Annotated in this window: 56 protein-coding genes (2 of these 56 cut by a window edge); 35 read left to right on the forward strand and 21 right to left on the reverse strand. The window is 62.0% G+C overall.

What is annotated here, in order from left to right:
• The 3 genes in view from NNA36_RS05670 to NNA36_RS05680 are tightly spaced (at most 36 nt apart) and all read left to right on the forward strand, a layout consistent with a single transcriptional unit that may run on beyond the window.
• A protein-coding gene (locus tag NNA36_RS05670) for a class I adenylate-forming enzyme family protein (protein WP_255105055.1) crosses the window boundary here: on the forward strand, positions 1-845 show its 3' portion. It extends 667 nt beyond the left edge of the window; only the last 845 of its 1512 coding nucleotides appear in the window; its start codon lies beyond the left edge, outside the window; its stop codon occupies positions 843-845.
• On the forward strand, positions 842-1645 hold the full coding sequence (locus NNA36_RS05675; RefSeq protein WP_255105057.1) for a 3-hydroxybutyrate dehydrogenase: 804 nt from the start codon (positions 842-844) through the stop codon (positions 1643-1645). The genes NNA36_RS05670 and NNA36_RS05675 overlap by 4 nt, the downstream gene beginning before the upstream one ends.
• Positions 1646-1681: 36 nt before the next feature.
• On the forward strand, positions 1682-2287 hold the full coding sequence (locus tag NNA36_RS05680; protein WP_255105058.1) for a M23 family metallopeptidase: 606 nt from the start codon (positions 1682-1684) through the stop codon (positions 2285-2287).
• A gap of 64 nt (positions 2288-2351) precedes the next feature.
• On the opposite strand, the gene NNA36_RS05685 is transcribed toward NNA36_RS05680, so the two are convergent.
• The 5 genes from NNA36_RS05685 to tldD form a co-directional block, all read right to left on the reverse strand.
• Positions 2352-2981, reverse strand: a complete 630-nt coding sequence (locus tag NNA36_RS05685; RefSeq protein WP_255105060.1) for a CoA transferase subunit B — start codon at positions 2979-2981, stop codon at positions 2352-2354.
• Positions 2981-3703 (reverse strand): CoA transferase subunit A, encoded by a 723-nt coding sequence (locus NNA36_RS05690; protein WP_255105062.1) that lies wholly within the window; start codon positions 3701-3703, stop codon positions 2981-2983. Before NNA36_RS05690 ends, NNA36_RS05685 begins: the two co-directional genes overlap by 1 nt.
• Positions 3704-3905: 202 nt before the next feature.
• A complete protein-coding gene (gene topA, locus NNA36_RS05695) occupies positions 3906-6488 on the reverse strand; it encodes a type I DNA topoisomerase (protein WP_255105064.1) in 2583 nt (860 codons plus the stop codon).
• A gap of 183 nt (positions 6489-6671) precedes the next feature.
• A complete protein-coding gene (dprA, locus tag NNA36_RS05700) occupies positions 6672-7820 on the reverse strand; it encodes a DNA-processing protein DprA (protein ID WP_255105066.1) in 1149 nt (382 codons plus the stop codon).
• Between the two features lie 90 nt (positions 7821-7910).
• Positions 7911-9332, reverse strand: coding sequence for a metalloprotease TldD (gene tldD, locus NNA36_RS05705; protein ID WP_255105069.1), 1422 nt, complete (start codon positions 9330-9332; stop codon positions 7911-7913).
• A 184-nt stretch (positions 9333-9516) separates the two neighbouring features.
• Between tldD and coxB the strand changes: the two genes are divergently transcribed.
• From coxB to NNA36_RS05760, 11 genes are all read left to right on the forward strand, one after another.
• Positions 9517-10368, forward strand: a complete 852-nt coding sequence (gene coxB / locus NNA36_RS05710; protein WP_255105072.1) for a cytochrome c oxidase subunit II — start codon at positions 9517-9519, stop codon at positions 10366-10368.
• Positions 10369-10419: 51 nt separating this feature from the next.
• Positions 10420-11358: a heme o synthase gene (gene cyoE, locus NNA36_RS05715; protein ID WP_255105074.1), complete on the forward strand. Its 939-nt coding sequence runs from the start codon at positions 10420-10422 to the stop codon at positions 11356-11358.
• Between the two features lies 1 nt (position 11359).
• A complete protein-coding gene (locus tag NNA36_RS05720) occupies positions 11360-11521 on the forward strand; it encodes a hypothetical protein (RefSeq protein ID WP_255105076.1) in 162 nt (53 codons plus the stop codon).
• Complete coding sequence (locus tag NNA36_RS05725) at positions 11521-12096, forward strand: cytochrome c oxidase assembly protein (RefSeq protein ID WP_255105079.1); 576 nt, start codon at positions 11521-11523, stop codon at positions 12094-12096. The genes NNA36_RS05720 and NNA36_RS05725 overlap by 1 nt, the downstream gene beginning before the upstream one ends.
• A gap of 29 nt (positions 12097-12125) precedes the next feature.
• Positions 12126-12941 carry a cytochrome c oxidase subunit 3 gene (locus NNA36_RS05730; RefSeq protein WP_255105081.1) on the forward strand — a complete coding sequence of 272 codons (816 nt, stop codon included), beginning with the start codon at positions 12126-12128 and terminating at the stop codon, positions 12939-12941.
• Between the two features lie 102 nt (positions 12942-13043).
• A complete protein-coding gene (locus NNA36_RS05735) occupies positions 13044-13721 on the forward strand; it encodes an SURF1 family protein (protein ID WP_255105083.1) in 678 nt (225 codons plus the stop codon).
• Positions 13722-13725: 4 nt separating this feature from the next.
• On the forward strand, positions 13726-15114 hold the full coding sequence (thrC, locus tag NNA36_RS05740) for a threonine synthase (RefSeq protein ID WP_255105086.1): 1389 nt from the start codon (positions 13726-13728) through the stop codon (positions 15112-15114).
• Positions 15111-16373, forward strand: coding sequence for a pitrilysin family protein (locus NNA36_RS05745; RefSeq protein WP_255105088.1), 1263 nt, complete (start codon positions 15111-15113; stop codon positions 16371-16373). Before thrC ends, NNA36_RS05745 begins: the two co-directional genes overlap by 4 nt.
• A complete protein-coding gene (locus NNA36_RS05750; RefSeq protein WP_255105090.1) occupies positions 16373-16963 on the forward strand; it encodes a GNAT family N-acetyltransferase in 591 nt (196 codons plus the stop codon). The genes NNA36_RS05745 and NNA36_RS05750 overlap by 1 nt, the downstream gene beginning before the upstream one ends.
• A gap of 67 nt (positions 16964-17030) precedes the next feature.
• Positions 17031-17840, forward strand: a complete 810-nt coding sequence (locus NNA36_RS05755) for an MBL fold metallo-hydrolase (protein ID WP_255105092.1) — start codon at positions 17031-17033, stop codon at positions 17838-17840.
• Positions 17841-17872: 32 nt separating this feature from the next.
• Complete coding sequence (locus NNA36_RS05760) at positions 17873-19285, forward strand: FAD-binding oxidoreductase (protein ID WP_255105094.1); 1413 nt, start codon at positions 17873-17875, stop codon at positions 19283-19285.
• A 146-nt stretch (positions 19286-19431) separates the two neighbouring features.
• Here the strand turns inward: NNA36_RS05760 and NNA36_RS05765 are convergent, their stop codons facing one another.
• Positions 19432-19971 (reverse strand): adenine phosphoribosyltransferase, encoded by a 540-nt coding sequence (locus NNA36_RS05765; protein ID WP_255105096.1) that lies wholly within the window; start codon positions 19969-19971, stop codon positions 19432-19434.
• A gap of 310 nt (positions 19972-20281) precedes the next feature.
• On the opposite strand from NNA36_RS05765, the gene NNA36_RS05770 reads away from it, so the two are divergent.
• Positions 20282-20455 (forward strand): hypothetical protein, encoded by a 174-nt coding sequence (locus NNA36_RS05770; protein ID WP_255105098.1) that lies wholly within the window; start codon positions 20282-20284, stop codon positions 20453-20455.
• Positions 20456-20531: 76 nt separating this feature from the next.
• Here the strand turns inward: NNA36_RS05770 and NNA36_RS05775 are convergent, their stop codons facing one another.
• A complete protein-coding gene (locus tag NNA36_RS05775; protein ID WP_255105100.1) occupies positions 20532-21407 on the reverse strand; it encodes an S-methyl-5'-thioadenosine phosphorylase in 876 nt (291 codons plus the stop codon).
• A gap of 140 nt (positions 21408-21547) precedes the next feature.
• A complete protein-coding gene (locus tag NNA36_RS05780; protein WP_255105102.1) occupies positions 21548-22093 on the reverse strand; it encodes a hypothetical protein in 546 nt (181 codons plus the stop codon).
• Between the two features lie 212 nt (positions 22094-22305).
• On the opposite strand from NNA36_RS05780, the gene NNA36_RS05785 reads away from it, so the two are divergent.
• Positions 22306-23952, forward strand: coding sequence for a SulP family inorganic anion transporter (locus tag NNA36_RS05785; protein WP_255105105.1), 1647 nt, complete (start codon positions 22306-22308; stop codon positions 23950-23952).
• 66 nt (positions 23953-24018) lie between these two features.
• Here NNA36_RS05785 and NNA36_RS05790 read toward each other — a convergent pair whose 3' ends face one another.
• The 3 genes from NNA36_RS05790 to NNA36_RS05800 all read right to left on the reverse strand — a co-directional run bounded on the left by NNA36_RS05790 (position 24019) and on the right by NNA36_RS05800 (position 26358).
• Entirely contained in the window at positions 24019-24621 is a 603-nt protein-coding gene (locus NNA36_RS05790; RefSeq protein ID WP_255105108.1) for a cytochrome c, read from the reverse strand.
• Between the two features lie 95 nt (positions 24622-24716).
• Positions 24717-25697 (reverse strand): calcium-binding protein, encoded by a 981-nt coding sequence (locus NNA36_RS05795; RefSeq protein WP_255105111.1) that lies wholly within the window; start codon positions 25695-25697, stop codon positions 24717-24719.
• A 55-nt stretch (positions 25698-25752) separates the two neighbouring features.
• The gene (locus NNA36_RS05800; protein WP_255105113.1) at positions 25753-26358 is read right to left on the reverse strand and encodes a flavin reductase family protein; all 606 of its coding nucleotides are present in this window, start codon (positions 26356-26358) and stop codon (positions 25753-25755) included.
• Positions 26359-26439: 81 nt separating this feature from the next.
• On the opposite strand from NNA36_RS05800, the gene NNA36_RS05805 reads away from it, so the two are divergent.
• The gene (locus tag NNA36_RS05805; RefSeq protein ID WP_255105115.1) at positions 26440-26931 is read left to right on the forward strand and encodes a GNAT family N-acetyltransferase; all 492 of its coding nucleotides are present in this window, start codon (positions 26440-26442) and stop codon (positions 26929-26931) included.
• Positions 26932-26962: 31 nt separating this feature from the next.
• Positions 26963-27754 (forward strand): EcsC family protein, encoded by a 792-nt coding sequence (locus NNA36_RS05810; protein ID WP_255105117.1) that lies wholly within the window; start codon positions 26963-26965, stop codon positions 27752-27754.
• 220 nt (positions 27755-27974) lie between these two features.
• Here the strand turns inward: NNA36_RS05810 and ptsP are convergent, their stop codons facing one another.
• The 9 genes from ptsP to NNA36_RS05855 form a co-directional block, all read right to left on the reverse strand.
• Complete coding sequence (ptsP, locus tag NNA36_RS05815) at positions 27975-30224, reverse strand: phosphoenolpyruvate--protein phosphotransferase (RefSeq protein ID WP_255105120.1); 2250 nt, start codon at positions 30222-30224, stop codon at positions 27975-27977.
• Positions 30225-30282: 58 nt separating this feature from the next.
• Positions 30283-31518, reverse strand: a complete 1236-nt coding sequence (locus tag NNA36_RS05820; protein ID WP_255105122.1) for an aspartate kinase — start codon at positions 31516-31518, stop codon at positions 30283-30285.
• A gap of 163 nt (positions 31519-31681) precedes the next feature.
• Entirely contained in the window at positions 31682-32326 is a 645-nt protein-coding gene (locus tag NNA36_RS05825; RefSeq protein WP_255105125.1) for an SDR family NAD(P)-dependent oxidoreductase, read from the reverse strand.
• A 76-nt stretch (positions 32327-32402) separates the two neighbouring features.
• Positions 32403-32861, reverse strand: coding sequence for a DUF1178 family protein (locus NNA36_RS05830; protein WP_255105127.1), 459 nt, complete (start codon positions 32859-32861; stop codon positions 32403-32405).
• An 80-nt stretch (positions 32862-32941) separates the two neighbouring features.
• Positions 32942-33424, reverse strand: coding sequence for an NUDIX hydrolase (locus NNA36_RS05835; protein WP_255105130.1), 483 nt, complete (start codon positions 33422-33424; stop codon positions 32942-32944).
• Positions 33425-33592: 168 nt separating this feature from the next.
• The gene (locus NNA36_RS05840; RefSeq protein WP_255105132.1) at positions 33593-34699 is read right to left on the reverse strand and encodes a mandelate racemase/muconate lactonizing enzyme family protein; all 1107 of its coding nucleotides are present in this window, start codon (positions 34697-34699) and stop codon (positions 33593-33595) included.
• A gap of 3 nt (positions 34700-34702) precedes the next feature.
• Positions 34703-35827, reverse strand: a complete 1125-nt coding sequence (locus tag NNA36_RS05845) for a mandelate racemase/muconate lactonizing enzyme family protein (protein WP_255105135.1) — start codon at positions 35825-35827, stop codon at positions 34703-34705.
• Positions 35824-36408, reverse strand: a complete 585-nt coding sequence (locus NNA36_RS05850) for a dimethylsulfonioproprionate lyase family protein (protein ID WP_255105137.1) — start codon at positions 36406-36408, stop codon at positions 35824-35826. Before NNA36_RS05850 ends, NNA36_RS05845 begins: the two co-directional genes overlap by 4 nt.
• Positions 36405-37526 (reverse strand): alcohol dehydrogenase family protein, encoded by a 1122-nt coding sequence (locus NNA36_RS05855; protein WP_255105140.1) that lies wholly within the window; start codon positions 37524-37526, stop codon positions 36405-36407. Before NNA36_RS05855 ends, NNA36_RS05850 begins: the two co-directional genes overlap by 4 nt.
• Positions 37527-37595: 69 nt before the next feature.
• On the opposite strand from NNA36_RS05855, the gene NNA36_RS05860 reads away from it, so the two are divergent.
• From NNA36_RS05860 to murD, 9 genes are all read left to right on the forward strand, one after another.
• The gene (locus tag NNA36_RS05860; RefSeq protein ID WP_255105142.1) at positions 37596-38483 is read left to right on the forward strand and encodes a MurR/RpiR family transcriptional regulator; all 888 of its coding nucleotides are present in this window, start codon (positions 37596-37598) and stop codon (positions 38481-38483) included.
• A 698-nt stretch (positions 38484-39181) separates the two neighbouring features.
• A complete protein-coding gene (mraZ, locus tag NNA36_RS05865) occupies positions 39182-39673 on the forward strand; it encodes a division/cell wall cluster transcriptional repressor MraZ (RefSeq protein ID WP_255105144.1) in 492 nt (163 codons plus the stop codon).
• A gap of 1 nt (position 39674) precedes the next feature.
• On the forward strand, positions 39675-40679 hold the full coding sequence (gene rsmH / locus NNA36_RS05870; protein WP_255105146.1) for a 16S rRNA (cytosine(1402)-N(4))-methyltransferase RsmH: 1005 nt from the start codon (positions 39675-39677) through the stop codon (positions 40677-40679).
• A complete protein-coding gene (locus NNA36_RS05875) occupies positions 40679-41026 on the forward strand; it encodes a cell division protein FtsL (RefSeq protein WP_255105149.1) in 348 nt (115 codons plus the stop codon). The genes rsmH and NNA36_RS05875 overlap by 1 nt, the downstream gene beginning before the upstream one ends.
• Positions 41023-42807 (forward strand): penicillin-binding protein 2, encoded by a 1785-nt coding sequence (locus NNA36_RS05880; RefSeq protein ID WP_255105152.1) that lies wholly within the window; start codon positions 41023-41025, stop codon positions 42805-42807. Before NNA36_RS05875 ends, NNA36_RS05880 begins: the two co-directional genes overlap by 4 nt.
• Positions 42808-42886: 79 nt before the next feature.
• A complete protein-coding gene (locus NNA36_RS05885; protein ID WP_255105155.1) occupies positions 42887-44368 on the forward strand; it encodes a UDP-N-acetylmuramoyl-L-alanyl-D-glutamate--2,6-diaminopimelate ligase in 1482 nt (493 codons plus the stop codon).
• The gene (gene murF, locus NNA36_RS05890) at positions 44365-45810 is read left to right on the forward strand and encodes a UDP-N-acetylmuramoyl-tripeptide--D-alanyl-D-alanine ligase (RefSeq protein ID WP_255105158.1); all 1446 of its coding nucleotides are present in this window, start codon (positions 44365-44367) and stop codon (positions 45808-45810) included. The genes NNA36_RS05885 and murF overlap by 4 nt, the downstream gene beginning before the upstream one ends.
• On the forward strand, positions 45811-46893 hold the full coding sequence (gene mraY, locus NNA36_RS05895; RefSeq protein ID WP_255105161.1) for a phospho-N-acetylmuramoyl-pentapeptide-transferase: 1083 nt from the start codon (positions 45811-45813) through the stop codon (positions 46891-46893).
• Positions 46894-47113: 220 nt separating this feature from the next.
• The gene (gene murD, locus NNA36_RS05900; protein ID WP_255105163.1) at positions 47114-48520 is read left to right on the forward strand and encodes a UDP-N-acetylmuramoyl-L-alanine--D-glutamate ligase; all 1407 of its coding nucleotides are present in this window, start codon (positions 47114-47116) and stop codon (positions 48518-48520) included.
• Between the two features lie 2 nt (positions 48521-48522).
• On the opposite strand, the gene NNA36_RS05905 is transcribed toward murD, so the two are convergent.
• Positions 48523-49710, reverse strand: a complete 1188-nt coding sequence (locus NNA36_RS05905; protein ID WP_255105165.1) for an NAD(P)/FAD-dependent oxidoreductase — start codon at positions 49708-49710, stop codon at positions 48523-48525.
• A gap of 152 nt (positions 49711-49862) precedes the next feature.
• On the opposite strand from NNA36_RS05905, the gene NNA36_RS05910 reads away from it, so the two are divergent.
• From NNA36_RS05910 to NNA36_RS05945, 8 genes are all read left to right on the forward strand, one after another.
• Positions 49863-51029: a putative peptidoglycan glycosyltransferase FtsW gene (locus NNA36_RS05910; RefSeq protein ID WP_255105167.1), complete on the forward strand. Its 1167-nt coding sequence runs from the start codon at positions 49863-49865 to the stop codon at positions 51027-51029.
• Entirely contained in the window at positions 51026-52123 is a 1098-nt protein-coding gene (locus NNA36_RS05915; protein ID WP_255105169.1) for a UDP-N-acetylglucosamine--N-acetylmuramyl-(pentapeptide) pyrophosphoryl-undecaprenol N-acetylglucosamine transferase, read from the forward strand. Before NNA36_RS05910 ends, NNA36_RS05915 begins: the two co-directional genes overlap by 4 nt.
• A gap of 3 nt (positions 52124-52126) precedes the next feature.
• The gene (murC, locus tag NNA36_RS05920; RefSeq protein ID WP_255105171.1) at positions 52127-53524 is read left to right on the forward strand and encodes a UDP-N-acetylmuramate--L-alanine ligase; all 1398 of its coding nucleotides are present in this window, start codon (positions 52127-52129) and stop codon (positions 53522-53524) included.
• A gap of 96 nt (positions 53525-53620) precedes the next feature.
• Positions 53621-54808, forward strand: coding sequence for an APC family permease (locus NNA36_RS05925; RefSeq protein ID WP_255105173.1), 1188 nt, complete (start codon positions 53621-53623; stop codon positions 54806-54808).
• A complete protein-coding gene (locus NNA36_RS05930; protein ID WP_255105176.1) occupies positions 54805-55059 on the forward strand; it encodes a DUF2484 family protein in 255 nt (84 codons plus the stop codon). Before NNA36_RS05925 ends, NNA36_RS05930 begins: the two co-directional genes overlap by 4 nt.
• On the forward strand, positions 55056-55307 hold the full coding sequence (locus tag NNA36_RS05935) for a DUF2484 family protein (protein ID WP_255105180.1): 252 nt from the start codon (positions 55056-55058) through the stop codon (positions 55305-55307). The genes NNA36_RS05930 and NNA36_RS05935 overlap by 4 nt, the downstream gene beginning before the upstream one ends.
• A 66-nt stretch (positions 55308-55373) precedes the next feature.
• Positions 55374-56300, forward strand: a complete 927-nt coding sequence (murB, locus tag NNA36_RS05940; RefSeq protein ID WP_255105183.1) for a UDP-N-acetylmuramate dehydrogenase — start codon at positions 55374-55376, stop codon at positions 56298-56300.
• A gap of 85 nt (positions 56301-56385) precedes the next feature.
• Positions 56386-56743, forward strand: partial view of a D-alanine--D-alanine ligase gene (locus NNA36_RS05945; protein WP_255105186.1) — the beginning only. Its footprint extends 557 nt past the window's final position; the window shows 358 of its 915 coding nt (coding positions 1-358); it begins with the start codon at positions 56386-56388; its stop codon lies beyond the right edge, outside the window.

Here is a 56743-nt window from a genome sequence, read left to right on the forward strand (position 1 = left end):
GGTTTGACGAGGCCGAGATTTTTGATCTCGCCCGCCATCATGGCCGCGTTCACATGTTCTGTGCGCCTACCATGGTCAAACGCATGACCGAAGTGGCCAAACAGACCGGCGAGAGTGGCGCGGGCCTGCGCACCATCGTCTATGGGGGCGGGCCCATGTATGTCTCGGACATCACCGAGGCCGTGGATCACTTTGGTCCGGTCTTTGTGCAGATTTACGGCCAGGGGGAATGCCCGATGTGCATCACCGCGCTGTCGCGTTCGGATGTGACAGACCGGACGCACCCCAACTGGCAGGCGCGTCTGGCCTCGGTCGGGCGGGCGCAATCGGTCGTGGAACTCGCCATCGGCGACAGCGCGGGCAATCCCCTGCCTGCGGGCGAGGTGGGGGAAATCATGGCGCGGGGCGATGCTGTCATGCCCGGGTACTGGCAGAACCCCGAGGCCAGCGCCAAGGCGCTTCGTGATGGCTGGCTCATGACAGGGGACATGGGGCAGATCGACGAGGACGGCTACCTGACGCTCAAGGATCGGTCGAAGGACCTCATCATTTCTGGCGGCACCAATATCTATCCCCGCGAGGTGGAAGAGGCGCTGCTGACACATCCCGATGTGGTCGAGGCCTCGGTGATTGGCCGCCCACATCCCGAATGGGGCGAGGATGTGGTGGCCTTCGTTGTGTGCAGGGACAAGATGGACAGCGCCGCGCTTGACGCCCATTGCCTTGCCAATATCGCCCGTTTCAAGCGGCCCAAGGCCTATTTCCAGACCGATGCCCTGCCCAAGAACAATTATGGCAAGGTGCTGAAAACCGCGTTGCGCAGCCAATTGGAGGAGATGTCATGAGCGACCTGACCGGAAAAACCGCCCTTGTGACGGGATCAGTGCAGGGGATTGGCCTTGCCGTCGCCAAATCGTTGGCAGAGGCGGGGGCGCGGATCGCCGTGCACGGCCTTGCCACGCCAGATCAGGCCGCGTCTGTCTGTGCCGAACTTGAAGCGGCTGGCGCCCCCGAGGCGCGCTTCTTCGAGGGCGACCTGCGCGATCCTGCGGCCATCGATGCGATGATGCAGGCCGTGGCCGAGTGGGGCGGGGCCGACATCCTTGTCAACAATGCTGGCATTCAGCACACGGCGCCCCTTGCCGACATGCCGCCCGAGACCTGGGACGCCATCCTTGCCATCAACCTGTCTGCCGCCTTCCACACCATGCGCGTGGCCATGCCGGAGATGGCCGCGCGCGGATATGGCCGGGTGATCAACATCGCCTCGGTGCATGGCGTGGTGGCGAGCAAGGAAAAGGCCCCGTATTGCGCGGCCAAGTTCGGTCTTGTGGGCCTCAGCCGTGTCGCCGCGTTGGAATACGCCAACCAGGGCAGCAAACAGGCAGGGGGGGTGACGGTGAACTGTATCTGCCCCGGCTGGACTGAGACCGCGATCATCGAGCCGCAAATCCAGGCCCGCGCTGCCGCGCATCACGGGGATCGGGACGCGGGTATCGCGGAACTCCTGTCCGAAAAGCAGCCCTCCCAGCGTACCTCGGATCCATCAGAGATCGGAGCGCTGGCGCTGTGGCTCTGCGCGCCGATTGCGCACAATGTGACAGGCACCTCTATCCCGGTCGACGGCGGCTGGACGGCACAGTAAGCTGCCCGTGACCTAGGGGAACTCCGGGGGATGGGCATGAAAAAGATGATTCTGGCCGGCGCTCTTCTGATTGCGGGCTGTACCGCCGGTTTGCCGCCGCAAGGGGGCAGCGCGCCCTATGTGTCGCGTTATCCCGAACCGATCGACGTCAGCATCCCCGACAACGCACCGAGCATCACCCAGCAGTTCCGCGCCCCTGACACGCAGTCTGCGGCCGGTAAGGCCTGGGGCGAACATCAGGGTCTGGATGTGCATGCCCCGCTGGGGACCGCGGTGATCGCTGCCGCACCGGGCGAGGTGATCCAGAGTTACCTTGATCCGGCCTACGGGCACACCGTCATGCTCAGCCACGGAGGCTCTCCCGCCTATTGGACTCGTTACACCCACCTCGCGTCGCGGACTGTTTCCGAAGGTGACCGCCTCAAGCGAGGGCAAGCCCTTGGTACGCTTGGGAAATCCGGTGTGCTTGCAGGCGGGTTCCTGCACCTGCACTTCGAAGTCTGGGAGAAACCGAACGGCGGGCCGCGCACCGCGATCGACCCGCATCTCAAATGGGCGGACGGTGTCGGCAAGGTGACCTGCTTCAAGGGCCGGAACCCGCGCGGTGCCTTCAAGCTGACCTATCCGGTGCCCTGCGGTTAAGGCCCGGAAAACAAAAAGGCCCGCACAGATCGCGCGGGCCTCAAATCTGTTACCGATCCAAAGATCAGTCGACGATGGTGGCTTCGGTGGCTGCGCGCAGCTCTTCCTCGGTCACGCCATCCGCGGTTTCAACGATCTTCAGACCGCCTTCAACCACGTCCATCACACCAAGGTTGGTGATGATGCGGTCGACCACGCCCTTGCCGGTGAGCGGCAGGGTGCATTCTTTCAGAACCTTGGAGACGCCGTGCTTGTTGGCGTGATCCATCACGACAACCACGCGGCCCACACCGGCCACAAGGTCCATCGCGCCGCCCATGCCCTTGACGAGCTTGCCGGGGATCATCCAGTTCGCGAGGTCGCCGTTCTCGGCCACTTCCATCGCACCAAGGATCGCCATGGCGATCTTGCCGCCGCGGATCATCGCGAAGGACTGCGCACTGTCGAAATAGGCGGTCTGCGGCAGTTCGGTGATGGTCTGCTTGCCGGCGTTGATCAGGTCGGGATCCTCTTCGCCCTCATAGGGGAAGGGGCCCATGCCCAGCATACCGTTCTCCGATTGCAGAGTCACTTCCACGCCCTCGGGGATATAGTTGGATACCAGCGTCGGGATACCGATGCCGAGGTTCACATACCAGCCGTCCTGCAGTTCCTGTGCCGCGCGTGCGGCCATCTGGTTACGATCCCAAGCCATTATGCGGTCTCCTTCTGACGGACGGTGCGCTGTTCAATGCGTTTCTCGTGATCACCCTGGATGATGCGGTGCACGTAGATGCCGGGCAGGTGGATCATGTCGGGGTCAAGCGAACCGGTCGGAACGATCTCTTCCACCTCGGCGATGCAGATCTTGCCACAGGTGGCCGCCGGTGCGTTGAAGTTACGCGCGGTCTTGCGGAACACCAGGTTGCCGGTCTCGTCCGCTTTCCACGCCTTGACGATGGCGAGGTCGGCAAAGATGCCTTCTTCCATGATGTAGTCTTCCATCGCGCCGTCGGGGCCGGTGGGGAATTGCTTTTCCATCTTGCCTTCGGCAATCACGGTGCCCACGCCGGTCTTGGTGAAGAAGCCCGGGATACCCGCACCACCAGCGCGCATACGCTCGGCGAGGGTGCCTTGCGGGTTGAATTCCAGCTCAAGCTCGCCCGAAAGATACTGGCGCATGAATTCTGCGTTTTCACCCACGTAGGACGAGATCATCTTCTTGACCTGCTTGGTCTGCAACAGGATGCCGATGCCGAAATCGTCAACACCCGCGTTGTTCGAGGCAAAGGTCAGATCCTTCACACCCGATTCCTTGATGGCGTTGAGCAGCAGTTCGGGGATGCCGCAAAGGCCAAAGCCGCCAGCGGCGATGAACAGGCCATCCTTCAGCAGCCCGTCGAGCGCTTCGGTCGCGTTCGCATAGACTTTTTTCATGGAATTCTCCCTAAAATCCGGAATTGCCGGAGTTTTGACGGCGCGTCACGGCGGAGTCAATGTCGGCGGCAGGGCTAGGTATTACTACGGGGCGCATCCCGTAGTGGGGGCACCGTAGAATTCCTGATCCGGTAGGGTTGGGCGGGCGCTCCATCGCGCCCGAACGAAAAAGGCCCCGAACCATGTCGGGGCCTTGGGGCGCTTATTTCGAAGCTGTCTTTTTCGCAGCGGTCTTCTTGGGGGCCGCCTTCTTCTTGGCGGGCGCCTTGCGCTTGGTGCCTTTCTTGGCGGCCTTCTCGGCGATCCACTGAACGGCCTGTTCCATGGTCACGTCGGCCACCTCGACCTCCTTGGGGATCGTGGCGTTCACCTTTTCCCATTTCACGTAAGGTCCGTAACGCCCGTCCATGATGTTGACCGCGCCGCCCTCGTCAGGGTGATCTCCCAGCTCTTTCAAAGGCTTTGCCGCCGCGCGACGCCCACGGCCGGGGTTGTTGCGCTTTTCGGTGATCAACTCGACCGCGCGGTTCATGCCGATCTCGAAAACATCCAGCGTTTCCTTGAGGTTGGCGTAAACCGGTTTTTCCTCGTCCGGAAGCTGGTGCATCACATAAGGCCCGAAACGCCCGAGGTTCGAGGAAATCATGCCGCCATCCGGGTGCGGGCCGATCTCGCGGGGCAGGGTCAGTAGGGTCAGCGCCTGCTCAAGCGTCACGTCGTTCGGCCCCCAGCCAGGCAGGTATTCCTTGCCCTGTTTCGGCAGCGAGGCACGTGGCGGTTTCTTGTTCTCCGGCGTGGCTTCGCCGCGCTGGACATACGGCCCGAACCGGCCTGACTTGAGGTGAATTTCATCCCCGTTGTCTTCGCCCAGAACGCGTTCATAACCTTCGGCACCCTCACCCGAAATCGGACGGGTATAGTTGCATTCCGGATAGTTGCCACAGCCCACGAACCCGCCGGTGCGCGAAGTCTTGAGGTGCAACTGACCGGCCCCGCATTTCGGGCAGATACGCGGATCGGTGCCATCTTCGCGCGGCGGATAGAGCTGCGGCGCGAGGGCTTCGTCAAGAATGTCGAGAACCTGCGTGATCCGCAGTTCGGAAGTCTCGGAAATCGCGGCAGAGAAATCCTTCCAGAAACGCGACAGAACGTTCTTGTAGTTGCGTTCGCCCGCGCTCACGTCATCCAGTTCTTCTTCGAGGTTCGCGGTGAATTCATACCCCACGTACTGGCGGAAGAAGTTCAAGAGGAAGATGGTGACGATCCGGCCCTTGTCTTCGGGGAACAGGCGGTTCTTTTCCTTGCGGACATAGTCGCGGTCCTGGATCGTGGTGATCACGCTGGCATAGGTCGACGGGCGACCGATGCCCAGCTCTTCCATGCGCTTGACGAGGGTCGCCTCGGTATAGCGCGGCGGCGGCTGGGTAAAGTGCTGTTCCGGCGCGACGGTGCGTTTGGCGGCGGCCTCGCCCTGCATGATCTGGGGCAGGCGCTTGTCGTCGTCATCGACCACGTCATCGCGGCCTTCTTCATAGACCCGCATGAACCCGTCGAACATCACCACCTGACCGGTGGCACGCAGGCCGACCTGTTTGTCATCGCTGGAGATTTCAACCGTGGTGCGTTCAAGACGCGCACCGGCCATCTGGCAGGCCAGCGTCCGTTTCCAGATCAGGTCATACAGCTTGCGCTGATCTTCTTCCGTCACCTTCAGATCGGCCGTGGCACGGGTCATGTCGGTGGGGCGAATACATTCGTGCGCTTCCTGCGCGTTCTTGGCCTTGTTCTTGTAGATGCGCGGCTCGGAGGGCACGTATTCGGCGCCATAGCGATCCTTGATGGCATCGCGCGCGGCGGCCACGGCCTCGGGGGCCATGTCGATACCGTCGGTCCGCATATAGGTGATATAGCCGGCCTCGTAGAGACGCTGCGCGGCACTCATGCACTGGCGCGCGCCCATGCCGAACTTGCGGCTGGCTTCCTGTTGCAGGGTCGAGGTCATGAAGGGCGGCGAGGGATTGCGGCTTGCCGGTTTTGCCTCGACACTTGCGATATGCAGGTCGCGCGACTGGATGGCCTGAACCGCCAGTTCCGCCGCAGTGCTGTTCTCGATGTCGAACTTGTCGAGCTTCTGTCCGCCCAGAACCGTGAGGCGTGCCTCGAACTCCTGACCGCGCGGTGTCGCCAGAAGGGCTTTGACGCTCCAGTATTCGCGGGCGTTGAAGGCCTCGATCTCCATCTCGCGTTCGACGATCAGGCGCAGGCAGACCGATTGCACACGGCCTGCCGAGCGTGCGCCCGGCAGTTTGCGCCACAGGACCGGCGAGAGGTTGAAGCCGACAAGGTAATCCAGCGCCCGGCGTGCGAGATAGGCATCGACCAGCGGCTGGTCGATGTCGCGCGGGTTCTGCATCGCCTCGGTCACGGCGGACTTGGTGATCGCGTTGAACACCACGCGGCTGACCGGCGTGTCCTTCTTGATGGCACGACGCTTGCGCAGCGCTTCTTCAAGGTGCCAGCTGATGGCTTCTCCTTCGCGATCAGGGTCGGTCGCGAGGATCAGGTTGTTGTCTTCCTTGAGCGCGTCGGCGATGGCCTTCACGTGCTTGCGGGAATCGTTCCCGACTTCCCAGGTCATGTCGAAATCGTTGTCGGTATCGACGCTGCCATCCTTGGCGGGCAGGTCGCGCACGTGACCGTAGGATGCAAGAACGGTGTAGTCCGAACCCAGGTATTTATTAATTGTTTTGGCTTTCGCCGGGGATTCGACGACGACTACTGGCATATACTTTCCTCTCGACTCGCGAGGTTCTTATGGCGGGCCAAAATGTGGTGTGGAAGGGGGGAATGTCAATCCGGCGCGGATTTTCATTGCTTTATTGCATTCCGGTCGCGGAATGCGACGGTCTGGAAATCGCGGTTTTGGTGTGAATTCATGCGCTTCCGGAACAGGGAAAGCGCGGCCAGATCAGACCAGCGCCAGCAGCCCACCGGCCTGACGCGTGATCTTGCCCTGCATTTCGAGATCGACAAGGGCAGGCGAGACCTGTTTCGCTGAAGTTTCCAGATCGCGGATCAACTGGTCCTCGGCCAGGGGCGCAGGGCCAAGCCGGTTCAGGATCTGGGTGTGCAGCTCTGCCGTCTGTCTCAGGCTGCGTTTTTCGGGCGGGGTGGGGATGTCGAGGCTGGCTTGTTCTGCCTCGTGCTGTCTGTCCCTTGGCTGAGCCGTGCCAATCGCCTCGATCACATCTGCCGCACCGCGTACCAGCGCGGCACCGTCACGGATGAGCATGTTGCACCCCGAGGCGCGGGCATCAAAAGGATGCCCCGGCACCGCAAGCACCTCGCGCCCCTGATCAAGTGCGCCCTGCGCCGTGATCAGGCTTCCAGAGCGGGCCGCAGCCTCGACAACGATCACCGCGCGGGCCAACCCGGATATGATCCGGTTGCGCGCCGGAAAGTGGCGCGCCTGTGGCACCATGCCCATCGGTTGTTCCGAAAGCCGCAGGCCTGTTTCACAGATTTTCCGGGCCAGTTCCGCGTTTTCGGCGGGGTAGATGACGTCGACACCTCCCCCCAGAACGGCCACCGTACCGGTTTCCAGCGTGGCGAAATGCGCGGCTGTATCGACGCCACGGGCCATTCCGGACACCACGACAAATCCGGCCTCTCCCAACTCGCGGGCAAGGGACCGCGCCATGCGGGTACCCAGAGACGAGGCGTTGCGCGCCCCGACCACCGCGACCATCGGGCGGGACAGAATGGATGTGTCGCCCTTGGCCCATAGCAGGGGTGGGGCGTCAGGCAGGTCATTCAGGGCAGAGGGATATCCGGCGTGGCCATGCATCAGCAATTCGGCGCCGGCGGCCTGTCCGTCACGCATTTCTTTCAATGCGACCTCGCGCGGGCACACCTTATACTCTGTCTCACCTGCGGACTGCGCAATTTCGGGCAGGGCCTCAAGCGCGGCATCGGCATCCGCGTATTCCCCGATCAGCCTGTGAAAGGTCGAAATGCCCACCCTGCGCGAGCGCAAAAGACGGAGCCACGAAATCCGTTGTTCTTCCGTGGTGGGTGGGAGTTGGGGGTGAGTGGAAGAAATCTGAGTTCCGGACATCCATGGCTCCGCCTGCTTGCGGAATCAGATGTACAGCGCGCCTGGTTAACAGCCCGTAAACCAAGGCGCTTTCTTTCTCACCCCCGGCATTCAGGTGGCCGAGCCACCCACGGTCAGCCCGTCCATGAGAACCGTTGGCTGGCCCACGCCCACCGGCACCCACTGTCCGGCCTTGCCACAGTTGCCCATGCCGGGATCAAGCTGCATGTCATTGCCAAGCGCGCGGACCTTCTGCATCGCGCTGGTGCCGTCCCCGATCAGGGTTGCGCCCTTGACCGGAGCGCCGACCTTGCCGTTTTCGACGCGGTAGGCCTCGGTGCAGGAAAAGACGAACTTGCCGTTGGTGATATCCACCTGACCACCGCCAAAGCCCACGGCATAGATCCCGTCTTTCAGCGAGGCCACGATGTCCTCGGGGCTGGCGTCTCCGCCTTCCATGTAGGTGTTGGTCATGCGCGGCATCGGCGGGTGGGCATAGCTTTCACGACGGCCGTTGCCGGTGGGGTCGACCCCCATCAATCGTGCGTTCTGGCGGTCTTGCAGGTATCCCACAAGAATACCGTCTTCGATCAGCACGTTACGGCCCGAAGGCGTGCCTTCGTCATCCACGGTGATCGAGCCGCGCCGATCCGGGATCGTGCCATCATCCACCACGGTCACGCCCTTCGCGGCAACCTGTTCGCCGATCCGGCCTGTGAACTTCGAACTGCCCTTGCGGTTGAAGTCACCTTCCAGCCCGTGGCCGACGGCCTCGTGCAAGAGGATGCCCGGCCAGCCCGGCCCAAGCACCACTTCCATCGCACCTGCCGGCGCGGGAACGGCCTCGAGGTTGACCAGCGCGACACGCAGCGCCTCGTGGGTTTTGGCCTGCCAGTCCTTCGGCGAGATCAGGCCATCCAGCCCGAGACGGCCACCACCACCGGCGGTGCCGCTTTCGCGCCGTCCGTTCTGTTCCACGATCACCGAGACATTGACGCGGGTCATCGGGCGCACGTCGGTCACCATCTGGCCGTCAGGGCGCAGAATCACGATCTCCTGATGCGAGGCGGCGAGGGTGGCCGACACCTGCACCACACGCGGATCAAGATCGCGGGCAAAGGCGTCGATCTCCTGCAGGGTTTCGATCTTCACCGGAAAGGGCGCACCGCTGATCGGGTCTTCATCCGTGTAAAGTTTGCGATTGGTGGCGACTGGTCCATCGGCAAGAACACCCCCACCGTCACCTACGGCAAGGCGCGCCGTCTCGGCAGCGCGCCGCAGCGCCGCTTCGGAGATTTCGGACGAATGCGCATAGCCCGACACTTCGCCATTCACGACCCGCAATCCAAAGCCTTCCGAGGCATCGTAAGAGGCCGTCTTGAGGCGTCCGTCATCGAACACCAACGCCTCGGATCGGCGCCTCTCGAGGAACAGTTCACCGTCTTCTGCACCACCGGTCGCATTCCGCAGGACACCAAGCGCGGACTCCGGGTCCAAAAGTGTCTCAAAAGGGCGAAATTTGATCTGCGTCATATGGATTTTCCTTTCGGAATTTGATCTAAGTCAAAAAAAGCGTCCGTTTGACGCGGGCTGACTTCTTTATTTGGGTGATAGAATATGGTTTCAATCACCAACACAACAGCGGGATTCCGCCCTTCGGGGCGGTTTTTTGCAAGGGACAACACGAACACTACACCGCAACCTATCAGGGTGAACTATGCGAATTCTAACGAAAATCCTGGGTCTGATGGCAGCCATGAGCGCACTTCCGGCGTTTGCACAGGAAGTTGAAACCATCGGTAAACCGGTCGACGGCAAGATGGGTTTCCAGCCGGCCGCTACCGAGCTGGCCCGTGACCTGCAATCCCTCGACACGATGATTCTCGTGATCATCACCGTCATCGTCGCTTTCGTGGCGGGCCTTCTGGCCATCGTCATCGTGCGCTACAACCGTCGCGCCAACCCGACCCCGGCGACCTTCACCCACCACACTCCGATCGAGATCGCCTGGACCATCGTCCCGATCCTGATTCTGGTGTTCATCGGTGCCTTCTCGCTGCCTGTCCTGTTCAAGCAGCAGGAAATCCCCGAGGCCGACATCACCATCAAGGTGACCGGTTACCAGTGGTACTGGGGCTATGAATATGTCGACCACGAGTTCGAATTCGACAGCTTTCTGCTGGCGAAGGAAGATCTGGTCGAAAACGGCTATGCCGAAGACGAGTACCTGCTTGCCACCGATACCCAGGTTGTCGTGCCGATCAACAAGACCGTCGTGATGCAAGTGACCGCGGCTGACGTGATCCACTCCTGGACCATCCCGGCCTTCGGCGTAAAGCAGGACGCGGTTCCCGGCCGTCTGGCGGAACTGTGGTTCAAGGCCGAGAAAGAAGGCATCTACTTCGGTCAGTGCTCGGAACTCTGCGGCAAAGACCACGCCTACATGCCGATCACCGTCAAGGTCGTCAGCCAGGAAGCCTATGATGCATGGCTGAAAGGCGCGATCGAAGAATACGCCGGTGATCCGGCAACCGCTCCTCAGGCTGTCCAACTGGCAGCGGCGAACTAAAACAAGACGGGTAGGGGCACCATCCCGGTGCCCCGGCCATAAGGAGCGAGCATGACCGACGCCAGCATCAACACCCACACCGAGACCCAGGAAGCGGGCTTTGGTGACTATTTCGCGCTTCTCAAGCCGCGCGTGATGTCTCTTGTGGTGTTCACCGCATTGGTGGGCCTTCTGGCCGCACCGAACGCGGTACATCCGATGATTGCATTTGCCTCGATTCTGTTCATCGCCGTCGGCGGTGGCGCATCGGGCGCACTTAACATGTGGTGGGATGCCGATATTGATGCGGTCATGAAGCGTACGCAGGGCCGTCCGATCCCGGCAGGCAAGGTCACCCGTGACGAAGCCTTTGCCATCGGCCTGACCCTGTCGGTGTTTTCCTGCATCATGCTGGCGCTGGCCGCCAATATCTTTGCCGGTCTCCTGCTCGCTTTCACCATCTTCTTCTACGTGGTGATCTACACCATGTGGCTCAAGCGCTGGACTCCGCAGAACATCGTGATCGGTGGCGCGGCCGGTGCCTTCCCTCCGATGATCGGCTGGGCCGTGGCAACCGGTGGCGTGTCGATTGAATCGGTGCTGATGTTCACGCTGACCTTCATGTGGACCCCGCCGCACTTCTGGGCGCTCTGCCTGTTCATGAAGTCGGACTACAAGGATGCCGGTGTGCCCATGCTGCACGTGACCCACGGTCGCCGCGTGACCCGCAACCACATCCTCGTCTACACCCTCCTGTTGGCCGTTGTTGCCATCGGCATGGCCTTTACCGGCGTTGGCGGTCCGATCTACCTGACCACGGCTCTGGTGCTGAACGGCCTGTTCATTCTGGGTGCGATCTCGATCTGGCGCCGCACCGAAGAGGTGGCGGAAGCCGACAACTACAAGCGCGAGAAGTCGTTCTTCGGCCTGTCGCTGCTGTACCTGTTCCTGCACTTCGGCGCGATCCTCGCCGAAGCCACGCTGGCACCTTACGGTCTGGGAGGCTGGTAAGATGAGCTTCAAGGTAGAACACGAAATCCACCATCGCCGCTTTGGCCGCAACGTCGGTCTGGCCCTGACACTTGTGGGCTTTATCGCAATCGTCTTTGGCCTGACCGTCGTAAAGGTCACCCGAGGCGATTACGAACCCGAGCAGGCAAGGATTCAGAACTGATGGCGATGGACCCTAAACTCAAAACCCTGACACAAACGCTGGGCGTGGTTGTCACCATGGGTGCGCTGGCCTGGGCGTCGGTGCCGTTCTACGACTGGTTCTGCCGTGTCACCGGATTTGGCGGTGCCACGGGCGTGGCCGAAGTCGGGTCTGACGAAATTCTCGACAAGACCATCAAGGTGCGTTTCGACGCCTCGAAAGAGCGCGACTTCCCGTGGGAGTTCAAACCCGTCGAACGCCAGATGGAAATCCGCATCGGGGAAACCGGTCTGGCCTTTTACGAGGCCTACAACCCGACCGACCGCCCCGTTGCCGGCTCGGCCAGCTATAACGTTGCCCCCTACGAGGCGGGCGGCTTCTTTACCAAGATCGACTGTTTCTGCTTTGAAGAGCAGGTTTTGCAACCCGGCGAACGGGTTTCGATGCCTGTCTCTTTCTACGTAGACCCCGAAATCGTGACGGATCGCGATGCCAAGTACGTACACAGCATCACGCTCTCCTACACGTTCCATGAAATCGACCTGCCCGAAGAGACCGCGTCTCTTGCGCAGGAAACCGAAACCGAAGTGAACTAAAGCAGCCTTCCAACGAGGGATAAAATATAATGGCGCACGCTAAGAACCACGACTACCACATTCTGCCGCCGTCCTTGTGGCCCCTACTGGGCTCGCTCGGTGCGTTCATCATGCTGTTCGGCGCAGTCCTCTGGATTTCGCCCCAGATTCAAAACAACACCCCCTGGATGTTCTTCGTCGGACTGGCCCTGGTGCTCTATGTCATGTTCGGCTGGTGGGCAGACGTGGTTGCCGAAGGCAACAACGGTGTTGACCACACTCCGGTTGTTCAGATCGGCCTGCGCTATGGCTTTATCCTGTTCATCATGTCGGAGATCATGTTCTTCGCCGCATGGTTCTGGAGCTTCTTCAAGCACGCCATGTACCCGATGACCGAAGGTTCGCCCGCGATTGACGGCGTCTGGCCGCCCGCAGGCATCGAAACCTTTGATCCCTGGCACCTGCCGCTGATCAACACCCTGATCCTGCTCTGCTCGGGTATGGCCGCCACCTGGGCGCACCACGCCCTGGCCCACGAAGACAACCGTGAAGACATGAAATGGGGTCTCGTGATCGCCATCGGTCTCGGCATCATCTTCACCATCTTCCAGGCCTACGAATACAGCCACGCAGCCTTTGGCTTCTCGGGCAACATCTATGGCGCCAACTTCTTCATGGCGACCGGTTTCCACGGCTTCCACGTGATCGTCGGCACCATCTTCCTGCTGGTCTGCCTGATCCGCCTGCAACGTGGTCACTTCTCGCGCGAGAACCACATCGGTTTCGAAGCCGCCGCATGGTACTGGCACTTCGTTGACGTTGTGTGGCTCTTCCTCTTCGCCGCTGTCTACATCTGGGGCGGCTAAGCGCCACGCGCCTTTGCGGTTGAAGATCGCGAGAAAAAACGCATAAACCTGATCGCGGAGGGCACATCGCCTTCCGCGATTTTCGTTTCGAAAGGGCCTCACTTGTCGCGTCTGATCCTGCCTCTCGTGTTCGGTATCGTCGGCACCGCGATCCTCGTGTCGCTGGGCAACTGGCAGGTGCGCCGTTTGGCCGAGAAAGAAGCCTATCTCGCCGCCATCGACGCCCGCATTTCCGACGCGCCCGTGGCCATTCCCGAAACACCCGACCCAGAAAAAGACCGCTTCCTGCCGGTGACAGTGACCGGCCAGTATCTTGGCGACGAGGTGCATGTTCTGGTGTCGGTCAAGAAGGTCGGTCCCGGCTATCGCATCATCGGCTCGTTCGAGGCCGAGGATGGCCGCGTCATCATGGTCGACCGCGGCTTCGTTGCTACCGAGAACAAGACCGCCCCGCGCGACATGGGACAGGCGACCCTGATCGGCAACCTGCACTGGCCCGACGAGATCGACAGCTTTACCCCGGAGAACGATCTGGATGGCAACATCTGGTTCGCACGGGACGTTGACTACATGTCCACCGTGCTGGGAACCGAACCGACGTTGGTAATCCTCAAGGAAACGTCGAAAAACGACACATCTGTGACGCCCTTGCCCGTGGACAGTTCCGGGATTCCGAACGACCATCTCCAATATATTGTCACATGGTACGGACTAGCGATTGTCTGGGTGGCAATGACCCTCTATTACCTGCGCCGACAGCGCAAAACCAAAAAGGCCTGAGACAGTGAAATACATCTCAACCCGCGGCAACGCCCCCGAACTGACTTTCGAAGAGGCCATGCTGACCGGTCTCGCGCGGGATGGGGGGCTGTATGTGCCCGAAACCATCCCGACCATGACCAAGGACGAGATCGCCGCCCTTGCCGGTCTGCCCTACGAAGAGGCGGCCTTCCGTGTCATGAAACCCTTCATCGGCGACGCCTTCACCGATGATGAGTTCAAGGGCATCATCGAGCGCGCCTATGCGAACTTCCGCCATGATGCGCGTGCGCCGCTGGTGCAGCTGGGATCGAACCATTTCCTGATGGAACTGTTCCACGGCCCCACGCTGGCCTTCAAGGACTTCGCCATGCAGCTGATCGGGCAGCTGTTCCAGTTCTCGCTGGCCCGCCGCAACGAGCGCGTCACCATCGTTGGTGCCACCTCGGGCGATACCGGTTCGGCCGCGATCGAGGCGTTCCGCGGGCTCGACAACGTGGATGTCTTCATCCTGTTCCCCGATGGCCGCGTCTCGGACATCCAGCGCAAGCAGATGACCACCCCGGCAGATGCCAACGTGCACGCGCTGGCGCTGGAAGGTGATTTCGACGATTGCCAGGCCAAGCTGAAAGACATGTTCAACGATTTCGAGTTCCGCGACGGTGTGAAACTGGCCGGCGTCAACTCGATCAACTGGGCGCGTGTTCTGGCGCAGGTGGTATATTACTTCACCACCGCCGTTTCGGTTGGCGCACCGGATCGCAAGGTGTCTTTCACTGTGCCCACCGGCAACTTTGGCGACATCTTCGCCGGCTATATCGCCAAGAAGATGGGCCTGCCGATTGACCGTTTGGTCATCGCCACCAACCAGAACGACATCCTGCACCGCACGATGGAAACCAGCGCCTACACCAAGGATGGCGTGACCCCGTCGATTTCGCCGTCGATGGACATTCAGGTCTCGTCCAACTTCGAGCGCGCACTGTTTGATGCCTATGGCCGCGACGGCGGGGCCGTGTCCCAGCTGATGGAAGAACTGAAGGACGGCTCCTTCAAGATCTCGCAGGGCGCCATGCAGGCGCTGCGCGACCATTTCGACTCGGGTCGCACCTCGGAAGAGGAAACCGTCGACACCATCAAGTGGGGTTTCGCGCACACCGGAGAAGTCCTTTGCCCTCACTCCGCTTGTGGGGTAAAGGTCGCCAACGAACACCTGTCGGACGCCCCGATGATCACCCTTGCCACGGCCCATCCGGCCAAGTTCCCGGATGCCGTTGAGGGGGCCATTGGCCAGCGTCCCGGCCTTCCGCCGCATATGCAGGACATGATGGACAAACCCGAGCGCGTCACCAAGGTGCCCAATGACCTTGAGCATCTCAAGGCGCTCATCAAGGATCGGATCGCTTCGCGTTGACGACGAGACTACACACCCTTTCCAATGGCTTCCGTATCGTGACCGAGCATATGCCCGGTCTGGAATCGGCGGCCATTGGCATCTGGGTCAATGCCGGGGGGCGTCACGAACGTCGCGCCCAGAACGGAATTGCCCACTTTCTCGAACACATGGCCTTCAAGGGCACGGAAAAGCGCAGCGCGCTGGACATTGCCGAGGCCATTGAGGACGTGGGCGGCTATATCAATGCCTATACCAGCCGCGAAGTGACCGCCTATTACGCGCGCGTCCTCAAGGACGACGTGCCGCTTGCGCTGGATGTGATTGGCGACATCGTGCTGAACCCGGTCTTCGATCAGAACGAGATCGAGGTCGAGCGCGGCGTGATCCTTCAGGAAATCGGGCAGGCCCTTGATACGCCGGACGATGTTATCTTTGACTGGCTTCAGGAACGCGCCTATCCCGACCAGCCGATTGGCCGCACCATCCTCGGGGCCGAGGAACGGGTCCGCGCCTTTGGCCGCGAAGATCTCGCGCAGTTTGTAACCGAACACTACCGCCCCGAGCGGATGATCCTGTCGGCGGCAGGCAATGTCGACCACGACGCCATCGTGAAATTCGCAGAAGAGCTGTTTGGCCATCTGCCGGGTGGCTCTGCACTGGTGCTGGAACCGGCCAGGTTCTTTGGCGGCGAGTATCGCACCGAGAAATCGCTCGAACAGGCGCATTTCGCACTGGGCCTCGAAAGCCCGAACTACTGTGATCCGGAAATCTATACTGCGCAGATCTATTCCACCGCACTTGGCGGCGGCATGTCTTCGCGCCTGTTTCAGGAAGTCCGCGAAAAGCGCGGTCTCTGCTACACGATCTACGCCCAAACCGGCGCCTATTGCGATACCGGCATGACGACGATCTATGCGGGCACCTCGGGCGCGCAAGTCGCCGATCTCGCCCAGATCACCATCGACGAGCTGAAACGCGCTGCCGAAGGCATGAATGCCGCCGAAATCGCCCGCGCCCGCACCCAGATGAAGGCTGGCCTTCTGATGGGGCTGGAAAGCCCGTCGAGCCGCGCAGAGCGTCTGGCGCGGATGCTGGCGATCTGGGATCGCATTCCCGATCTTTCCGAAACGGTTGAGCGTATCGATGCGGTCACCGACGAAGACGTGCGCCGCTTTGCCGAACATATGGCGGTTGCGGCCCGTCCGGCGCTGGCGCTTTACGGACCGGTCTCGGATGCGCCCACGCTGGAACGCCTGCAAGAGCGGCGCGCGGCCTGATGCTTCTTGGACGGCGCAAGGTTCGAATCGAAACCGAGCGGCTGACCCTGCGTCTGCCGCAGCATTCGGATTTTCGGGAATGGACAGCCCTGCGCCGTGAAAGTGCGGATTTCCTGATCCCTTGGGAGCCCGCCTGGGCAAGCGATCACCTTAGCCGCAAGAGCTTTACCAACCGCGTCTACTGGGCGCAGCGGTCGGTCGCCAATGGCACCGCCATGCCCCTGTTCCTGACCCGCAGGTCCGATGAGGTGCTGCTCGGCGCTATCACCCTCGACAACATCCGCCGCGGGCCTTCGCAATCGGGGACGCTCGGGTATTGGGTCGGCGAACAGTTCGTTCGCCAGGGGTTCATGCGCGAGGCCATCGAGGCCGTCTCGCACCATGCCTTTACCCATCTGAACCTCAGCCGGATCGAGGCCGCCTGCCTGCCGGAAAACGTGGCCTCGCGCGGGGTTCTGGAGAAATCCGGCTTCAAGTACGAGGGCGTGGCGCAAAGCTATCTCCAGATCAACGGCCGCTGGCGTACCCACGTTCTCTATGCAGCGTTGCGCAATGATCGGCGCGGGCGGACCCTCGTCGGTCAGGCCTGATCCATCCGGTTTTGTTGAAAACCTGATCTGTCGCTATAGTTCTCCCTGAAACACGAGGGAGATCGCCATGCTTCGCCTGCTTCTTGTTCTTCTGACCCTGGCCACGCCTGCGTTCTCCGAAACCCGGCGCGCAAGCCATTGTATCGCCCTGGCACAGGCACCGGGGCTTGAATACCTGCACAAGGCGTCGTTTCGCGATCCGCTGCCCCGCAATTCCGTGCGGATCAGCTATATCGCCCATGCGTCCTTTCTCATTCAGGCCCATGACGGCACCTCTGCCGTGACCGACTTTACCGGCTTCATCGGCAACACACGCTTTCTGCCGGACGTGGTGACCATGAACCATGCCCACGGCACCCACTGGACCGAACACCCCGATCCGGCGATCCCCCATGTGCTGCGGGGCTGGGATGATCTGGGCGATGCGGCGGATCACCATCTCGACCTTGGCACCATGCTTGTGCGCAACGTGCCCACCGATATCCGGCGCTTTGGCGGGGTCGAGGAGAACGGCAATTCGATCTTCGTCTTCGAGGTCGGGGGGCTTTGCATCGCCCATCTCGGTCACCTGCATCACGAACCCAGCGATGCGCAATATGCCGCCATAGGGCGGATGGACGTGGTGATGGCCGCCGTTGACGGTGGCATGACGCTGGACCTGCCGACCATGATGCGCGTTCTGCGGCGGGTCGAGGCGCGGGTGGTGATCCCGATGCACTGGTTCGAGGGCTGGACGCTGGATGCCTTTCTCGCGGGTATGTCCGATGTCTACACTATCGAGAACAACGGCCAGTCCGCGCTTGAAATCTCGCTCAAAACCCTCCCGAGACAACCAACGATCCATGTTCTGGCTCCACACTTTTTACGCGACCCCTAGACGAGAAACTCAGGCGTGCTAGAGGTGTTTGCATGACGTTGAAATCCGTTTCCGAACCGCTTCTTGCCCATCTTCGCGCCCAGCTGCCGGACGGCACGTTGCGCGCCCCGCAGCCGCACCACATCGAAGAGCCCCGAGGCCGTTTTTTCGGCTCCGGCAAGGAGACGCTGGCCCTGCCGCGAACCACGCTAGAGGTGGCCACCATCCTGCGCGCCTGCAACGCCGCGCAGGTGCCGGTCGTGCCGTTTGGCGGTGGCACCGGTCTGGTGGGCGGACAGGTCATGGAAAACGGCCCGACGCCGCTGATCCTGTCGCTGGAACGCATGAATCGCATTCGCGCGGTGCACCCGCTGGAAAACGTCATCGTCGCCGAGGCCGGCGCGATCCTGTCGGATGTTCAGGCCGCCGCCGAGGGAGCCGATCGCCTGTTCCCCCTGTCCCTCGCGGCCGAGGGCTCCTGCCGTATTGGCGGCAACCTCGCGACAAACGCGGGCGGCGTGAATGTCCTGCGCTATGGCAACACCCGCGATCTCTGTCTAGGGCTTGAGGCGGTGCTGCCCACCGGTGAAATCTGGCACGGCCTGTCGCGTCTCAGAAAGGACAACACGGGCTATGACCTGCGTGGCCTGCTGGTCGGGTCCGAAGGCACGCTGGGCGTGATCACTGCCGCCGCTCTCAAGCTCGCACCACGGCCCGCGTCGGTGGGCACCGCGCTCATGGTGGTGAAAGACCCAGAGGCCGCCCTGAAGCTGCTGGCCCTGGCCCGCGATTACGCAGGTGAAGCGATCAGCGCCTTTGAACTCATCCACCGTCAGGGGCTCGACTTCATTGCCGAAACCCTGCCGGACATCCGCCTGCCGTTCCCGAGACCGCCGGAGTGGATGGTGCTGGTGGATCTGGGCATGGCCAAGGGAGCGGACGCCGCACTCGAGACGCTGTTTGCCGCGGGCATGGAGGAGGGGCTTCTGTCCGACGGCCTCATTGCCCAGAGCGATACACAGCGGGCCGCCTTCTGGTCGGTGCGTGAGCACATTCCGGTCGCCAACAAGCGGATTGGCTCGATCAGCAGCCACGACATCGCGCTGCCCCTGTCGGTGATCCCCGAATTCATTCCCCGCGCGGGCGAACGCCTTGCCAGCCTTGGAAAATTCCGGATCAACTGTTTCGGGCACCTCGGCGATGGCAACCTGCATTACAACGTCTTCCCGCCACGGGGACGGCGCCGCAGCGAGTTTCTGAACAAGCGCGAAGAGATCAAATATCTCGTGCATGACATGGTTCAGGAATACGGCGGCTCGTTCAGCGCCGAACACGGGGTCGGGCGCCTCAAGACCGGCGATCTGGCGCGTTATGGCGATCCCACCAAGGTGATGGCGATGCGCGCGATCAAGGCGGCGCTTGATCCCAACGGCATCATGAACCCCGGTGCCGTGCTGCGCGACTAGACCGTTACAAACGTTCGGGTTCCTGCCGAGCAAAGAAAAACGCCCCGCGCCGGAAAAAGGCGCGAGGCGGTGATCATTTGATCATGCAAGCAGTGCCGCCTCCCTGACGGCCCCGTCTTGGTGACATGCAAATCTTGCGATTTCCTTTACAGGCCTTCGAACTCGCAGAGGACCGAGACATTCATGCCCATGTCCTCGAGCTTTTTGCGCCCCCCCAGTTCCGGCAGGTCGATGATGAAGGAACAGGCGATGATCTCGCCACCAAGGCGTTCGATCAGCTTGATGCCCGCCTCGGCGGTGCCGCCAGTGGCCAGCAGGTCATCGACAACAAGGATCTTCTCGCCCGGCTGGATCGCATCGTCGTGGATTTCCACGATCGCCTCGCCATATTCCAGCGTGTATTCCTGCGAAATAGTGGTGCCGGGCAGTTTGCCCTTCTTGCGGATCGGCACAAAGCCAACCGAAAGCTGGTGGGCAATCGCGCCGCCAAGGATAAAGCCACGCGCCTCGAGACCGATCACCTTGTCGATACGTTCGCCAGCAAAGGGGTGCAGCATCTGGTCGATCGCCATCCGGAACCCGCGCGGATCGGCGAACAGGGTGGTCACATCGCGGAACATGATCCCTTCGTGCGGGAAATCCACGATGGTGCGGATATAGTCTTTTACGTCGTTGCTCTTGCGCATGTCCGGAACCCCTCATGGAAATGACGGTATTCCTTTGAAGACTTTCGCCCCGCGACGCAAGGGGCGGATCGGCGCAGGATTACTGGCTGCGGCGGCGCAGGAAGCGATAAACCGTGTTTGACATCCAGTTGAGATGCGGTTTGTGCCAATCCATGCGATCGCGCACGAGCATTGTTTTCGCGGCAATGAGGTTCATTTCTCCATTTCCTTTCTGAACTGCCTCGTCTAAATTAGTGTATCGTTTGTATATGTTATGTATATACATTCGATTCACTAACAATTCAATACCGATGGGACAGTTGGTTCACGCATGGGCAAGAAAGACGGCAAGAAGGCCGGAAAGAAGGACAGCCAGCTGGTGCTGCGTTTGGACAAGGCGGAACGTGATGCCTTTGTCGAACTCTGCAAGGATTTGGATACCAGCGCCGCAAGGGAAATTCGGCGCTTTATCAGGGGCTTCATGAAAGAGAATGGCTCGGACTGAGCTCCTGAAACAAGAAAAAACGGCCCGTGGTTCGCACGGGCCGTTTTCATTTGGAACCTTACGATTTCTGTAAAATTCAGCCCAGAACCCGCCCCGCAATCGCAGAGAGTTTCTCGACCATCGCGGGATCACGCGCATCCGGAGCGGTCAGGATCGCAAACTCCAGCGCGCGGTCGCAGCCGTGTTCGCAGGGGGCGCGGTCCTGGCCGAGGAGGGTGGGGAGGCGGCGGACGAGGTTGCGGCCCTTGTCGGCATTGCCCATCAGCGTCTTGATGATCTCGGCCACGTCCACTTCGCCGTGTTCAGGGTGCCAGCTGTCATAGTCGGTCACCATCGCCACCGAGGCATAGCACAGCTCGGCTTCGCGGGCGAGTTTGGCTTCGGGCATGTTGGTCATGCCGATCACGTCACAGCCCCAGCTTTCGCGGTACATCTTCGACTCGGCCAGCGACGAGAACTGCGGCCCTTCCATGGCAAGATAGGTGCCGCCCCGATGCACGGTGATACCGGCGTCGCGGGCCGCGGTTTCGCAGGCATCCGACAGGCGCGGACAGGTGGGGTGAGCCACGCTGACATGCGCCACGAGGCCGGGGCCAAAGAAGGATTTCTCGCGCGCGAAGGTGCGGTCAATGAATTGATCCACAACAACAAAATCGCCCGGCGCCATATGTTCGCGGAACGATCCCACAGCCGAGATCGAGATCACGTCGGTCACGCCGATCTGTTTCAGGGCGGCGATATTGGCGCGGTAGGGAACCGAGGTCGGGGTGTGCACGTGGCCGCGCCCGTGGCGTGGCAGAAAGGCCATTTTCACACCGTCCAGAACGCCGGTCAGCACCTCGTCGGAGGGCGCGCCCCAGGGGGTGTCGATGGCGGTCCACTTGGCGTCTTCCAGCCCGTCGATGTCATAGATGCCTGAGCCGCCGATCACGGCGATCATGGTCTCGGTCATGGGGTGCTCCTGTTGGATAATCTGTTGCGCCTAGTCTTGGCCTGTCACCTGCCGATTTGCAATCTGGCGACGGGGAAAAGCCGGAAAAATGCCCGTCTGTATCGCGTCGGTATTACGTCGGTATTACGGAGGTGGCGATTTCACCCATCCAGAAGCCCGCGTTTGCCCAGTTCCGCCCGATAGTCCGCCAGAGCGGCAGGGAATCCGACAAGCGGCCAGCTCAGATCCTGGGCCTGCCCGTGCCGGTCGCGAAAGGTAAAGCGCATCTCGCCGCCGTCCTGCATCCGCTGCAAGAGGATCTCGGCATCTTCGGCCTCAAACGTACAGGACAGGCCGGTCAGACAGCCGGGGCGGTTGGTCTGCCAGGTCACGGTGCCGCCGTTTTCGATCCGGAAGTCGCCCGGAAGGAACAGGGTGCCCGGTTCAAGCCCAAAGTCGACCTTGGGTTCCGGGGTCACGAACAGGAACATTCCGCCGAATTTCGGGCGGGGGGAGAAGACATCGACATAGCGGATGTAACACCGCTGAACGAGCGCGCCCTGTTCCTCGCGTTCATCACACAACACGTTCCAGATGTCGTGGATTGCATGATGCGTCACCCGCCAGTTTCCGGCGGTGTCATTGCCCTGCAAATCCTGTGCAAGGGCAGGGGAAGCGGCAAGAAGAAGGGGCAGGAGCCAGCGCATCGGGGGCCTCGTGTTCGGGTATGGGGCCAATCTTTCGCATCGCGGCGCAAGCGTCCACTCAACTTGCCGCGATGACCACGTGAAGCAAAAGCTGCCCAAATCTTTGGCCCCGCCCGCCGCTTGCATGGCGGCCATGCGGCTCAGGCCTTGTGCGAAAGGGGTATTTTCGCTAGGGAGCCTGCAACGAACGCTTTCCCAAAAACAGGTGAAACATGAAACGCGCGGCGCTGGCCATGCTGGCCAACAACATTTCCCCGCCCAACCTTTCGATCATGCAGGACGAAGGGTTCACTGCGGGCCGCATCAAGACCGAGGTGCTTTCGGGCCTGACCGTGGCACTTGCCCTTGTTCCCGAGGCCGTGGCCTTTGCCTTTGTCGCCGGGGTGCACCCGCTGGTCGGCCTCTATGCAGCCTTCCTTGTCGGCCTTGTCACTGCCGTCTTTGGCGGCCGTCCGGGCATGATTTCGGGTGCGACTGGCGCGCTGGCGGTGGTCATGGTGGCCCTCGTGGCCGAACACGGGGTGGAATACCTCTTTGCCACGGTGATCCTGATGGGCATCCTTCAGGTGATCGCGGGGGCCCTGCACTGGGGCAAGTTCATCCGCCTTGTGCCACACCCGGTGATGCTGGGCTTTGTGAACGGTCTGGCGATCGTGATCTTCCTTGCGCAGCTGACCCAGTTCCAGGACCCCGACAGCGCCGCTGGCGGCTATCTGCAAGGCACGCAGCTTTACGCCATGCTTGGCCTTGTGGGTCTGACCATGCTGGTGATCTGGGGCCTGCCCAAGGTCACCAAGGTGATCCCCGCGCCGCTGGCCGGGATCGGTGTCACCGCGCTGGTGGTGATCGGTTTTGGCATTGATGTCCCCACCGTTGGCGACATGGCCTCGATCAAGGGCAGCCTGCCCAGCTTCCACATCCCCTTTGGCGAGGGCGAGGGCATCTATCCGCCGGCCATGCTGGCCCCGTTCAACTTTGAAACGCTGCAGATCATCCTGCCCTATGCTGTGATCCTCGCGGCCATTGGCCTGATCGAAAGCCTGCTGACCCTGAACCTTGTGGGCGAAATGACCGGCAAGCGTGGTGGTGCCAGCCAGGAATGTATCGCGCAGGGTGCTTCGAACATCCTGACCGGTTTCTTCGGTGGCATGGGCGGCTGTGCCATGATCGGCCAGTCGATGATCAACGTGAAATCCGGCGGCCGGACCCGTATCGCAGGCATCACCGCCGCGCTGTTCCTGCTGCTGTTCATCGTTGTCGCCTCGCCGCTGATCGAACAGATCCCGCTGGCTGCACTCGTGGGTGTGATGTTCATGGTGGTGATCGGCACCTTTGCGTGGAACTCGTTCAAGATCATGCGCCGCGTGCCGCTGATCGATGCCTTTGTCATCGTGCTGGTGACCGTGGTCACCGTGATGGAAGACCTTGCCGTGGCCGTGGTTGTCGGTGTGATCGTTTCGGCGCTCGCCTACGCATGGCAGAATGCCCGCCGCATTCACGCCGTCACCCGTGACAGCGAAAGCGATCCGGGTGCCAAGGTCTATGAAATCCAGGGGCCGCTGTTCTTTGGCTCGTCCGACGGGTTCATCGAACTGTTCGACGTGGCCCATGACCCCGAGCACGTGATTGTCGACTTCAAGGACAGCCGCGTTGCCGACCAGTCGGCGTTGCAGGCGATCGAGGCCGTGGCGGCCAAGTATGAGGCCGCTGGCAAGCAGGTTGTGCTCCGCCACCTGAGCCGCGACTGTCACCAGCTGCTGACCCGCGCCGGCCACCTCATGGTCGATAGCGAGGACGACCCCGAATATGAAATCGCGGTCGACTACACGGTGCGCACGGGCATCCTTGGCGGTCACTGAGCCAAGCCAGAAAGACAAAAGAGCCCCGCCGAAAGTGGCGGGGCTTTTTCGTGTCCGGTTGTGCGATCAGTCTTTCAATCCGCTGACATAGAGCGAAACCGCGTTGATCTCGAGTTCGGTCAGCTTGCTGGCGATCGAGTGCATGATGGCATTGTCGTTGGTGCGCGTGCGTTCGCCGAAGGCCTGCAACTGCTCGACCATATAGTGCCGGTGCTGACCCGCGAGGCGGGGCAAAACCTCGTCTCCCGCCGCGGTTTCTCCGTGACAGTCACTGCACGGAGGGATCTGCGTATATTCGTTGCCTTCGTGGTAGATATAGGCGCCGACTGCTTCGAGGGATTTCTTTGAGGTCCGCACCCTGTGCGCCTTGACCGGCTGTGTGCTGAAAAACGCGGCGAGGGCTTCGATCTGCGCGTCGCTCAGGTCTACGGCCATATCGTTCATCACGTCGCTGGCGCGGCTGCCGTCCCGGAAGTTCCGCAGCTGTTTTGCCAAGTAGACCCGGTTTTGTGCGGCGAGGCGGGGATAGAACCGACTCGAGGCCTGACCGTCGTCACCGTGACAGTGTGAACAGCGGTCTTCGATGACGGTGGCAATGGGTTCGCCTTCCTCGGCCTGTGCCCCGGCGGCAAAGAGAATGGCGGACAACAGGAGGGCCGTTTTACGCATGGCAGTGTTCCCTTGTTTGGCTAAAGGGAGTCTACCAGCGCGCCGCGGGAGGCACGAGTTTGCAAAGTGTCTCAGAGGCTTGGCCGCTCGGGCCGTTACAGGATCGGCACAACCATGAAGTCGTCAGTGTCGAGATTTTCGAGCAGCACATTCTCGATCCGCACCGTGCCGCGCTCCCAGGTCAGCAGCACATCATCCCCGTCCTGCCGCATGCTGGCGGTCAGCGTCTCGCTCAGGATGCGAACACGGTCTTCGCCGATGGTGAAATCCGTGATCACGTCATTGCCGTGGCTGGTGCCGGGCAGGGCGAACCCGCCGTTCTTGCCGAAGATGAACACATCGTTGCCCTCTCCGCCGGTCAGCGTGTCATCGCCGTGCCCGCCGCGCAGACGATCCTGTTCGCTGCCGCCCTCAAGGATGTCATCGCCTCCGCCGCCGCGCAGCGTGTCACGCCCCTGACCACCGATCAGCGAATCCATACCGCGCCCACCCCGCAACAGGTCGGGTTGTTCATCGCCGTCGAGGGTATCGTCACCGTCCTTGCCCAAGAGCGTGTCGCGCCCGCCACCGCCTTCGCCATAGTCATCGCCCGCGCCAAGGTTGAAGTGATCGTGCCAGCCGTTCAGATAGACGATGTCGTCGTTGTCAAACACCAAGGGCACGTTGTCGAACGAGGTTTCGTTGCCAAGAAAGCGGTCCTGAAAGACGCTGCCGTTATAGGTCATGGGCTGCGCCATGAAGAGGGCTTCCAGCGCATCCACCGTGCCGCCCTGTTCGGCCACCACCGCCGCGCGGAACTCGGCGACCGCGATCGACATGGCGATTCCCACCAGGAAAAACCCGTTCCCCTCGGCCGCGATATCGGTGATCGTGCCGCCCGTCAGCCCTTGCTTGCCGTCCACGTCACCATAGGTGAACCCCGTGCCCGTCACCGTGTAAGTGCGCGTATCATCCGTGAAAATCGCCTGCGTGGCCGTGCCGCTTTGCAGGTCGGGGTTCCGTTCTAGGAAAGAAAAATGAAAAAGGGCGCCCGTGGGCCAGCCGTAAACATTTCCGCCAAATCGTATGGTAATCATCTGAGGTCTCCGACCTGTGAATATGGCCGGAGACTATCACATTTCAGGGCAAAGGTCAGTCGTCGGGACGTTTCAGTTCAAAGACATTGTCGACCACCGAATAGTCGCGATAGCCAAGACGCGCCAGCGGGCGGAAGGTCGAGACATCAAAGCGGCCATCAACGATGCAGTTGTCGCGCAGGTGAATGCCGATCACCTCGCCATGCACCACATAGTTTGCCGCGCCGGGCAGCTGCAAGATCTGCGTGACCTTGCATTCAAGGCTTGCCGGAGCGCGGTCCAGACGCGGACACTCGATGGTGTCGCATGGCGCCGCTGTCAGCCCCGCACGCTCGAACTCGTCAACATCCTTGTCAAAGCCCGTGGTCGAGACGTTCATCGCATCCTTCATCGCCTCTTCGACGATGTTGATACAGAACACGCCAGTGGCGCGGATATTGGCGAGCGTGTCCTTGGTGTTGTCCTGATCCGGCTTGGCCCCGGTGCTGGCAAACATGATCTGCGGCGGCACATAGGCGGTGCCGTTGAAGAAGGAATAGGGCGCAAGGTTGGCCACACCATCGCTATCGCGGGTCGAGACCCAGGCAATCGGGCGCGGCGCGATCAGCGCGTTGAATGGGTTGTGCGGCAGGCCGTGGCCCTCTTCGGGACGATAGAACATTGAAAACGCTCCTGTTGGGTTTGAACCATGCCTAACCTCGTGCTAGGGCGGTTTCCACGAAAAAGACGTGGGGCAGGGCAAGTGCTTCGGCTGACAGTGGAAAAAGAGGCGGACTGGTGGGAGGTGGAGGCCCTCTACGACCTGTGCTTTGCACCGGGTCGCGAGGCGCTGTCGTCCTACCGCCTGCGCGATGGCGTGCCGCCGGTTGCGGGGCTTTCGCTGGTTGCGCGCGACGATGACGGCATCCTTGGCGGGGCGATCCGCTATTGGCCGGTGCGCATCGACGGCCACGATGTGTTGCTGCTCGGGCCGGTCGCCGTCCACCCGACGCGGCAGGGCGAGGGGCTTGGTGGTTTCCTGATCCGCGAGAGCCTCGAACTGGCCAGGCCGCTTGGATGGCAGCGGGTTCTGTTGGTGGGGGATGCGCCCTATTACACGCGGTTCGGCTTCAACAAACTCGATGGCGTGGTCATGCCGCCGCCCACCAACCCGGAGCGCGTTCTGGGCTATGAGCTGACCGAAGGCGCCTGGGACGGGGTGCGGGGGGATGTGGTTTCCGTCGCGGGCTCTTGATCTCGCGCGCAGCACTCCCAATCTCTAATGTATGACCCGACCGTTGGACATGCCCCCAAGCCGCGTCGTTCACCCCTCCGAGGTGGACGCTGAACTCGACCGCCTTGCCAAGACTTACCGTGGCGCAAGCATCATAGGACTGGACGTGCTGAATGCGCTGGGCGGCGCGGGAGAAGGGATGTTCGACAGCCTGCCGCGCTCGGTCAAGGACCAGCTGGCCGGCACGACCGAGCGGGCCCTGATGCGCGCCATGAAGCTTGCCCATTCCTCCCGTGGGCTGATTGGCGATGACAGGGGCTGGCTGAACGGCGCAATGGCCGGCGTGCTGGGCGCGGCAGGTGGGGTTGGTGGCACCCCCACCGCCCTGGCCGAGATCCCGGTGACGATCACGCTTCTCTTGCGGGTGATCCAGCGCGAAGCGGCGCAGCTTGGCTTTGATCCCGCCTCCGAAAACGTGCAGTTCGACTGTGTGCAGGTGTTCGGCGCGGCAGGCCCTCTGGCGCGCGATGACGGGGCCGACATGTCCTTTGTCAGCGCCCGCCTTGCCCTGACCAGCGGCGCGATGCAGACATTGATCGTCAAGATCACCCCGAAGCTGGCGGCGGTGCTGGGCCAGAAACTCGCCGCGCAGGCAGTGCCGCTGTTTGGCGCTGCTGCGGGCGCGGCGGTGAACTGGGCTTATGTCAGCTACTACCGCGACATTTCACAGGTGCATTTCGGATTGCGCAAACTTGCGATCGACAGCGGTGAAGATCATGACGCGCTGGTGACGGCCCTGCGCGCGCGGATGGCACCGCAACTTACCTCGGACCGCGTCGCCTGAACGCCCTGTCGGATGCCTCCGGCGGGAGTATTTCTAGTGCATTGAAGATTAAGGCTCTCTTTACTGTGCGTGGCTACCCTTGGGGCGCGTCACAGGCTGGAGAGCCGATGGGCGCGTGCGTTGAAGCCCTGTCCGGATAAATCCGATAGCCAAGCGGTAAGGCCGGGTAGGCACCTCCCGGCTTCAATGCACCGTAAATACTCCCGCCGGAGGCGGAAAATCAGCTCTGGCCGCGCAGGTAATCCATCACGGCCGGACGGACCGACTGGTCACCGCGCTCGCGGGCTTCGACGATCACCTGGCGCACTTCCGAGAGGTTCGACCGGCGCAGAAGAGATTTCACCGGACCAATCGAGGCCGGGCGCATCGACAGGGTACGCAGGCCCATGGCGGCAAGGCAGAGTGCTTCGATGGGGCGGCCGGCATCCTCGCCGCAGAAGCTGAGCGGGGTTTTGGTCGAGGTGCTGTTGCAGCGGTTCACGATGCCTTCGAGGAAGGTCAGGAAGCTGACGTTCAGCGTATCATAGCGACGCCTTACCCGTTCGTTCTCGCGGTCGGCGGCAAAGAAGAACTGTTTGAGATCGTTGCCCCCGATCGACAGGAAGCCCACTTCTTCGAAGAATTTCTGCGGCGCAAAGCCAAGCGAGGGCGTTTCCAGCATGGCGCCGACCTCAAGGGTTTCCGGCAGCGGATGGCCGAGAACGCGTTCGCGTTCCTTGGCTTTTTCCATTTCTTCCAGCGCTTTGGTGTATTCTTCGTACTGGGCGATGAAGGGGAACATCACCGAAAGCGGGCGTCCGTTGGCGGCCCGCAGCAGGGCTTGCAACTGCATCCGCATCACGCCCGGTTTGTCGAGGCCGACGCGGATCGCGCGCCAGCCAAGCGCCGGGTTCGGCTCTTCCTGCGGGGCCATGTAGGGCAGCACCTTGTCCGAGCCGATGTCGAGGGTGCGGAACACCACGCGTTTTCCGTGAGCGGCGTCCATGACGCGGCTGTAGAGCTGCGCCAGTTCCGTGCGTTTCGGCATCTGATTGCGGATCAGGAACTGGAGCTCGGTGCGGAACAGGCCAACCCCTTCGGCGCCCGAATTGTCGAGGCTGGGCAGATCGGCCATGAGGCCCGCGTTCATGTGCAGCCCGATGGTCACACCGTCCAGCGTCGTCGCGGTCTTGTCGCGGATCGAGGCATAGCGCTGCTGGGCCTGGGCCTGCATCGCGATCTTGTCGCGGAAGGCGGTGACCACGGTTTCGTCGGGACGCAGGTGAACCGTGCCATGATCGCCATCCACCATAATGTGGTCGCCGTTCAGGGCTTCGGTGGTGATGCGGTCGGCGTGGATCACCAGCGGGATCGCCAGCGCGCGGGCAACAATCGCGGCGTGGCTGCCGACCGAGCCTTCTTCCAGCACGATGCCCTTTAGGCCCCGGCCATATTCCAGCAGTTCCGCCGGTCCGATGTTGCGGGCGATCAGGATCGGATCGGTGGGCAGTTCGGCACCGGTCTCGCTGCCCTGTCCGGTCAGGATGCGCAGCAGGCGGTTGGAGAGGTCATCAAGATCATGCAACCGTTCGCGCAGGTAGGCGTCGGTCACCTGCTCCATGCGGGTGCGAGCGGTGGTCTGTTCCTTCTCGACCGCGGCCTCGGCGGAAAGCCCGCCGGCGATGTCGTGTTCCATGCGCCGCATCCAGCCCTTGGAGTTGGCAAACATCCGGTAGGCCTCGAGCACCTGGAGCTGTTCCTTGTCGCCCCCGGCGGCACCATCCAGCATCTTGTCGACGCCGACGCGCAGTTGGTCCACGGCCTCGTGCAGGCGTTGCAATTCGACCTCGGGGTCTTCGGCAATCGGGTTGGTGACCACGACGCGCGGTTCGTGCAGCCAGACATGGCCTTCGGCGGCGCCTTCCTGCGCGCTGCCACCGCGGAACATCACAGACTGGTGGTGGCGGGCCTGCATCGCGGCATTGTCGCCAAGAAAGGCGCCAAGCTCGGTCATCTCGGCCAGAACCATGGCCACCACTTCGAGGGCATAGGTTTCGTCCAGCGAGAAATCGCGGGCTTCTTTCGACTGCACGACCAGAACGCCGAGGTTTTCGCCAAGCCGTTGGATCGGGACACCGCAGAAGGACGAGAAAATCTCTTCCCCGGTTTCCGGCATGTAGCGGAAGCCCTTGGCCGAAGGGGCGTCAGCGGTGTTGACGATGCGCGAGGTCTTGGCGACGCGACCGACAAGGCCTTCGCCAATGCGCAGGCGGGTCTGGTGGACCGATTCCGGGTTCAAACCTTCGGTGGCGCAGAGTTCGAGCGTTTCCTCATCGCGGAACAGGTAGATCGAGCACACTTCGGTGCCCATGGAGGATGCGATGAGGTGGGTGATCCGATCTAAGCGGGCCTGGCCAGCGCTGCTCTCGGCCAGAACTTCTCGCAAGCGGCCAAGCAGCTTGCGGCTTTCGGTTTCGGTTCTTTCAGACATGGGTGTCCGCTCTTTCGTGTGCCCACCACCGGCAGGCACACGCAAATCGCGTCATGCCTCAGGCAGCTTTCTCTAGTTCGAAAGCATCATGCAGGGCTTGGACGGCAAGTTCCATGTATTTCCGGTCTACAAGCACGGAAATTTTGATTTCCGATGTCGTAATGACCTTAATGTTGATGCCTTCGTCCGACAGCACCTTGAACATCTTGGCTGCAACCCCTGATTGAGAGCGCATACCGATGCCTACAACCGAAACCTTGCATACGTCGAGGTCGGTCACGAGCTCTTCGTAGTTCAGTTCCTGGCCCTTGATCTCGTTCATGGCCTTTTCGGCGCGGCCCACCTGGTCGGTCGGCAGCGAGAAGGTCATGTCGGTGCGGCCTTCATCCGAGATGTTCTGAACGATCATGTCGACGTTCACGCCGGCATCCGACAGCTTGCCGAAGATGATCGAGGCGATGCCCGGACGGTCGGCAACCGAGACCAGGGTCATTTTGGCTTCGTCGCGCGAGTAGGCGACACCGGAGACGACGTTGGATTCCATGATTTCCTCCTCATCGCAGACCAGGGTGCCTGCTTCGTCGGATTGTTCTTCAAATGAGCTCAGGACGCGCAGCTTGACCTTGTAGCGCATGGCCAGTTCGACCGAGCGGGTCTGCAGGACCTTGGCACCGAGAGAGGCCAGTTCCAGCATCTCTTCAAAGGCGATCTTGTCAAGTTTGCGGGCCTTTTCACAGATACGCGGATCGGTTGTATAGACCCCGTCCACGTCGGTGTAGATGTCACAGCGTTCTGCACCAAAGGCGGCGGCAAAGGCCACGGCGGTGGTGTCCGAACCACCACGGCCTAGCGTGGTGATGCGGCCTTCCGGGCTGATGCCCTGAAAGCCGGCGACCACGGCCACTTTCATGCCTTCGTCGAACTTGGCCATGATGTTGGCCGGCGGGATGTCTTCGATCCGTGCCTGACTGTGCGCCGAGGTGGTCATGACCGGCACCTGCCAGCCCTGCCAGCTGCGTGCGGGCACGTTCATTTCCTGCAGGGTCAGCGCCATCAGGCCGGCGGTCACGTTTTCCCCCGAAGAGACGACGGCGTCATATTCGCGGGCGTCGAACAGCGGCGAGGTTTCATTGACCCAGCCGACCAGTTCGTTGGTCTTGCCGGACATGGCCGAGACGATGACGATGACGTCATAGCCCTTAGCCACCTCGACACCGATGCGCTTGGCGGCGCGTTTGATGCGGTCCAGGTTGGCGACGGAGGTGCCGCCGAATTTCATCACGAGAACGGGCATTGATCTTCCCTTGGTCTTTGATTGACGGGCGGTTTACGCGGATGCCGTCAGGGTGGCAAGCGCAGTTGGGGCCGTGGGTGCAATGATTGCGCAAAAAGTCGCGGCCACGTAGGTTTCTTTCGCGGAAAACCGGCCAATATTTTGGATATTTACCGTTATCGCCTCAAAAGGCGTGATCGCGCCCGTCCCAGGTGCGGAAACAGCCGGTGGTCTTTAGGTCGAGTTCATCGAACCGCCGCACCAACCCGTCGGCGCTTTCGTCAACCGTGATGTCTGCGGCCTCGGTGCCCATGTCGGTCTTGACCCAGCCGGGGTGATAGATCCCCACGGCGATGCCGATATGGGCCAGATCGGTGGCAAGGTTGCGCCCCAGGTTAAGGGCCGCGGCCTTTGATGCGCGGTAGATATACGAGCCGCCCGGCGCGCGTTCTTGCGAGGCCATCTGGCTCGAGATGATCGCGATCTTCGGGGCCTTCGAGAGCTGCAGGTTCGGCAAGAGGTTCTGCACCGTGAGGAACACCCCAGTGACATTGGCCGCCATGGTCTCGGCCCACATCTCGGGCGGATAGCCATCAGCCAGACTCTCGTGCTTGTCGAAGTACACCCCGGCGTTGCAGACCAACAAATCAACCGGACGGCTGTCGAGTGTCTGGGCCATCGCCGCGTGATCGACCTTGTTGGTGACATCCAGTGTCAGGAATTCGCCGCCCGCGCGGGAGGTGCCTGTAACCTCGTGGCCGGCGGCGCGATAGCGGCTGTCCAGAGCCTGTCCGATGCCACGGTTCGCGCCTGTGATGACAACATGCATGTGCGGTTCCTTCCTGCGGAGACTCGAAACGAGATCTCCCGCAGCTTAACCACGAAGCGGCAATCAGGTGTAGGGTTTAGTTGCTTTTGCGGCCCGGACGGAACGGCAGCGGGGCCACCGGGATGCCATCTTCGATCAGCGCCTTGGCCTCGTCCGGCTTGGCTTCGCCATAGATCGCGCGTTCCGGCGCGTCACCTAGGTGCATGGCGCGGGCTTCCTCGGCGAAATTGCCGCCGACATAGTCTGAATTGGCCTCGACCTGTTTGCGGAATTCGGCCAGCGCGGTTTCCATTTCGGTCTTGGGGCCGCTCAGTGGGGCCGGTGCGGCCTCTTGCCGGGCTTCCTGTGCGGGCTTTGCCGCCGCCTTGCGGGCCGGGCGCACACGCGGGGCCATGATCGCCTTTTCCACCTGCATATCACCGCAAACGGCACAGGCCACCATGCCGGCCGCTTTCAGCTTGTCAAAAGCCTCTGCCGACTGGAACCAGCTGTCGAACTTGTGGTCCTTGCTGCATTTGAGCGTGTACTGGATCATGGCTGCCCGAAGTTGACCGGCCGTATCGTGGCCGTCTGACAAAGATAATGTCGGGCAGGGGGGCGATCAAGCCAAATGGATCATCGCAGGTGGCGCGCGTCGAATTTGCGCAGGATCTGGGCAAGTTCCGGCTCGCGCACCATTGCTGCCGCCTTCTTGGGGCGCATCCATTTGCGACGGCGCTCGCCGCGTTCGGGAAACTTGTCGGCGACCTTGGTGGCTTCGAGCGGGTAGACCGTGACCATCACCGGCATCATCATCTTGCCGCCGCGTGTCTTGATTTCCTTGGAGTAGGTGTAGAGCCCGATGGGCGCGTAATGCGCCACACCCTTCACGCCGGCCTCTTCCCAGGCTTCCTGTGCGGCGGCTTCGGCCGGGGTCAGGCCCGACATCGGCCAGCCCTTGGGGATGATCCAGCGCCGGGTCTGGCGGCTGGTGATCATAAGAACCTGTGTGCGGTCCTTGTGCACGCGATAGACCAGCGCCCCGAATTGGCTTCGCAGGTCGGTCTTGCGTGCCGATTGCATGGCAATTGGCTTTGGTTTGTTGAGGTGCAGTGTCATGCTGTCCCCCGACTGCCCGTCTTGTTGTTCTTGCCCCAAGGATACGCCAGCTTGCCTGCCGCGCCAATGGATTCTTGGGGCGAACTTGTCTTGTATTACAGGGGATAGGCGTCAGGTCACCTGTGGTGCATCGTCTAAAGCCTTTGTTTTGATTGGGAAACTTCCCGCCTACGCCTCGTAGGTGGCGACCGGCGCACCAAGGCTTTCAAAGTCCGGCGTAACGCCCAGACCAGGCGTATCGGGCGCATAAAGCTTGCCGTTCTTCACCGTCGGGCCGCCGATTCCCGTGCTGCGGGTCACGTAGTGGTGCAGGTCGGTGGTGTTTTGCAGCATCTCTTCCGGAGTCGAGGTTGCAAAATGCGCCACCGCCGAGGATGTGATCTGGCCGCCCCACGTGTCTTCGCTGACCACCGGAATGCCGTGATCAATCAGGAAATCGCGCACCCGGCGGGCCTTGGACAATCCCCCAAGGTTCGAGATTTTCAGACAGCAGATCTCGGCCCCGCGATCCTCTACAATGCGGCGCGCCATCTGGATACCGGTCACGCATTCATCCAGCTTCATCGGCTGTTCGGCGACGCGGCGCACCTGCTGGCATTCCTCGTAGGTGTGGCAGGGCTGTTCGAGGATAAAGTCGAGATCGCGGGTGGCACGGGCCACGCGGATCGCATTGTCGACGCGCCATCCCTGGTTGGCATCCGCCATCGCCTTTTCCCCCGGCTTGAGAAGCGGCACGGCCTGACGAATGCGGTCAATATCCGTGACCCAGTCACCGCCCACCTTGATCTGGAACTGGCGATAGCCGCTTTCCCGATGCGCCTCCAGCTCCTTGATGGTCTCGGGAACCGATTTCTGCGGTGCCACGCGGTACATCGGAGCGCCGTTGGTCAGCTTGCCCCCCATCAGCATCCAGACCGGCTGGTCCGTGGCCTTGCCCAGAATGTCCCAGAAGGCGGCATCAAAGGGGGCCTTGGCATAGCCGTGGCCCTGCGTGATGCTGTCCATCAGCCGTTCCATCCGCCAAAGCTGGCGGGGGTCTTCCCCAAGAAGGCGCGGTGCGGCCAGTCGGGCAAAGGCCTCGACCCCTTCGGAATGCGCCACCATGTAGTTCTCGCCACAGGGGGTGAATTCGCCACAGCCCTGAAGGCCCGCGTCGGTATCCACCACCACGACCGAGGCCATGGCCGTCTCGATGGCATTTCCCGCCCCCCAGACATAGGCCCCGTCCACATAGGCCAGCGGGGTCTTGTAGATGCGAATGCGGGTGATCTTCATGGTCTATGCCTCCCAAACGGCGATCGGGTCGCCCATCACGTCCATATCCGGTGTCACGCCAAGGCCGGGGGCGTCGGGCGCTTCGGCCCCGCCGTCCTGCAGGGGCGCGTCAAAGGCGGCGGTTGTCACCGACACCATCGACCGCGTGTCGAGCGCCTGCCGCAGCATGTGGCGCGGCGTGGATTGCGCCATGTGCAGGATCGCGGCAAAGGCGATGTCCGATCCGGTGGTGTCCTGCACCGAGGCCACGAGGCCTGCCGCGCGGGCAATCTCGCGCTGGCGGCGCGTGCGGGTCAGTCCGCCCTGTTTCGAGATCTTGAGACCCACCCCGTCACAGGCATCACGATCAATCGCGTGGATGATGTCTTCCTCGCTCTGGACCAGTTCATCGAGCAGGATCGGCACGCGGCATCGCTGGCGCAGCGAGAGCGTCTCGCGCCATGTGGGGCAGGGCGCTTCCAGCACGAAATCCAGCCCCTCGGGCAACAGGGACAACAGCCGCAGCGCGTGTTCCGGTGTCATGCCGTTGTTGGCGTCTGCCAGAAACCATTCGCCGGGGCGACGGTCTGCCAGACAGGCCCGGATGCGCTCGGCGTCGATCATCGGGCCGCCCTCGGCCTCCTCGGCACCGATCTTCACCGAATGCCCCATGAACCCCATCTCGCGATGGCGTGCCACGTTGGCCCGCATGGCGTCGGGCGTGTCGCTGCCAATCGACGAGATCATCGCGACCTTGCCGGGAATGCGCCCGCCCAGAAGGTCACAGACCGGCATGCCCGCCGCCTTGCCGAACACGTCCCAACAGGCCACGTCGATCGGCGTCTTGGCGTGATGGTGCCCCATCAGCGCCATGTCCATCGCGTCATTGATCCGGTCCACCTGACGGGGGTCCATCCCCAGAACGGCAGGGGCCAATTCCTCAAGGCCCGCACGCACGCCACGGGCATGGGCGGCGATATAGGTGCTGCCGAACGGCGTGCTTTCGCCCCAGCCATCAAGGCCGCTGTCGGTGACGATCCGCACGAAGGTCGCGTCGAAACTCTCGTAGGTGCGGCCCCCCGACAGGCGATAGACGCCACCGGCATAGGGCAGGTCGACCTGATAGGCCTCAATCCGTTTGATCTTCATGCCGCATCCATCGTTGGCAGCCCCGCCAGACCGGCCCCGCGCCACAGAACAAGGGTCAGGATCGGCTGATCCGTGGTGACCATGGCGTGGGGTTGGTTGGTTGCGTGGAACAGTGTTTCGCCCGCCGACAAGTCTACCGGTTCGCGCCCCTCGGCATAAAAGGTCGCGCTGCCGGCAAGGCAGACATAAAGCTCTTCGGCCTCGTGGCGGTGCCAGTCATAATTCAGGCCCGGCCCCCAGTAGGCGACATAGGCGCGAAGGCTGTCGCTCTGGAAATGCCCCGTCGGGCCGACCAGTTCGAAATAGCCATAGTTCTCTCGGAAATGCGCGCCGACCTCTTCCTCGGTATAGGTGCGGATCCAGTAGCCATCCCGCGCCGCCGCCCTGATCGCGTCGATCAGGGGCTGGGTGCTGTCGGTTCCGGCGCGGTCAAATGCTGCGACAATGTCGGTCGCCGGGATGTGGCGCATCATCTTGCCGGTGCTGGGCGTGTCATCCGGCCAGTCGACAAAGGCCTGCATGTCGGGATGCGCCGCAAAAAGGGATTTCGCGGCGGCCAAAACACGATCCAGCCCGGTCATGGCAGGACCACGATGTTGCCGGTGTGGGCTTTTTCGATGAACGCGGCCTGCGCCTCGCGCAGTTCTGCAAGCGGGTAGGTCGCGGCCAGTGCCGGTTTGATCTCGCCCGCCTCGATGTATTTCACGAGGTTCTCGGTCACGACAGGGTCGATCACGGTCGAGCCGGTAAAGGTCAGGTCACGCAGATAGAAGGTGCGCAGATCGAAGTCGACCATCGGGCCAGCAATCGCCCCGGAACAGGTATACCGCCCGCCGCGTTCAAGGATGTCGATCAGCTTGGGCCAGTAATCGCCGCCAACGACATCGGCGACCACGGTGATCTTCTCGTCACCAAGCGCGGCGCGCAGGTCTTCGGGGCCACGCGGCAGGATACGGTCGGGGCCAAGCTTTGCCACATCGTCATGTTTGGCTTCCGAGGCCAGCGCGATCACCCGCGCGCCCCGGCGTTTGGCCAGTTGCACCAATGCGCCGCCAACACCGCCCGAAGCGCCGGGCACAAGCACAGTGTCCCTGGCGCAGACATTGGCGCGGGTCAGCATGCCTTCGGCGGTCGAATAGGAGCAGGAAAAGGTGGCCAGTTCCGCGTCCGAAAGATCGGATTTCACGGCAATGACATTGGTCGCGGGAATGGTGGTGTATTCCGCATAGCCGCCATCGCATTCCGATCCGTAATACCCGGTCTTGTCCATGTTGGTCGGGTCTTCGGGATCGCGCAGCCAGTTGTCGGTGATGACGCGTTCGCCGATGCGGGCCGGGTCAACGCCGTCGCCCACGGCGACGATAACGCCGCAGACATCCGCGCCCTGGATGCGTGGAAAGGTGAGGGGGCGTCCGCCCCAGGTGGGGTCTTCCTCGTTGACCTCGTCAAAGGCGCCGCCGGTGGTGGCTTCGTCCACGGCCTTGGAATACCAGCCCGAGCGCGTGTTCACATCGGTGTTGTTGAGGCCGCAGGCCCCCACCTTGACCAGCACCTCGCCGGGTGCGGCTGTCGGGGTCGGCCAGTCTTCTTTCCAGTGGTATTGATCCAGCCCGCCGTGACCCATGAGCACCATTGCTTTCATGGTTGCGGGAATGTCTGCCGCGCCGTTCCTGGTATCGGCAACGAGAGAATCTGACATGGCCTTGATCCTGTCCGTGTTTGCGTGTCTGATGGAGACGTTATTCAATCATATGTACCAAGGTCAACAATGAATGATACAAATGTATCCGACGCAGTTCTGAACCGCCTCAGTTCGGAGTGGGACGCCCTCACACCCGAAGCGCAGAAGGCGGCGCGCTACGTGCTCGAGAACCCGCGTGACGTTGGTGTATCGACGGTGCGCGAGATCGCAGAGGCGGCGAATGTGAAGCCCAACACCGTGGTGCGTATGGCGCGGCAGGTGGGGTTTGAAGGCTACGAGGATTTCCGCGAACCCTTCCGCGAGGCGATCCGCAACGGGCAGGCCTCTTTCCCGGACCGCGCGCGATGGTTGCAGGACACCCGCAAGAACGGCGCGCTGGGCGGGCTTTATGCCGATATGGTCTCGGCCGCGCTTCAGAATGTCGAGGATACCTTTGCCGGGATTGACGAGGCCGCGCTGCACGCCGCCGCCAAAACCCTGTGGGAGTCGCGCAGCGTCTATACGCTTGGGGTGGGGGTCAACAATGCCAACGCCCGCAACTTCACCTATCTGGCCCGCACCGGCATGGTGCAGTTCCACGCCATCCCGCGCCCGGGTTCCACGCCGGTGGATGATATCGCCTGGGCCGACGAACGGGACGTGCTGATTGCTATCACTTGCCATCCCTATCGCCGCGAAGTGGTCGAGGCGATGCAGGTTGCACGCGAGCAGGGGATGAAGATTGTTGGCATCTCCGACTCTCCGGCCTCGCCCATCGTGCGCAATGCCGATCACGGGTTTGTCGTGGCCGCAGACACGCCGCAGTTCTTCCCGTCCTCGGTCTCGACCATCGCCCTGCTGGAAACGCTCTTGAGTTTCGTGATCGCCACCGCCGACGACAAGATCGTCGATCGGGTCGAGAGGTTCCACAAGCGACGGCACGAGCTTGGCATCTATCAGGACGATATCTCCTAACCCCCACGGCCCGCGATACTGCGGGCCGTTTTCGTTTGGGGTGGGTGTAGTTGGGAGGACATGGGACGGTCGCCCGATTTTGATGGGTGTTATGGGAAATCATGGGTGAAGCCGGTCTTCCGGCAGGGTGAGTGCCGCGAATCACCTTTGTCCGGTAAGGGAATTCGCGTCTGCGGCCCTGTTTCAGGGGCGCTTTGGGGCGGAAAATTTCAGCTCATCAAGATTTTTGGGAATTCATGGGACGGTCTGCGCTGCTTTCCTGATTTTGGCATATTGGGTAGCTATGGGAAAATCATGCACCAAATATGGTGTGTTGAGACTCCAATCTCAGCAATCTATCGTCGGATCGCGCCCCGATTCTGGGGGAGTCCCGGAAAAATTCCCAAACTTTTCAGTTGATTCCCATGCATTCCCATGTCATTCCTTAATCACACGATGAGGACGGGAAATCAAAAGGGGCGACAAAGACCCCAAAGAAAATCCCAAGTCAGGTTTCATACAGGCCCCGCTTTCATCGAACCAAGAGATCCGGCGCGCGGGCGAGCAGACATCCCCCCAGGTGGCGCGCGCAGCTGGACACCCCGCTAGACGGGACGAGGGCGGCGGATTGATCAGTGGCAGCAGATCAATCCGCCGTTTCCCGTCTAAGGGGTCACGTAACAGGTAACCGGGGACAGGTAGAGAAGGGCCAGCAGGCAGTGGCACGCAGGTTCAGAGGCGAAAGCGACCACAAGGTCGACACGAAGGGCAGGGTGTCTATCCCGGCCTCCTTTCGTCGTGTGATCGAAAGCTGTGACCCCGACTGGACCGACGGCCTTCCGCCGCGCCTGATCCTTGTTTACGGCGGGGCAACCCGCGACTACATCGAAGGCTTTACCATCGAGGCGATGGATGAAGTCGATGAAAAGATTTCCAAATTCCCACGCGGTTCGGCCAAGCGTAAGGCGATGGAACGCCTCTACTCGGCGCAGTCGGTCGAGATCGTTGTGGATGACACCGGCCGCATTGTCCTGCCGGCAAAGCTGCGCGAGAAGATCGGCCTCGATGGCATGGCCCGTTTCGTCGCCTCTGGTGACACCTTCGAAATCTGGCAGCCCGAGGCCTATGACGCGTCGATAGACGAACTGGACGAAGACGGTTTCGATCCGGATGCCGATCCTTCGATCTATCTTGACGGGGACTTGGACTGAGATGGGGGCCGAACAGCCACATATCCCCGTACTCCTGACCCCCATCCTGAAAACCTGCGCCCCGATCCACGGCACATGGCTTGACGGCACCTTCGGGGCGGGCGGCTATACCCGTGGTCTGCTGGACGCGGGCGCTGACAAGGTGATCGGCGTTGACCGCGATCCGCTGGCCTTCGAGATGGCCGCGCCCTGGGTGGGCGACTATGGCGACCGGATCGAAATGGTGCAGGGCGTGTTTTCCCGTATGGATGAATATGCCCAAGGTCTTGATGGCGTTGTCCTCGATCTTGGCGTGTCCTCGATGCAGCTTGATCTGGCCGAACGCGGCTTTTCCTTCCTGCGCGACGGACCGCTCGACATGCGGATGTCGCAGGATGGCCCCTCTGCCGCCGACCTCGTGAACGAAGCGGACGAGGCCGATCTGGCCGATATCCTGTTTCATTATGGCGAGGAACGCGCCAGCCGGCGCATCGCCAAGACCATCGTCAGGGCCCGCGCCGCCGCGCCGATCCGCACCACGCTGGAATTGGCCGAACTGATCGAAGGCTGTCTGCCGCGCGCCAAGCCCGGCCAGTCGCATCCCGCCACCCGCAGCTTTCAGGCGCTGCGCATCGCGGTGAATGACGAATATGGCGAACTGTTCCGCGGTCTCATGGCGGCTGAACGTGCGCTCAAGCCTGGTGGCCTTCTGGCGGTCGTGACCTTCCATTCGATCGAAGACCGCATGGTTAAGCGGTTCATGCAGGCGCGGGCCGGCCGCACCGGCAACGTCAACCGCTATGCCCCTGAAATGGAAACCGAAAAACCGGCGTTCGAGCTGATCACCCGCAAGGCGGTTGGTCCGGATGACGACGAGTTGGCCATCAATCCGCGCTCGCGTTCGGCCAAGCTGCGCGTCGCGCGGCGCACCGATGCCCCTTCGGGTGACGTGGATGGCAAACAGATCGGCATGCCCATGACCGGTCAGCAATCCGGACAGCAAAAGGGACGGGGAGGACGCCGCTGATGCGCAGCATGATGTTTGTAATGACCGCCCTTGCCGTGATCGGCCTTGCCGTCTGGGCCTACCGCGAGAACTATCGCACCCAGCACGTGATTGACGAAACCGAGGAAATCCAGCGCGAGATCGGCACCGCCCGCGCGCGCCTTGCGGTGTTGCGTGCCGAGTGGGCCTATCTCAACCGTCCCGACCGCCTGCGCGATCTGGCCGAGTTGAACTATAACAGCCTGCAACTTTTGCCGCTGCGCGCCGAACAGTTCGGACGCGTCGATCAGGTAGTCTATCCCCAGCAGGAGTTGCAGTTCGATCTTGATGGTGCGGTGATGGTTTCGTCCGACGGGGCAGGCCAATGATCCGCACGCCGCTTCGCCCCCTGGCCCAGGTGCTCTGGGCACGCGACACCGGCGAAAATCCGGACGTGATCGAGCGAGAAAACATCCGCCAGCGCCACGAGGAAATGCGCGGCGCACTGCGCGTCCGTGCCGAGGGCCGTCTGCTCATCATGTCGGTGTTGTTCCTGTCGCTGTTCATCGTGGTGGGTGCACGAATGGGGATGCTGGCCTATTCCGAGGCCACCGAGCCCCGCGCCAGTGCTGCGGGCACCGCCATCGCCGCGCAACGGGCCGATATCGTCGACCGTCAAGGCCGCATTCTGGCCACCAACCTGGAAACCCACTCTCTCTATGCGCAACCGCCGCATATGATCGACAAGGAGCGGGTGGCGGACGAGCTGATCAAGATCTTCCCCGATCTGGATCGCGCACGTCTGGTGAAGGATTTCACCGGCAAGCGCAAGTTCCTGTGGATCAAGAAGAAAATCAGCCCTGAACAGAAACAGGCGGTGCATGACATCGGGGATCCGGGCCTCATGTTCGGCCCGCGCGAGATGCGCCTTTATCCCAATGGCCGGCTGGCAGCACACGTCCTTGGCGGCTCTGGCTTTGGCCGCGAAGATGTGCGCGCCGCCGAGGTGATCGGCGTGGCCGGTGTCGAGAAATACTTTGACGAGGCCCTGCGCGATCCCTCGAACGGCGGCAAGGCCCTGACCCTTTCGCTGGACCTGACCGTACAGGCCGCCGCCGAGCGTGTGCTCTATGGCGGCATGAAACTGATGAATGCCAAGGGCGCGGCGTCGATCCTGATGGACGTGCACACCGGCGAAGTGATTTCGCTTGTGTCGCTGCCCGATTTCGACCCCAACGATCGCCCCCGTCCGCTGACCGAAGGTGATCAGAGCGACAGCCCGCTGTTCAACCGCGCGGTGCAGGGGGTTTACGAACTCGGCTCGACCTTCAAGATCTTCACCGCCGCGCAGGCGATGGAGCTGGGCCTGCTTGGTCCGGACACGGTGATCGACACCAAGGGGCCGATGAAGGTGGGCGGGCACCGCATTGGCGAGTTCCAGAACAAGAACTATGGCAAGCTTTCGGTGACCGACATCATCGTTAAAAGCTCGAACCGTGGCACCGGGCGCATGGCGCTCAATATCGGGCCGCAACGCCAGCAGGATTTCCTCAAGAGCCTTGGTCTTTTCGAAGCAACCCCGATCCAGATTGTCGAGGCCTCGGGCGGCAAGCCGCTCTTGCCGTCGCGCTGGACCGAACTCTCGGCGGTAACGGTCTCTTATGGCCACGGCATCTCGAGCAGCCCGATGCACCTTGCCGCCGCCTATGCGACGATTGCCAATGGTGGCCGCCAGATCAAACCGACGCTTCTGAAACAAAGCGGTCCGCAATACGGGCCGCAAGTCGTGTCTGAGCGGGTTGCCGCCGAAAGCGTGCGCATGTTGCGCAAGGTTGTCACCGAAGGCACCGCCAGCTTTGGCGAGGTCGAAGGCTATCACGTGGCGGGCAAGACCGGCACCGCGGACAAGCCCAAGCCCACGGGTGGCTACTATGACGACAAGGTCATCAACACATTTGCCTCGGTATTTCCGGCACATGACCCGAAATACGTGCTTATCGTGACGCTTGATGAACCGGTTGAGACTTCCGGCCCCGAACCCCGCCGCACCGCCGGCTGGACAGCGGTTCCGGTGGCTGCCGAAATGATCGGCCGCATCGCGCCGCTTCTGGGCCTGCGTCCCGAAGTTGAACCCACCTCGTTGACTGGTATAACGCTGACATCGAACTAACGCATGTTGTGCGGGGGCGAACGCCGCTTTGCCGACCTCTGACATGCGATCCTCAAAAGCCGAACCAAGGGCAGAGCAGATGGCAGCAGATTCCAAACCCCTCCATGAACTCGGGCTGACGGCTGCCGCCGGACGCGATCCGCAGATCACCGGCCTTGCCGTCGACAGTCGCGAGGTGAAAGAGGGCTTTTTGTTTGCTGCCCTTCCCGGCACCCGCGTGCATGGTGGCGAATTCATCCAGTATGCCCTGCGCATGGGGGCCGCCGCCGTGCTGACCGATCCCGAAGGGGCCGAGATTGCCCGCGCCGAACTCGGCGCCTCTGATGCCGCACTGATCGTGGCCGAAGACCCGCGCCAGACCCTCGCCATGACGGCTGCGCTGTGGTTCGGGGAACAGCCCGGCATCATGGCCGCCGTCACCGGCACCAATGGCAAGACCTCGGTCTCGACCTTCCTGCGCATGATCTGGCAGGAAATGGGGCTTGAGGCGATCAACCTTGGCACCACCGGTGTCGAGGGTGACTTTACCGCGCCGCTGAACCACACCACGCCCGAGCCGATCACCCTGCACCGCACGCTCAAGGCCGCCTGCGAGGCGGGCGTTGAGTTTGCCGCCATGGAGGCCTCGTCCCACGGCCTTGAGCAGCGCCGCCTTGACGGGGTGCAGCTGCGGGCCGCCGGTTTCACCAACTTCACGCAGGATCACCTCGACTATCACGAGACCTTTGACGACTATTTCGACGCCAAGGCTGGCCTGTTTGCCCGCGTCCTGCCCGAAGATGGTGCCGCGGTGATCAACATCGACGATCCCCGTGGCATCGACATGGCCGCCATCGCGCGCGCCCGTGGCCAGGAGGTGATCACCGTTGGCCGCGATGGGGCCGATCTCAACCTCGATGCCCAGCGTCTGGACAGCACCGGCCAGGACATCCGCTTCACCTTCCGCAGCAAGGCCTATACCGCGCGCCTCAACCTGATTGGCGGGTTTCAGGCCGAGAACGTTCTCTTGGCCGCTGGCCTTGCCATTGCCTGTGGGGCCGAGCCGGAACGCGTGTTCGAAGTGCTGCACGAGCTGAAAACCGTCCGTGGCCGGATGCAGCTTGCCGCCACCCGCGAAAACGGCGCGGCGGTGTTTGTTGACTACGCGCATACGCCCGATGCGGTGGAAACCGCGCTCAAGGCGATGCGCCCGCATGTGATGGGTCGCCTTGTCGCCATCGTTGGTGCCGGGGGGGATCGTGATGCTGGCAAACGCCCGCTGATGGGGGCTGCGGCCACCGCCAATGCGGATGTGGTCTTTGTGACCGATGACAACCCGCGCACCGAAGACCCTGCTGCCATCCGCGCCATGGTTATGGAAGGCGCCCCCGGTGCCACCGAAGTGGGCGACCGCGCCGAGGCCATCCTGCGTGCCGTGGATGCGCTGCAACCGGGCGATGCCCTGCTGATCGCGGGCAAGGGGCACGAGACTGGGCAGATCGTCGGCGATGACGTGTTGCCCTTTGATGATTGTGAACAGGCAAGTGTGGCCGTCTCCGCACTGGATGGAGGGATCGCATGAGCCTTTGGACTGCTCAGGACGCCGCCGCCGCCACGGGCGGCACCGCCACGACCGATTGGGAAGTGAACGGGGTTTCGATCGACACCCGCACCATTGCCAAGGGCGATCTGTTTGTTGCCCTCACCGCCGCCCGTGACGGCCATGACTTTGTCGCGCAGGCGCTTGAGAAGGGCGCCGCTGCCGCGCTCGTGTCGCGCATCCCCGAAGGTGTTGCCCCGGATGCACCGCTGCTGATCGTCGATGACGTGCTGGAAGGGCTTGAGAAACTGGGGCAGGCCGCCCGCGCCCGTACTGAGGCTCGCGTGGTCGCCGTGACCGGCTCGGTCGGCAAGACCTCGACCAAGGAAATGCTGCGCTCGGTGCTCGAAGGACAGGGGCGCACCCATGCCTCTGTCGCCAGCTACAACAACCATTGGGGCGTGCCGCTAACGCTGGCGCGGATGCCCGCAGACACCGAATTCGCGGTGATCGAGATCGGCATGAACCACCCCGGCGAAATCGCACCGCTGGCCCGTTTTGCGCGCCCGCATGTGGCGATTGTCACCACCGTGGCTGTTGTGCACCTCGAGGCCTTTGAAAACGTCGAAGGCATTGCCCGCGAAAAGGCGTCGATCTGTGAAGGTCTGGAACCGGGCGGCCTTGCCATCCTGAACGGCGACGTCGACACCGCCGCGATCTTGACCGACACCGCCGCGGCGCTTGGGTTCGACGCGCAGACCTTTGGCGAGACCGACACCGCGACCCACCGCGCCACCGAGATCACGCTACAGGACGACATCACCGTGGCCCGCGCGATCACCGGCGGCACCCCGATCCTGTTCAAGGTTGGCTCTGCAGGTCGCCACTTTGCGATCAACGCCCTTGCGGTTCTGGCCGCAACCGAAGCCATGGGCGGCGATCTGGCAAAGGCCATCATCGACCTTGGCCATTGGCGCCCCGGTGGCGGGCGTGGCGCACGCGAGACCATCCTGCTTGATCCGGTGGAAACCGACCGGACCCTGACCCTGTTGGATGATGCCTATAACGCCAACCCCACCTCGATGGGGGCCGCGCTTGAGGTTCTGGCCGCCGCCGAGGTCCAGAACGGCATTGGCCGCATCGGCAAGGGACGCCGCATCGCCTTTGTTGGTGACATGAAGGAACTGGGGCCACAGGAAAACGCCATGCACGCCGCACTGGCCGATCTTCCGGCAATGGACGCCATCGACACCGTGCATTGCATCGGGCCGCTGATGAAACATCTTCACGACGCGCTGCCGATGGACAAACGCGGCGAATGGCGAGAAACCAGCGCGGAACTCGCGCCAAAGGTGCGAAATCTGCTTGATGCAGGCGATTGTGTGCTTGCCAAGGGCTCTTTGTCGATGGGGCTTGCGCAAATTGTTGACGCGATCCGCAAATTGGGTCATCCCGCCCCGCAATCGAATAACGAGGACGCATAAATGCTCTATTGGCTCACCGAATTGTCGGATGGCGGCGATTTCTTCAATCTGTTCCGCTATATCACCTTCCGCGCCGGTGGTGCCTTCATGACAGCCCTGATCTTCGGCTTCATCTTCGGCCGTCCGCTTATTGACGTTCTGCGCCGCAAGCAGGGCAAGGGTCAGCCGATCCGTGAAGACGGCCCCGAGGGCCACTTTGTCAAGGCAGGGACGCCGACGATGGGCGGCTTGCTGATCGTCGGTGCGCTTGTGACCTCGACGCTGCTCTGGGCGCGGCTGGACAACGGGTTTGTCTGGATGGTCCTCTTCGTGACACTGGCCTATGGCCTGATCGGCTTTGCCGACGACTATGCCAAGGTCTCCAAGCAGAACACCGCCGGTGTTTCGGGCAAGGTGCGTCTGACACTTGGCTTTGCCATTGCCGCACTGGCGGCGTGGTGGGGCACTTACCTGCAACCGGAAGAGATGCAGATGCACCTCGCGCTGCCCTTCTTCAAGGACGCGCTTATCAACCTTGGCTTCTTCTTTGTGCCCTTTGCGATGATCGTGATCGTTGGGTCGGCCAATGCCGTGAACCTGACCGACGGCCTTGATGGTCTGGCCATCATGCCGGTGATGATCGCCGCAGGCACGCTGGGCATCATCGCCTATGCCGTGGGCCGCGTCGACTTTACCGAATACCTTGACGTGCACTATGTGCCGGGCACTGGTGAAATCCTGATCTTTACCGCAGGCATTGCTGGCGGTGGTCTTGGTTTCCTTTGGTACAACGCGCCGCCCGCCGCCGTCTTCATGGGTGACACCGGTTCGCTTGCACTGGGCGGTGCTCTTGGCGCCATCGCCGTGGCCACCAAACACGAGCTGGTTCTGGGCATCGTCGGCGGCCTTTTCGTGGTCGAGGCGCTCTCGGTCATCATTCAGGTTCTCTACTTCAAGCGCACCGGCAAACGGGTCTTCCTGATGGCCCCGATCCACCACCACTACGAGAAAAAGGGCTGGTCCGAACCGCAGATCGTGATCCGCTTCTGGATCATCGCCCTGATCCTCGCGATGGTCGGATTGGCGACGCTGAAAGTACGGTAAAGATACGGGCGGGGTTTCCCGCCCTTTTCATTTCCATATCCCTGCGCACGCCCGATAAACCCGCCGCTGGATCGGTTTCCGCACCTCCGCAATACCGACGTTATACCGACGCAAAACCGATGCCCGTTTTGCAGAAATGCAGCCCGTTAACTTGCGTCCCCGCGTCGGGGCGGGCATTGTCTCGGCCAGAACAGATACGGCAGGACAAGAGGGCCAGACCATGATTCCAGTCACCGGCTACACAGGTGCAAACGTTGCGGTTCTGGGCCTTGGCCGCTCGGGCCTCGCCACCGCGCGGGCGCTGCGCGAAGGCGGTGCGATCCCGGTCTGCTGGGATGACAATCCCGCCGCCCGCGAGACCGCAGAGGGCGAAGGGTTCACCTGCCAGAACCTTTTGAAACAAGGCGCGTTTGACGACATCGCCTGCCTGATCGTCAGCCCCGGCATCCCGCATCTTTATCCCGAGCCGAACCCCGTGGTCGCCGCCGCCCTTGCTGCGCGCGTGCCGGTCGATAACGACATCGGCCTGTTCTTCCGCTCCTTCGCCACGCGTGAATGGGAAAACTATGACGTCACGCCCAAGGTGGTTGCGGTGACGGGATCGAACGGCAAATCCACCACCTCTGCGCTGATCCATCACGTGCTTGATCAGGCCAGCCGCCGCACCCAGTTGGCTGGCAACATCGGCCGTGGCGTTCTCGACATCGAACCGGCCGAAGACGGCGAGGTCGTGGTGCTGGAACTGTCTTCGTATCAGACCGATCTGGCCCGCCACCTGACGCCGGATATTGCCGTGTTTTCAAACCTTTCGCCGGATCATCTGGATCGCCACGGCGGCATGGGCGGTTATTTCGCCGCCAAGCGCCGCCTGTTCGCCGAAGGCGGGCCGGACCGTGCCATTGTCGGGGTCGACGAGATGGAAGGCCAGTTCCTTGCCAACCAGCTGTCTATGGGGCCCGCCGACGACCGCGTGATCCCGATTTCCGTCGAGCGCAAACTCACCGGCCCCGGCTGGCAGGTGTTTGCGAAAAAGGGCTTCCTGTCCGAATACCGCAAGGGCCGTCAGGCGGGGTCCATCGACCTGCGCGCCATCAAGGGGCTGCCGGGGGAACACAACCGCCAGAACGCCTGCGCCGCCTATGCGGTCTGTCGCGCTCTTGGCCTTGCCCCAAGGGTGATCGAGGCGGGTTTTGCCTCGTTCGGTGGCCTGCCACACCGCTCGCAGATCGTGGCAGAGGCGGGGGGCGTGACCTACGTCAACGATAGCAAGGCCACCAATGTGGACGCGGCGAGCAAGGCCCTGAAGGCGTTCAAAAAGATCCGCTGGATCTGTGGCGGCCTGGAAAAGGAAGGTGGGCTTGGCGATCTTCCGGACCATGCGGGCGAGGTGATCAAGGCCTATGTGATCGGCCGCGAAGCCGCTGGTTTTGCCATGCAGCTGAAAGGGGTCGAGGCCGAGGTTTGCACCACGATGGACATCGCCGTGGCCCGCGCCGTCGAAGATGCGCAGGACGGCGAGGTTGTCCTCCTCGCTCCGGCAGCGGCCAGCTTTGACCAATACAACAGCTTTGAACGGCGCGGCGAGGACTTTGTCCGCCTCGTTAAGGAGTTGGTAGGCGGTTCGTGATCTTATGAACCGCGCTTGTTTCGGATGGCCGTTCCGGCGGCCCAGCCGGAACTCCACGCCCATTGAAAGTTGAACCCGCCCAGCCAGCCGGTGACATCAACCGCTTCGCCGATGGCATAAAGGCCGGGAACGGTTTTGGCCTCCATGGTTTTTGACGACAGGGCATCGGTGTCGATGCCGCCCAACGTGACTTCGGCGGTGCGGTAGCCTTCGGTTCCTGCGGGCGTCATCTCCCAGCCGTGCAACCGATCTGCCAGCGCCTGCAATGCCTTGTCGGACTGGTCGGCAAGGTTGCCTTTCAGCGACCAGACCTCGCCCAGGTGATCGGCAAGACGCGCCGGAAGCAGGTGGCCCAGAACCGTGTGCATCTGGCGCCGCCCGTCTGTCTGACGCTTGGCTTTCAGGGCCTCAAAGGCATTCCCGTCCGGCAGAAGGTTGACCGTGATCGTCTCACCCTCGCGCCAATAGGAGCTGATCTGGAGCATCGAGGGGCCGGACAGGCCGCGATGGGTGAACAGCAGGGCCTCGTCAAAACTCTTGCCTCCCGCCGTGGCGCGCACGGGCAGGGCCGTGCCGGAGAGGGGTTTGAACCGCCCGTCAGGAAAGGTGAACGGCACCAGACCGGCCCGCGTGGGCAGGATGTTCAGCCCGAATTGCCGTGCAATATCATAGGCCAGACCGGTTGCGCCCATCTTGGGGATGGATTTGCCGCCGGTGGCCAGAACGAGGTTTGCGGCCCTGAATGTGGCGGGTTTGCCGTGCTGTTCGGTTTCCACAACAAAGCCCGAGCCATCCTGAGACACCGACGTGATCGTGGTCTCCAGCCGCAGTTCGGCCCCAGCCTTGGCCATTTCGCCCCGCAGCATGGCGATGATGTCCTTGGCGCTGTTGTCGCAGAACAGCTGGCCAAGGGTTTTTTCGTGATAGGCGATCCCGTGCCGCGCGACGAGGTCGATGAAATCCCATTGCGTATAACGGCTTAGCGCGGATTTGCAGAAATGCGGGTTGGCGGAGAGAAAGTTCTCGGGGCCTGCATACATGTTGGTGAAATTGCACCGCCCGCCGCCGGAAATGCGGATCTTTTCGCCCGGCGCCTTGGCATGGTCCAGCACAAGCGTGCGCCCGCCCGTGTGGGCCGCGCACATCATGCCGGCCGCACCGGCACCAAGTATGATTGTGTCATAACGCATGGGCGCGGCCTGCCTGATTGGCGGGCGCGGGTCAAGGGGGCGGAGAATTGCCTTCGTTACAAAGCGATTCTTTGCTTTGGCGAATCGCCGTGGTATGATCCCGCACAGACCCGGAAAACGGGCGTTTTGAGGCACAGATCGGCAGGTTTCCGATGACAGAAATGGTATATGGTTCGCTCCCCGTGCAACGCGGTGAGCCAGTTCTCCCGAAATGGTGGCGGACGCTGGACAAGTGGACGCTTGTCGCGATCCTGCTTTTGTTCGGGGTTGGTATCCTGCTGGGCATGGCGGCCTCGCCGCCGCTGGCCGCCAAGAACGGCTTTTCGGCCTTCCACTATGTGCAAAAACAAGTGATCTTTGGCGGTATGGCGCTGATGGCCATGCTGATCACCTCGATGATGAGCCCGACCCTGGTGCGGCGTCTGGCGGTGATCGGATTTATCATTACATTCATTGCTTTGCTGGGGCTGCCGTTCTTTGGCACCGACTTTGGCAAGGGGGCGGTACGGTGGTATTCGCTTGGCTTTGCCTCGCTCCAGCCCTCGGAGTTCCTGAAGCCCGGTTTCGTGGTGGTCGCTGCCTGGATGATGGCCGCCAACGAAGAGATCAACGGCCCTCCGGGGCGGCTCTGGTCGTTCATGCTGATGGTGACAATTGTCATCATCCTCGCGCTGCAACCCGACTTTGGCCAGGCCTGCCTGATCCTGTTTGGCTGGGCGGTGATGTATTTCATCTCCGGTGCGCCGATGCTGCTGATCGTCGGCATCATCGTGTCGATCTATCCGGCCGCGCGCTTTGCCTATAACAACTCGGAACACTTTGCCCGCCGCATTGATGGCTTTCTGGATCGGTCCATCGACCCCACGACGCAGCTTGGTTATGCGACAAATGCCATCCGCGAAGGCGGCCTTTACGGCGTCGGGGTGGGCGAGGGGCAGGTGAAATGGTCACTGCCAGATGCGCACACCGACTTTATCATCGCGGTTGCGGCAGAAGAATATGGCCTGCTGCTCGTGCTGGCGATCATCCTGCTTTATGCCACCATCGTGGTGCGCTCGTTCTTCCGCCTGATGCGCGAACGCGATCCCTTTACCCGTCTTGCAGGCACCGGCCTTGCGGCCATGTTCGGGGTTCAGGCCTTCGTCAACATGGGCGTTGCCGTGCGTCTTTTGCCCGCGAAAGGCATGACTTTGCCGTTCGTAAGCTATGGCGGCTCATCTTTGATCGCTGGTGGTATTGCAGTCGGCATGCTTTTGGCGTTTACCCGCACCCGGCCTCAGGGCGAGATCGGTGATATTCTGCGGGGACGTGTGAGATGAGAAAACAGCCATTGCTGGTCATTGCGGCGGGCGGCACCGGGGGGCATATGTTCCCGGCGCAGGCGCTGGCCGAGGTGATGCTGCGCAAGGGGTGGCGGGTCAAGCTGACCACGGATGCCCGCGGCGCGCGCTATACCGGCGGCTTTCCGCATACTGTCGAGATCGAACAGGTGTCGTCCGCGACCTTTGCCCGGGGTGGGGCGCTGGCGAAACTGGCCGTGCCGTTCCGCATTCTGGGCGGTGTTCTTGCGACTTCGTTCAAACTCTACCGCGACTGCCCCGAAGTGGTGGTTGGCTTTGGTGGCTATCCGACAATTCCGGCGATGGGCGCGGCCTGGCTGTTGCGTCTTCCGCGCATGATCCACGAACAGAACGGCGTTCTGGGGCGGGTAAACCGCCTGTTTGCCTCGCGTGTGCATGGCGTGGCCTGTGGCACCTGGCCCACCGATCTTCCCGAGAATGTCGAAGGCATCCACGTTGGCAATCCGGTGCGCGGCGCTGTGCTTGAACGTGCTGGTGCGGGCTACATCAGCCCCGGTGACTATCCGATGTCGATCCTCGTGATCGGCGGCAGCCAGGGCGCGCGCATCCTGTCCGACACGGTGCCGGGCGCGATTGCATCCCTGCCGCCGGAAATCCTGCGCAACATTCGCGTGGCGCATCAGGCGCGCGACGAGGATGGCGAACGGGTTGCCGCCTTTTACGCCGAACACGGCATCAGCGCCGATGTGCAGCCCTTTTTCCACGACGTGCCCGCCCGCATGAGCGAGGCGCAGCTTGTCATTTCGCGCTCGGGCGCATCGTCGGTGGCGGATATTTCCGTCATTGGCCGCCCCTCCATCCTGATCCCCTTTGCCGCCGCCACCGGCGATCACCAGACCGCGAATGCCCGTGGGCTGGTCGAGGCAGGCGGGGCCATTCGTATCCCAGAAAGCAAGCTCACCGTTGAGGCGCTGGCCGAACAGATTGCCCTGATCATCGGCAATCCGCGCGGCGCCACACAGATGGCGCAGGCCGCCCTGTCGGTGGGCAAACCCGAGGCGACAGACAACCTTGTCGCGCTTGTGGAAATGCTGGCAAGCAAGGAAGACTAAGACATGAACGCAGCAACCAAACTTCCCGGTGACGTCGGTCCCATCCACTTTGTTGGCATCGGCGGGATCGGTATGTCGGGCATCGCCGAGGTGCTGTTGAACCACGGCTATACCGTGCAAGGGTCTGATCTGAAGGCATCGAAGATCACCCAGCGTCTGGAAGAGCAGGGGGCCAAGGTCTTTGTCGGACAGGTTGCCGAGAACCTGCAAGACGCCGAAGTTGTTGTCATTTCCTCTGCGATCAAACCGGGCAATCCCGAGCTGGACGAAGCCCGTCGCCGCGGGCTTCCGGTGGTGCGTCGCGCCGAGATGCTGGCCGAGTTGATGCGCCTGAAGTCGAACATTGCCGTGGCTGGCACCCACGGCAAAACCACCACCACCACCATGGTCTCTGCGGTGCTGGACCACGGCAAGTTTGATCCAACCGTGGTCAACGGCGGCATCATCCACGCCTATGGATCGAATGCACGCGTCGGGGATGGCGAATGGATGGTTGTCGAGGCCGACGAGAGTGACGGTACCTTCAACCGCCTGCCAGCGACGATTGCCATCGTGACCAATATCGACCCCGAGCACATGGAACACTGGGGCACCGTCGAGGCGCTGCACAAGGGGTTTTACGACTTCGTGTCGAACATTCCCTTCTATGGTCTTGCGGTCTGCTGCACTGATGATCCGGATGTTCAGACTCTGGTTGGAAAGATCACAGATCGCCGTGTCGTGACTTTCGGGTTCAACGCGCAGGCCGATGTGCGGGCGGTGAACCTGACCTATAAGGCCGGTGTCGCGCATTTCGACATCCAGCTTCAGAACGAAGGCACCGTGATCGAAGGTTGCACCCTGCCGATGCCGGGGGATCACAACGTTTCCAACGCTTTGTCGGCCGTGGCCATTGCCCGTCACCTTGGCATGAAACGCGACGAGATCCGCGAGGCGCTGGCCAAGTTCGGTGGCGTGAACCGCCGGTTCACCAAGGTTGGCGAGTGGGAGGGTATCCCGATCATCGACGACTATGGCCACCACCCGGTTGAAATCGCCGCTGTTCTCAAGGCCGCGCGACAGGCCAGTGAGGGCCGTGTCATCGCCGTGCACCAGCCGCACCGCTATACGCGGCTGTCTTCGCTGTTCGAGGATTTCTGCTCGTGTTTCAACGAGGCGGATTTTGTCGGCATCGCCGAAGTCTTTGCGGCCGGTGAGGCGCCGATTCCGGGGGCGACCCGCGATGATCTGGTGGCGGGGCTCGTGGCGCATGGGCATCGCCATGCCATTGCGATCAACAACGAAGACGACCTTGAGGCGCTGGTGCGGGACAAGGCACAACCCGGCGACATCGTGGTGTGCCTTGGGGCCGGTACCATCAGCGCATGGGCCAACGGGCTGTCCAAACGTCTGAACGGTTAGGCAACAATGTGGCCCACGCCGCCGCGTCGCCCTTGCATACCTTGATCGCAATCGAGAGACTTGCGGCAAGGGAATTTGGGCCAAGCGGGGCATGTGATGGCAGAGCACCTCAAACGGCGGATCGGTCTTGGGCTTCTGACAGCTTATGGTGTCGGGGTGATGATCGGTGCCGGAATTTACGTGTTGGTTGGCGCGGTCGCCGCAGACGCGGGCATCTGGGCCCCCTTGGCCTTTCTGGTGGCCGGTTTGATCGCGACTCCGACGGCGCTGAGTTATTCCGAGTTTTCGACGCGTATTCCTGAAGCTGCCGGTGAGGCGGCCTATGTTGGCAAAGGGCTGAACTCACAGGTTTTGGCGGTCGTGATTGGTCTGGCAATCGTTGCGGCAGGCACCGTTTCCGCCGCAGCTGTGTTGCGGGGCGGCGTTGGCTATCTCACGCTTGTCGTGGATGTGCCTTATGTCGCGGCCCTTGTGGCAATCGCGCTGTTGCTGACGGGGGTGGCCGTGTTCGGGGTGATGGAAAGCCTGGCACTGGCCGCGATCTTTACGGTGATCGAGCTGGTCGGGCTTGGCCTGGTGGTCTGGGCCGGAACCGCGGCCGAGCCGGTCGCCGACTGGATCACGCAGCCAGAGATTGTCTGGAGTGGGGTCGGGGCAGGGGCGGTTCTGGCGTTTTTTGCCTTCATCGGTTTCGAGGACATCGTGAACATGGCCGAGGAGGTCTCGGAGCCGGAGCGCACTATGCCACGCGCCATACTGATTGCGCTGGTTGTGACAACGATCATCTATGCCGTTGTGGCCTGGGTCACGGTGCGGGCCGTGCCATTGGATGCGCTTGGCAGTAGTGAGCGCCCCTTGGCCCTTGTCTGGCAGGCCGGCACCGGCGGGGATGCGAAATTCCTGTCGACAATCGCTGTTTTTGCGGCGCTGAACGGGGTTCTGGCGCAGATCGTCATGGCCTCGCGGGTTCTGTTCGGCCTTGGCAAGCGCAATCCGTCTCTTGCCATCTTTCACCGTGCGAACCCGCGAACCGGCACACCGGTCCTGGCGACGGTTCTGGTTGGTGGCATGGTCCTGATAGGGGCGCTGGTTTTGAATGTCAGCCAGCTTGCGGAAATGACATCCTCCATCCTTCTGTCGGTCTTCGTGATCGTGAACCTTGCCCTGATTTTCGAGAAGCGCCGCAATCCCGAGGCACCGTTTCGCGTGCCCATGATCGTTCCCGTCGCGGGCCTTCTGCTGGCAGGGGCGGCGCTTGTCTTCAATATCCAGACCGCCCTATGAGCCTGACGCTGATCCTTGCCTGCCTTTGGGTGCTGGCGGCCACAGGTGTCGCCATGCTGCCGATGCGGCACCAGTACGTTCCCGGTGTCGGTCTGCTGATCCTCGCGCCGGTTCTGATCGGGGTGATCTGGTATGAGAACGGTATCTGGCTTGCGCTGGTCGCCGTTTTCGGATTTGTCTCTATGTTCCGGCGGCCGTTGCTCTATTTCTGGCGCAAGGCCCGCGGGGAAATATCGGAGACACCTGAATGAGCACACCTTTCACTCTTGCGCTGATCTGGATGTTGGTTGCCAACGTCCGTGCCATGTTCCCAAGCAAGGATCACCACTGGCGGTTCGCCTATGCGATGATTGCGATCGGTCTGCCGATCCTCGCCTGGCTCTGGTACGAAAACGGCGTGTGGATGGCGTTGGTCTTCCTGTTGGCGGGCATGTGGATCATGCGCTGGCCGGTGATCTATCTCTGGCGATGGGCAAAGCGGCAATTTGGGGCCGAATGAGCCTTGAGGGGCTTGCCTTGACCGGATCATTTCGCGCAAAAGGGCGCGAGTTTTCGGAGAGATTGCATGACCCAGATGCCCAGCCCGCGCGGCAAACTGACCCCCAACCGTGTGCTGGCTGATCTGACGTGGCTGCGCGTTGGCGGCGAGGCCGACTGGCTGTTCCAGCCTGCCGATGTGGATGATCTCGCCGCGTTCCTGCGCGACTTGCCGGACGGGATCGAGGTGTTTCCGATGGGCGTGGGGTCGAACCTCATCGTGCGGGATGGTGGCTTGCGGGCTGTCGTGGTGCGCATGGGACGTGGTTTCAACCAGATCGAGGTTGTGGGAAATCGGGTCACGGCGGGCGTTGCGGCGCTGGATGCGCATGTTGCCCGCAAGGCGGCAGAGGGCGGTGTCGATCTGACCTTCCTGCGCACCATTCCCGGCGCTATTGGGGGGGCTGTGCGGATGAACGCAGGCTGCTATGGTAGCTATGTTGCCGACGTGTTTGTCAGCGCAAAGGCCGTGACGCGCGCGGGCGAGGTTGTGACGCTGACGGCTGAAGACCTGAACTTCCAGTACCGCCAGACGGATCTGCCTGAGGGCTGGGTGATTGTTGAGGCCACGTTTGAAGGCCCGTCGGGTGATCCCGAAGAGCTGGCGCAGCGCATGGAAGATCAACTGGCCAAGCGGGATGCGACCCAACCGACCAAGGACCGCACCGCAGGCAGCACCTTCCGTAATCCGGCGGGGTTCTCGTCAACCGGGCGGGCGGATGACGTGCATGATCTGAAGGCCTGGAAGCTGATTGACGATGCGGGGATGCGCGGGGCGCAGGTTGGCGGTGCGCAAATGTCCGAGAAGCATTCCAACTTCATGATCAACGTCGGTGGCGCAACCGCCGCGGATCTGGAAAATCTTGGCGAAGAGGTTCGAAAAAAGGTTTTCCAAAACAGCGGAATAACGCTAGAATGGGAAATCAAGCGTGTTGGAGAACCGCACGCACGATAATCCCCGGCCACAGGCACAATAACAAGGCCGGAATTGCAGAAAAAACAGGGCCTTAAGGTCCGGGGAAAACGAGGCACAGACGGGTATGTCGAGCAGGGCAAACCCCAAAGTGGCGGTATTGATGGGTGGCCCCTCGGCCGAACGCGAGGTGTCACTGACGTCGGGTCGCGAATGCGCCGCCGCACTGCGGGATGGTGGATATGAGGTAATCGAGGTCGACGCCGGCCGCGATCTTGCCTTGCAGCTTTCTGAAATCGAACCTGATGTCGCCTTCAACGCGCTGCATGGCCGTTGGGGTGAAGATGGTTGTGTGCAGGGCATCCTTGAATGGATGGGCATTCCCTATACGCACTCCGGTGTGCTGGCTTCGGCCCTTGCGATGGATAAACAACGGTCGAAGGATGTGTACCGCGCCGCAGGTTTGCCCGTTGTCGATAGCGTGA

The organism is Shimia sp. CNT1-13L.2 (assembly GCF_024331145.1).
GTDB lineage: Bacteria > Pseudomonadota > Alphaproteobacteria > Rhodobacterales > Rhodobacteraceae > Shimia.

Coding starts and splice junctions, on each gene's coding strand:
- NNA36_RS05935 (WP_255105180.1), top strand. CDS start 55,056: ATGAGCACACCTTTCACTCTTGCGCTGATCTGGATGTTGGTTGCCAAC.
- NNA36_RS05720 (WP_255105076.1), top strand. CDS start 11,360: ATGAGCTTCAAGGTAGAACACGAAATCCACCATCGCCGCTTTGGCCGC.
- NNA36_RS05855 (WP_255105140.1), bottom strand. CDS start 37,526: ATGTCAGATTCTCTCGTTGCCGATACCAGGAACGGCGCGGCAGACATT.
- mraY (WP_255105161.1), top strand. CDS start 45,811: ATGCTCTATTGGCTCACCGAATTGTCGGATGGCGGCGATTTCTTCAAT.
- NNA36_RS05765 (WP_255105096.1), bottom strand. CDS start 19,971: ATGCGCAAGAGCAACGACGTAAAAGACTATATCCGCACCATCGTGGAT.
- NNA36_RS05840 (WP_255105132.1), bottom strand. CDS start 34,699: ATGAAGATCACCCGCATTCGCATCTACAAGACCCCGCTGGCCTATGTG.
- NNA36_RS05850 (WP_255105137.1), bottom strand. CDS start 36,408: ATGACCGGGCTGGATCGTGTTTTGGCCGCCGCGAAATCCCTTTTTGCG.
- NNA36_RS05750 (WP_255105090.1), top strand. CDS start 16,373: ATGCTTCTTGGACGGCGCAAGGTTCGAATCGAAACCGAGCGGCTGACC.
- NNA36_RS05810 (WP_255105117.1), top strand. CDS start 26,963: ATGACCCGACCGTTGGACATGCCCCCAAGCCGCGTCGTTCACCCCTCC.
- topA (WP_255105064.1), bottom strand. CDS start 6,488: ATGCCAGTAGTCGTCGTCGAATCCCCGGCGAAAGCCAAAACAATTAAT.
- NNA36_RS05685 (WP_255105060.1), bottom strand. CDS start 2,981: ATGGCTTGGGATCGTAACCAGATGGCCGCACGCGCGGCACAGGAACTG.
- NNA36_RS05835 (WP_255105130.1), bottom strand. CDS start 33,424: ATGACACTGCACCTCAACAAACCAAAGCCAATTGCCATGCAATCGGCA.
- NNA36_RS05875 (WP_255105149.1), top strand. CDS start 40,679: ATGCGCAGCATGATGTTTGTAATGACCGCCCTTGCCGTGATCGGCCTT.
- NNA36_RS05790 (WP_255105108.1), bottom strand. CDS start 24,621: ATGCGTAAAACGGCCCTCCTGTTGTCCGCCATTCTCTTTGCCGCCGGG.
- murF (WP_255105158.1), top strand. CDS start 44,365: ATGAGCCTTTGGACTGCTCAGGACGCCGCCGCCGCCACGGGCGGCACC.
- NNA36_RS05680 (WP_255105058.1), top strand. CDS start 1,682: ATGAAAAAGATGATTCTGGCCGGCGCTCTTCTGATTGCGGGCTGTACC.
- NNA36_RS05915 (WP_255105169.1), top strand. CDS start 51,026: ATGAGAAAACAGCCATTGCTGGTCATTGCGGCGGGCGGCACCGGGGGG.
- NNA36_RS05860 (WP_255105142.1), top strand. CDS start 37,596: ATGAATGATACAAATGTATCCGACGCAGTTCTGAACCGCCTCAGTTCG.
- murB (WP_255105183.1), top strand. CDS start 55,374: ATGACCCAGATGCCCAGCCCGCGCGGCAAACTGACCCCCAACCGTGTG.
- NNA36_RS05675 (WP_255105057.1), top strand. CDS start 842: ATGAGCGACCTGACCGGAAAAACCGCCCTTGTGACGGGATCAGTGCAG.
- NNA36_RS05780 (WP_255105102.1), bottom strand. CDS start 22,093: ATGCGCTGGCTCCTGCCCCTTCTTCTTGCCGCTTCCCCTGCCCTTGCA.
- NNA36_RS05755 (WP_255105092.1), top strand. CDS start 17,031: ATGCTTCGCCTGCTTCTTGTTCTTCTGACCCTGGCCACGCCTGCGTTC.
- NNA36_RS05825 (WP_255105125.1), bottom strand. CDS start 32,326: ATGCATGTTGTCATCACAGGCGCGAACCGTGGCATCGGACAGGCTCTG.
- NNA36_RS05905 (WP_255105165.1), bottom strand. CDS start 49,710: ATGCGTTATGACACAATCATACTTGGTGCCGGTGCGGCCGGCATGATG.
- NNA36_RS05845 (WP_255105135.1), bottom strand. CDS start 35,827: ATGAAGATCAAACGGATTGAGGCCTATCAGGTCGACCTGCCCTATGCC.
- NNA36_RS05730 (WP_255105081.1), top strand. CDS start 12,126: ATGGCGCACGCTAAGAACCACGACTACCACATTCTGCCGCCGTCCTTG.
- NNA36_RS05785 (WP_255105105.1), top strand. CDS start 22,306: ATGAAACGCGCGGCGCTGGCCATGCTGGCCAACAACATTTCCCCGCCC.
- NNA36_RS05830 (WP_255105127.1), bottom strand. CDS start 32,861: ATGATCCAGTACACGCTCAAATGCAGCAAGGACCACAAGTTCGACAGC.
- dprA (WP_255105066.1), bottom strand. CDS start 7,820: ATGTCCGGAACTCAGATTTCTTCCACTCACCCCCAACTCCCACCCACC.
- NNA36_RS05725 (WP_255105079.1), top strand. CDS start 11,521: ATGGCGATGGACCCTAAACTCAAAACCCTGACACAAACGCTGGGCGTG.
- NNA36_RS05770 (WP_255105098.1), top strand. CDS start 20,282: ATGGGCAAGAAAGACGGCAAGAAGGCCGGAAAGAAGGACAGCCAGCTG.
- ptsP (WP_255105120.1), bottom strand. CDS start 30,224: ATGTCTGAAAGAACCGAAACCGAAAGCCGCAAGCTGCTTGGCCGCTTG.
- NNA36_RS05795 (WP_255105111.1), bottom strand. CDS start 25,697: ATGATTACCATACGATTTGGCGGAAATGTTTACGGCTGGCCCACGGGC.
- NNA36_RS05775 (WP_255105100.1), bottom strand. CDS start 21,407: ATGACCGAGACCATGATCGCCGTGATCGGCGGCTCAGGCATCTATGAC.
- NNA36_RS05925 (WP_255105173.1), top strand. CDS start 53,621: ATGGCAGAGCACCTCAAACGGCGGATCGGTCTTGGGCTTCTGACAGCT.
- tldD (WP_255105069.1), bottom strand. CDS start 9,332: ATGACGCAGATCAAATTTCGCCCTTTTGAGACACTTTTGGACCCGGAG.
- NNA36_RS05885 (WP_255105155.1), top strand. CDS start 42,887: ATGGCAGCAGATTCCAAACCCCTCCATGAACTCGGGCTGACGGCTGCC.
- murD (WP_255105163.1), top strand. CDS start 47,114: ATGATTCCAGTCACCGGCTACACAGGTGCAAACGTTGCGGTTCTGGGC.
- NNA36_RS05880 (WP_255105152.1), top strand. CDS start 41,023: ATGATCCGCACGCCGCTTCGCCCCCTGGCCCAGGTGCTCTGGGCACGC.
- NNA36_RS05820 (WP_255105122.1), bottom strand. CDS start 31,518: ATGCCCGTTCTCGTGATGAAATTCGGCGGCACCTCCGTCGCCAACCTG.
- NNA36_RS05910 (WP_255105167.1), top strand. CDS start 49,863: ATGACAGAAATGGTATATGGTTCGCTCCCCGTGCAACGCGGTGAGCCA.
- NNA36_RS05760 (WP_255105094.1), top strand. CDS start 17,873: ATGACGTTGAAATCCGTTTCCGAACCGCTTCTTGCCCATCTTCGCGCC.
- rsmH (WP_255105146.1), top strand. CDS start 39,675: ATGGGGGCCGAACAGCCACATATCCCCGTACTCCTGACCCCCATCCTG.
- cyoE (WP_255105074.1), top strand. CDS start 10,420: ATGACCGACGCCAGCATCAACACCCACACCGAGACCCAGGAAGCGGGC.
- coxB (WP_255105072.1), top strand. CDS start 9,517: ATGCGAATTCTAACGAAAATCCTGGGTCTGATGGCAGCCATGAGCGCA.
- NNA36_RS05930 (WP_255105176.1), top strand. CDS start 54,805: ATGAGCCTGACGCTGATCCTTGCCTGCCTTTGGGTGCTGGCGGCCACA.
- murC (WP_255105171.1), top strand. CDS start 52,127: ATGAACGCAGCAACCAAACTTCCCGGTGACGTCGGTCCCATCCACTTT.
- NNA36_RS05800 (WP_255105113.1), bottom strand. CDS start 26,358: ATGTTCTATCGTCCCGAAGAGGGCCACGGCCTGCCGCACAACCCATTC.
- NNA36_RS05690 (WP_255105062.1), bottom strand. CDS start 3,703: ATGAAAAAAGTCTATGCGAACGCGACCGAAGCGCTCGACGGGCTGCTG.